Annotated in this window: 55 protein-coding genes, 1 tRNA gene and 2 pseudogenes (2 of these 58 running past the window's edge); 32 read left to right on the top strand and 26 right to left on the bottom strand. The window is 62.1% G+C overall.

The window, feature by feature from the left end:
* Positions 1-252: the 5' end (the start) of an aldo/keto reductase gene (locus tag RSO67_RS22710; protein WP_315840678.1), read on the bottom strand. It extends 567 nt beyond the left edge of the window; the window shows 252 of its 819 coding nt (coding positions 1-252); the start codon lies at positions 250-252; its stop codon lies beyond the left edge, outside the window.
* A 125-nt stretch (positions 253-377) separates the two neighbouring features.
* Here RSO67_RS22710 and RSO67_RS22705 point away from each other — a divergent pair, with 125 nt between their 5' ends.
* The 5 genes from RSO67_RS22705 (at position 378) to RSO67_RS22685 (ending at position 5,676) form a co-directional block, all read left to right on the top strand.
* Positions 378-503, top strand: a complete 126-nt coding sequence (locus tag RSO67_RS22705; protein WP_256461202.1) for a hypothetical protein — start codon at positions 378-380, stop codon at positions 501-503.
* Positions 504-612: 109 nt separating this feature from the next.
* The gene (locus RSO67_RS22700) at positions 613-1,863 is read left to right on the top strand and encodes a sarcosine oxidase subunit beta family protein (RefSeq protein ID WP_315840677.1); all 1,251 of its coding nucleotides are present in this window, start codon (positions 613-615) and stop codon (positions 1,861-1,863) included.
* Positions 1,864-1,869: 6 nt separating this feature from the next.
* Entirely contained in the window at positions 1,870-2,130 is a 261-nt protein-coding gene (locus RSO67_RS22695) for a sarcosine oxidase subunit delta (protein WP_315840676.1), read from the top strand.
* Positions 2,127-5,093: a sarcosine oxidase subunit alpha family protein gene (locus RSO67_RS22690; protein WP_315840675.1), complete on the top strand. Its 2,967-nt coding sequence runs from the start codon at positions 2,127-2,129 to the stop codon at positions 5,091-5,093. Before RSO67_RS22695 ends, RSO67_RS22690 begins: the two co-directional genes overlap by 4 nt.
* Positions 5,086-5,676, top strand: a complete 591-nt coding sequence (locus tag RSO67_RS22685; protein ID WP_315840674.1) for a sarcosine oxidase subunit gamma — start codon at positions 5,086-5,088, stop codon at positions 5,674-5,676. The genes RSO67_RS22690 and RSO67_RS22685 overlap by 8 nt, the downstream gene beginning before the upstream one ends.
* On the opposite strand, the gene RSO67_RS22680 is transcribed toward RSO67_RS22685, so the two are convergent.
* The 6 genes and pseudogenes from RSO67_RS22680 to RSO67_RS22655 form a co-directional block, all read right to left on the bottom strand.
* Positions 5,670-6,608: a glyoxylate/hydroxypyruvate reductase A gene (locus RSO67_RS22680; protein WP_315840673.1), complete on the bottom strand. Its 939-nt coding sequence runs from the start codon at positions 6,606-6,608 to the stop codon at positions 5,670-5,672. The genes RSO67_RS22685 and RSO67_RS22680 overlap by 7 nt on opposite strands.
* Before the next feature lie 19 nt (positions 6,609-6,627).
* Entirely contained in the window at positions 6,628-8,247 is a 1,620-nt protein-coding gene (locus RSO67_RS22675; RefSeq protein WP_315840672.1) for an ABC transporter ATP-binding protein, read from the bottom strand.
* Positions 8,247-9,086 (bottom strand): ABC transporter permease, encoded by an 840-nt coding sequence (locus RSO67_RS22670; RefSeq protein ID WP_184513560.1) that lies wholly within the window; start codon positions 9,084-9,086, stop codon positions 8,247-8,249. Before RSO67_RS22670 ends, RSO67_RS22675 begins: the two co-directional genes overlap by 1 nt.
* The gene (locus RSO67_RS22665; RefSeq protein ID WP_315840671.1) at positions 9,083-10,054 is read right to left on the bottom strand and encodes an ABC transporter permease; all 972 of its coding nucleotides are present in this window, start codon (positions 10,052-10,054) and stop codon (positions 9,083-9,085) included. The genes RSO67_RS22670 and RSO67_RS22665 overlap by 4 nt, the downstream gene beginning before the upstream one ends.
* A gap of 84 nt (positions 10,055-10,138) precedes the next feature.
* Positions 10,139-11,704, bottom strand: a complete 1,566-nt coding sequence (locus RSO67_RS22660; RefSeq protein WP_315840670.1) for an ABC transporter substrate-binding protein — start codon at positions 11,702-11,704, stop codon at positions 10,139-10,141.
* 66 nt (positions 11,705-11,770) lie between these two features.
* A pseudogene (locus RSO67_RS22655) lies at positions 11,771-12,543 on the bottom strand (class II aldolase/adducin family protein).
* 138 nt (positions 12,544-12,681) lie between these two features.
* Between RSO67_RS22655 and RSO67_RS22650 the strand changes: the two are divergent.
* The 4 genes from RSO67_RS22650 (at position 12,682) to RSO67_RS22635 (ending at position 17,276) form a co-directional block, all read left to right on the top strand.
* Positions 12,682-13,380 carry a GntR family transcriptional regulator gene (locus RSO67_RS22650; RefSeq protein ID WP_315840669.1) on the top strand — a complete coding sequence of 233 codons (699 nt, stop codon included), beginning with the start codon at positions 12,682-12,684 and terminating at the stop codon, positions 13,378-13,380.
* Entirely contained in the window at positions 13,377-14,402 is a 1,026-nt protein-coding gene (locus tag RSO67_RS22645; RefSeq protein WP_315840668.1) for a histone deacetylase family protein, read from the top strand. The genes RSO67_RS22650 and RSO67_RS22645 overlap by 4 nt, the downstream gene beginning before the upstream one ends.
* A gap of 279 nt (positions 14,403-14,681) precedes the next feature.
* Positions 14,682-15,959: a 4-aminobutyrate--2-oxoglutarate transaminase gene (gabT, locus tag RSO67_RS22640; RefSeq protein ID WP_315840667.1), complete on the top strand. Its 1,278-nt coding sequence runs from the start codon at positions 14,682-14,684 to the stop codon at positions 15,957-15,959.
* Between the two features lie 27 nt (positions 15,960-15,986).
* Positions 15,987-17,276 (top strand): ArgE/DapE family deacylase, encoded by a 1,290-nt coding sequence (locus tag RSO67_RS22635; protein ID WP_315840666.1) that lies wholly within the window; start codon positions 15,987-15,989, stop codon positions 17,274-17,276.
* Positions 17,277-17,506: 230 nt separating this feature from the next.
* Here the strand turns inward: RSO67_RS22635 and RSO67_RS22630 are convergent, their stop codons facing one another.
* Positions 17,507-17,893 carry a hypothetical protein gene (locus tag RSO67_RS22630; RefSeq protein WP_315840665.1) on the bottom strand — a complete coding sequence of 129 codons (387 nt, stop codon included), beginning with the start codon at positions 17,891-17,893 and terminating at the stop codon, positions 17,507-17,509.
* A gap of 227 nt (positions 17,894-18,120) precedes the next feature.
* On the opposite strand from RSO67_RS22630, the gene RSO67_RS22625 reads away from it, so the two are divergent.
* Positions 18,121-18,528: a DUF6455 family protein gene (locus RSO67_RS22625; protein ID WP_315840664.1), complete on the top strand. Its 408-nt coding sequence runs from the start codon at positions 18,121-18,123 to the stop codon at positions 18,526-18,528.
* A gap of 289 nt (positions 18,529-18,817) precedes the next feature.
* Here the strand turns inward: RSO67_RS22625 and RSO67_RS22620 are convergent, their stop codons facing one another.
* A complete protein-coding gene (locus RSO67_RS22620; RefSeq protein WP_315840663.1) occupies positions 18,818-19,255 on the bottom strand; it encodes a VOC family protein in 438 nt (145 codons plus the stop codon).
* 266 nt (positions 19,256-19,521) lie between these two features.
* On the opposite strand from RSO67_RS22620, the gene RSO67_RS22615 reads away from it, so the two are divergent.
* From RSO67_RS22615 to RSO67_RS22595, 5 genes are all read left to right on the top strand, one after another.
* A complete protein-coding gene (locus tag RSO67_RS22615; RefSeq protein WP_315840662.1) occupies positions 19,522-20,745 on the top strand; it encodes an ABC transporter substrate-binding protein in 1,224 nt (407 codons plus the stop codon).
* A gap of 128 nt (positions 20,746-20,873) precedes the next feature.
* Positions 20,874-21,728, top strand: a complete 855-nt coding sequence (locus tag RSO67_RS22610) for a branched-chain amino acid ABC transporter permease (RefSeq protein WP_068733337.1) — start codon at positions 20,874-20,876, stop codon at positions 21,726-21,728.
* A gap of 1 nt (position 21,729) precedes the next feature.
* The gene (locus RSO67_RS22605) at positions 21,730-22,659 is read left to right on the top strand and encodes a branched-chain amino acid ABC transporter permease (protein WP_315840661.1); all 930 of its coding nucleotides are present in this window, start codon (positions 21,730-21,732) and stop codon (positions 22,657-22,659) included.
* Positions 22,656-23,399, top strand: a complete 744-nt coding sequence (locus RSO67_RS22600; RefSeq protein WP_093759498.1) for an ABC transporter ATP-binding protein — start codon at positions 22,656-22,658, stop codon at positions 23,397-23,399. Before RSO67_RS22605 ends, RSO67_RS22600 begins: the two co-directional genes overlap by 4 nt.
* Positions 23,386-24,093 (top strand): ABC transporter ATP-binding protein, encoded by a 708-nt coding sequence (locus RSO67_RS22595; protein WP_089262171.1) that lies wholly within the window; start codon positions 23,386-23,388, stop codon positions 24,091-24,093. The genes RSO67_RS22600 and RSO67_RS22595 overlap by 14 nt, the downstream gene beginning before the upstream one ends.
* A gap of 191 nt (positions 24,094-24,284) precedes the next feature.
* Here RSO67_RS22595 and RSO67_RS22590 read toward each other — a convergent pair whose 3' ends face one another.
* A complete protein-coding gene (locus RSO67_RS22590; protein ID WP_315840660.1) occupies positions 24,285-25,493 on the bottom strand; it encodes a BtaA family protein in 1,209 nt (402 codons plus the stop codon).
* Between the two features lie 169 nt (positions 25,494-25,662).
* Here RSO67_RS22590 and RSO67_RS22585 point away from each other — a divergent pair, with 169 nt between their 5' ends.
* Positions 25,663-26,355, top strand: a complete 693-nt coding sequence (locus RSO67_RS22585) for a class I SAM-dependent methyltransferase (RefSeq protein WP_315840659.1) — start codon at positions 25,663-25,665, stop codon at positions 26,353-26,355.
* Between the two features lies 1 nt (position 26,356).
* Here RSO67_RS22585 and RSO67_RS22580 read toward each other — a convergent pair whose 3' ends face one another.
* Positions 26,357-27,235, bottom strand: coding sequence for a UPF0104 family protein (locus RSO67_RS22580; protein ID WP_315840658.1), 879 nt, complete (start codon positions 27,233-27,235; stop codon positions 26,357-26,359).
* 320 nt (positions 27,236-27,555) lie between these two features.
* Here RSO67_RS22580 and RSO67_RS22575 point away from each other — a divergent pair, with 320 nt between their 5' ends.
* On the top strand, positions 27,556-27,777 hold the full coding sequence (locus RSO67_RS22575) for a hypothetical protein (RefSeq protein WP_315840657.1): 222 nt from the start codon (positions 27,556-27,558) through the stop codon (positions 27,775-27,777).
* A gap of 16 nt (positions 27,778-27,793) precedes the next feature.
* Here the strand turns inward: RSO67_RS22575 and RSO67_RS22570 are convergent, their stop codons facing one another.
* The 6 genes from RSO67_RS22570 to RSO67_RS22545 form a co-directional block, all read right to left on the bottom strand.
* Positions 27,794-28,621, bottom strand: coding sequence for an NAD-dependent protein deacetylase (locus RSO67_RS22570; RefSeq protein ID WP_315840656.1), 828 nt, complete (start codon positions 28,619-28,621; stop codon positions 27,794-27,796).
* Between the two features lie 238 nt (positions 28,622-28,859).
* Positions 28,860-29,126: a hypothetical protein gene (locus RSO67_RS22565; protein ID WP_315840655.1), complete on the bottom strand. Its 267-nt coding sequence runs from the start codon at positions 29,124-29,126 to the stop codon at positions 28,860-28,862.
* A 335-nt stretch (positions 29,127-29,461) separates the two neighbouring features.
* A complete protein-coding gene (locus RSO67_RS22560) occupies positions 29,462-30,262 on the bottom strand; it encodes an ABC transporter permease (RefSeq protein WP_244628390.1) in 801 nt (266 codons plus the stop codon).
* Positions 30,263-30,283: 21 nt separating this feature from the next.
* The gene (locus tag RSO67_RS22555; protein WP_315840654.1) at positions 30,284-31,168 is read right to left on the bottom strand and encodes a sugar ABC transporter permease; all 885 of its coding nucleotides are present in this window, start codon (positions 31,166-31,168) and stop codon (positions 30,284-30,286) included.
* Positions 31,169-31,179: 11 nt separating this feature from the next.
* Entirely contained in the window at positions 31,180-32,235 is a 1,056-nt protein-coding gene (locus RSO67_RS22550) for an ABC transporter ATP-binding protein (protein ID WP_410001768.1), read from the bottom strand.
* Between the two features lie 100 nt (positions 32,236-32,335).
* Positions 32,336-33,499, bottom strand: coding sequence for an ABC transporter substrate-binding protein (locus RSO67_RS22545; protein WP_315840652.1), 1,164 nt, complete (start codon positions 33,497-33,499; stop codon positions 32,336-32,338).
* Between the two features lie 254 nt (positions 33,500-33,753).
* Between RSO67_RS22545 and RSO67_RS22540 the strand changes: the two genes are divergently transcribed.
* The 3 genes and pseudogenes from RSO67_RS22540 to RSO67_RS22530 all read left to right on the top strand — a co-directional run bounded on the left by RSO67_RS22540 (position 33,754) and on the right by RSO67_RS22530 (position 35,635).
* Positions 33,754-34,764 carry a Gfo/Idh/MocA family oxidoreductase gene (locus RSO67_RS22540; protein WP_315840651.1) on the top strand — a complete coding sequence of 337 codons (1,011 nt, stop codon included), beginning with the start codon at positions 33,754-33,756 and terminating at the stop codon, positions 34,762-34,764.
* Between the two features lie 142 nt (positions 34,765-34,906).
* A pseudogene (locus RSO67_RS22535) lies at positions 34,907-35,098 on the top strand (FadR/GntR family transcriptional regulator); the annotation flags it as partial.
* 3 nt (positions 35,099-35,101) lie between these two features.
* Positions 35,102-35,635 (top strand): FadR/GntR family transcriptional regulator, encoded by a 534-nt coding sequence (locus RSO67_RS22530; protein WP_315844335.1) that lies wholly within the window; start codon positions 35,102-35,104, stop codon positions 35,633-35,635.
* 107 nt (positions 35,636-35,742) lie between these two features.
* Here the strand turns inward: RSO67_RS22530 and RSO67_RS22525 are convergent.
* Positions 35,743-35,819: transfer RNA gene (locus RSO67_RS22525), tRNA-Pro, on the bottom strand.
* 93 nt (positions 35,820-35,912) lie between these two features.
* On the opposite strand from RSO67_RS22525, the gene RSO67_RS22520 reads away from it, so the two are divergent.
* From RSO67_RS22520 to RSO67_RS22510, 3 genes are read left to right on the top strand one after another with little or no spacing between them, the layout of a single operon-like run.
* On the top strand, positions 35,913-36,896 hold the full coding sequence (locus tag RSO67_RS22520; RefSeq protein ID WP_315840650.1) for an L-threonylcarbamoyladenylate synthase: 984 nt from the start codon (positions 35,913-35,915) through the stop codon (positions 36,894-36,896).
* 51 nt (positions 36,897-36,947) lie between these two features.
* Positions 36,948-38,405, top strand: a complete 1,458-nt coding sequence (locus RSO67_RS22515) for an FAD-binding oxidoreductase (protein WP_315840649.1) — start codon at positions 36,948-36,950, stop codon at positions 38,403-38,405.
* Positions 38,402-38,830: a GNAT family acetyltransferase gene (locus RSO67_RS22510; protein ID WP_315840648.1), complete on the top strand. Its 429-nt coding sequence runs from the start codon at positions 38,402-38,404 to the stop codon at positions 38,828-38,830. The genes RSO67_RS22515 and RSO67_RS22510 overlap by 4 nt, the downstream gene beginning before the upstream one ends.
* A 1-nt stretch (position 38,831) precedes the next feature.
* On the opposite strand, the gene RSO67_RS22505 is transcribed toward RSO67_RS22510, so the two are convergent.
* Positions 38,832-39,587 (bottom strand): SOS response-associated peptidase, encoded by a 756-nt coding sequence (locus tag RSO67_RS22505; protein ID WP_315840647.1) that lies wholly within the window; start codon positions 39,585-39,587, stop codon positions 38,832-38,834.
* A 61-nt stretch (positions 39,588-39,648) separates the two neighbouring features.
* Here RSO67_RS22505 and RSO67_RS22500 point away from each other — a divergent pair, with 61 nt between their 5' ends.
* From RSO67_RS22500 to RSO67_RS22485, 4 genes are all read left to right on the top strand, one after another.
* On the top strand, positions 39,649-40,164 hold the full coding sequence (locus tag RSO67_RS22500) for a hypothetical protein (protein ID WP_410001767.1): 516 nt from the start codon (positions 39,649-39,651) through the stop codon (positions 40,162-40,164).
* Between the two features lie 4 nt (positions 40,165-40,168).
* On the top strand, positions 40,169-40,591 hold the full coding sequence (locus tag RSO67_RS22495; RefSeq protein ID WP_092139465.1) for an NUDIX hydrolase: 423 nt from the start codon (positions 40,169-40,171) through the stop codon (positions 40,589-40,591).
* Between the two features lie 80 nt (positions 40,592-40,671).
* Entirely contained in the window at positions 40,672-41,046 is a 375-nt protein-coding gene (locus tag RSO67_RS22490) for a TIGR02301 family protein (protein WP_092139467.1), read from the top strand.
* Between the two features lie 15 nt (positions 41,047-41,061).
* Complete coding sequence (locus RSO67_RS22485) at positions 41,062-41,697, top strand: HAD family hydrolase (RefSeq protein ID WP_315844333.1); 636 nt, start codon at positions 41,062-41,064, stop codon at positions 41,695-41,697.
* 9 nt (positions 41,698-41,706) lie between these two features.
* Here RSO67_RS22485 and RSO67_RS22480 read toward each other — a convergent pair whose 3' ends face one another.
* Positions 41,707-42,981, bottom strand: a complete 1,275-nt coding sequence (locus RSO67_RS22480; protein WP_315840646.1) for an acyl-CoA dehydrogenase family protein — start codon at positions 42,979-42,981, stop codon at positions 41,707-41,709.
* A gap of 132 nt (positions 42,982-43,113) precedes the next feature.
* Between RSO67_RS22480 and RSO67_RS22475 the strand changes: the two genes are divergently transcribed.
* Positions 43,114-43,893, top strand: coding sequence for an enoyl-CoA hydratase-related protein (locus RSO67_RS22475; protein ID WP_116661614.1), 780 nt, complete (start codon positions 43,114-43,116; stop codon positions 43,891-43,893).
* An 11-nt stretch (positions 43,894-43,904) separates the two neighbouring features.
* Here the strand turns inward: RSO67_RS22475 and RSO67_RS22470 are convergent, their stop codons facing one another.
* Genes RSO67_RS22470 through RSO67_RS22460 form a run of 3 tightly spaced genes read right to left on the bottom strand, consistent with a single transcriptional unit; the run spans position 43,905 to position 46,134 of the window.
* Positions 43,905-44,279: a DUF6285 domain-containing protein gene (locus RSO67_RS22470; RefSeq protein WP_093759524.1), complete on the bottom strand. Its 375-nt coding sequence runs from the start codon at positions 44,277-44,279 to the stop codon at positions 43,905-43,907.
* 58 nt (positions 44,280-44,337) lie between these two features.
* Positions 44,338-45,336: a phosphotransferase family protein gene (locus RSO67_RS22465; RefSeq protein WP_315840645.1), complete on the bottom strand. Its 999-nt coding sequence runs from the start codon at positions 45,334-45,336 to the stop codon at positions 44,338-44,340.
* Positions 45,337-45,339: 3 nt separating this feature from the next.
* Positions 45,340-46,134 carry an enoyl-CoA hydratase/isomerase gene (locus tag RSO67_RS22460; RefSeq protein WP_315840644.1) on the bottom strand — a complete coding sequence of 265 codons (795 nt, stop codon included), beginning with the start codon at positions 46,132-46,134 and terminating at the stop codon, positions 45,340-45,342.
* Positions 46,135-46,297: 163 nt separating this feature from the next.
* Between RSO67_RS22460 and RSO67_RS22455 the strand changes: the two genes are divergently transcribed.
* Positions 46,298-47,089 (top strand): SDR family oxidoreductase, encoded by a 792-nt coding sequence (locus tag RSO67_RS22455; RefSeq protein WP_315840643.1) that lies wholly within the window; start codon positions 46,298-46,300, stop codon positions 47,087-47,089.
* Positions 47,090-47,285: 196 nt separating this feature from the next.
* Here RSO67_RS22455 and RSO67_RS22450 read toward each other — a convergent pair whose 3' ends face one another.
* Positions 47,286-48,953 carry an NAD(P)/FAD-dependent oxidoreductase gene (locus RSO67_RS22450; protein WP_315840642.1) on the bottom strand — a complete coding sequence of 556 codons (1,668 nt, stop codon included), beginning with the start codon at positions 48,951-48,953 and terminating at the stop codon, positions 47,286-47,288.
* A gap of 210 nt (positions 48,954-49,163) precedes the next feature.
* Here RSO67_RS22450 and RSO67_RS22445 point away from each other — a divergent pair, with 210 nt between their 5' ends.
* From RSO67_RS22445 to RSO67_RS22435, 3 genes are read left to right on the top strand one after another with little or no spacing between them, the layout of a single operon-like run.
* On the top strand, positions 49,164-50,297 hold the full coding sequence (locus RSO67_RS22445) for a nitronate monooxygenase (RefSeq protein WP_315840641.1): 1,134 nt from the start codon (positions 49,164-49,166) through the stop codon (positions 50,295-50,297).
* 17 nt (positions 50,298-50,314) lie between these two features.
* Positions 50,315-51,832 carry an acetyl-CoA acetyltransferase gene (locus tag RSO67_RS22440; protein WP_315840640.1) on the top strand — a complete coding sequence of 506 codons (1,518 nt, stop codon included), beginning with the start codon at positions 50,315-50,317 and terminating at the stop codon, positions 51,830-51,832.
* A 6-nt stretch (positions 51,833-51,838) separates the two neighbouring features.
* Positions 51,839-52,294, top strand: a complete 456-nt coding sequence (locus RSO67_RS22435) for a PaaI family thioesterase (RefSeq protein ID WP_315840639.1) — start codon at positions 51,839-51,841, stop codon at positions 52,292-52,294.
* A 65-nt stretch (positions 52,295-52,359) separates the two neighbouring features.
* Here the strand turns inward: RSO67_RS22435 and RSO67_RS22430 are convergent, their stop codons facing one another.
* Together RSO67_RS22430 and RSO67_RS22425 are read right to left on the bottom strand one after the other, a co-directional pair.
* Positions 52,360-53,568, bottom strand: a complete 1,209-nt coding sequence (locus RSO67_RS22430; protein ID WP_315840638.1) for an efflux RND transporter periplasmic adaptor subunit — start codon at positions 53,566-53,568, stop codon at positions 52,360-52,362.
* Positions 53,558-56,205 carry the 3' portion of an efflux RND transporter permease subunit gene (locus RSO67_RS22425; protein ID WP_315840637.1) on the bottom strand. Its footprint extends 550 nt past the window's final position, so 2,648 of the gene's 3,198 nt are visible here — the last part of the coding sequence; its start codon lies beyond the right edge, outside the window; its stop codon occupies positions 53,558-53,560. Before RSO67_RS22425 ends, RSO67_RS22430 begins: the two co-directional genes overlap by 11 nt.

The following is a 56,205-nucleotide window of genomic DNA, read 5'->3' as shown; positions in this document are numbered from 1 at the left end:
CTTGATGGCATCCGGCGCGAGATTCTCGTGCCAGACCTTGGTGGTGACATGGAGATCCTTGCGGGCGATGCCGGAGGCCTTGATGCCGGCACCGACTTCGGCCTCGTTGCCATACATCTCGGCGGTGTCGATGTGCCGATAACCGAGCCCGATGGCACTTTCCACGCCGGCGACGCAGCCGTCGCCCGTAAGCTTGAATGTGCCGAGGCCGAGCTTCGGCACTGAAATGCCCTGCGTGTTCAGATTGTCCATGTCACTTCCTCAAGCATGTCAATTCTTCAATATGGCGAAACCGTCCGAGACGACGGCGCCTGAAGTGTTTGATACGGTGCCAGCCTGCAACGATAAACTCAAATCACCGGGAGAGTTTCAGCACCATGGAAAAGGCATTACGCGGATGGCTCGACTCCCACGGCCTGCTGGCCATCACTGCAGCCGTGCTCGGGGTCATCAGCCTGCTGGCCATGATCCTGGTGGTGGGCGGCTTCTGGCTGGCGCGCTAAACGGCATCATCTCACGATGTCGCTAATGGGCTTGCGGATGTCGTCCATGGACCGGTACCGATCCCCGAAATGCGCGACACTCCGGGCCTGATCGCCACCCGGATTCTCCATGCGCTATTCGCTGACGTCCCTGCTCAAGCAGACCCTCACCGGCCATAAAGGCTGGACGCCGCAATGGCGCGATGCTGCGCCGAAGGCCGAATATGACATCGTCATCGTCGGCGGCGGCGGCCATGGGCTGGCGACGGCCTATTATCTCGCCAAGGAATACGGCCTCAAGAACATTGCCGTGCTGGAAAAGAGTTGGATCGGGTCAGGCAATATCGGCCGCAACACCACGATCATCCGTTCCAACTATCTGCTGTCGGAAAACATCTCGCTCTATGAGCTATCGCTGAAACTGTGGGAAGGCCTCGAGCAGGACTTCAACTACAATGCCATGGTCAGCCAGCGCGGCGTGCTGAACCTGTATCATTCCGACGGCCAGCGCGACGCCTATGCCCGGCGCGGCAACATGATGCGGCTGAATGGTGCGGACTCCGAATTGCTGGACAAAGAAGGTGTGCGGAAACTCTACCCGTTTCTGAATTTCGACGCCGCGCGGTTTCCGATCCAGGGCGGACTGCTGCAGAAGCGCGGCGGCACCGTGCGCCACGACGCTGTCGCCTGGGGCTACGCTCGCGGCGCCAGCGATCGCGGCGTCGATGTGATCCAGAATTGCGAAGTGACAGGGATCGATATCGTCGATGGCCGCGCGGTGGGCGTGCAAACTTCGCGCGGCGCGATCAGAGCGAAGAAGATCGGCCTTGCCGTCGCCGGCTCGTCGTCGCGCGTCGCGGCACTGGCGGGGATGCGACTGCCGATCGAGAGCCATGTGTTGCAGGCCTTCGTCTCCGAAGGGCTGAAGCCGATCATCCCCGGCGTCATCACCTTCGGCGCCGGGCACTTTTACATCAGCCAGTCCGACAAGGGCGGGCTCGTGTTCGGCGGCGATATCGACGGCTACAACTCCTATGCCCAGCGCGGCAACCTGCCTGTCGTCGAGGATGTCTGCGAAGGCGGCATGGCCTTGATGCCGGCGATCGGCCGTGCGCGGATGCTGCGCAACTGGGGCGGTCTCGTCGACATGTCGATGGACGGCTCGCCGATCATCGACCGCACCCATATCGACGGGCTCTATCTCAATGCCGGCTGGTGCTATGGCGGCTTCAAGGCGACGCCGGGCTCGGGCTTCGTCTTCGCGCATCTGCTGGCGAAGGACGAACCGCATCCTGCCGCCAATCGCCTGCTGCTGGATCGCTTTCGCTCAGGCCATATCGTCGATGAAAAGGGCCAGGGCGCCCAACCGAACCTGCACTGAGGCCCCATGCGCATCCCCTGCCCTTACTGCGGATCCCGCGACGCTTCGGAGTTCAGCTATTCCGGCGATGCCACGCTGACGCGGCCCGCGCCGGAGAATGCCGACGCGATGTTCGACTATGTCTATCTGCGCGACAATCCGGCCGGTGTTCACAGGGAATATTGGTATCACGCCGCCGGCTGCCACGCCTGGCTGAAGGTGACGCGCAACGTCTCGACGCATGAAGTGATCGACGCCATGCTCGCCCATGACGAGGCGACATCATGAGCATCTCGCGTCGTCTCGCATCCGGTGGACTGATCGACCGATCGAAGCCGATCAATTTCACCTTCGACGGCAAGACCTATGGCGGCTATGCCGGCGATACGCTGGCCTCGGCGCTGCTTGCCAATAACACCATGCTGGTCGGCCGCTCATTCAAATATCACCGGCCGCGCGGCATTTTCTCCGCGGGACCAGAAGAGCCGAATGCGCTGGTGACGCTGCGCTCCGGCGCACACGCGGAGCCAAACACCAAGGCCACGACGGTCGAGCTGTTTGATGGCCTCACCGCATCGAGCCAGAACTGCTGGCCGTCGCCGAATTTCGATCTCCGCGCCGTGCATCAGCTCGCCGGCCCGCTGCTCAATGCGGGCTTCTACTATAAGACCTTCATGTGGCCGGCGGCGTTCTGGGAGAAATTCTACGAACCCGCGATCCGCGCCTCGGCGGGATTGGGCGCGCTCAGCGGCCTCGACGATCCCGACACCTATGAGAAGTCACACGCCTTCTGCGATCTGCTGGTGATTGGTGCCGGCCCTGCGGGCCTCGCCGCAGCGCTTGCCGCCGGACGCGCCGGGGCGCGGGTGATCATGGCTGAGGAAGACTTTGTGCTCGGCGGACGACTGCTCAGCGATACCGCGGAAATCGATGGCATCTCGGCGGCCTCATGGGCGGCGCTGGCGGAGGCCGAACTCGGCACGCTGCCAAATGTCCGCATCCTCAAGCGCACCGCCGTGTTCGGCGCCTATGACGGCGAATATGGTGCCATCGAGCGCGTCAGCGATCACTTGCCTGTCCCCTCGCCGTTCATGCCGCGCCAGCGGCTATGGAAGATCGTCGCCAGACAATGCGTGCTAGCGACCGGCGCGTCCGAACGGCCGCTGGTGTTTCCCGGCAATGACCGGCCCGGTATCATGCTGGCCTCGGCTTTGCGCAGCTATGCCAATCGCTTCGGCGTCGTACCGGGTCAGCGTATCGCGATTTTCACCACGTCGGATGACGGCTGGCGCAGCGCGTTCGAACTGCAAAGGGCCGGCGCCGAGATCGCCGTGATGGTCGACGCTCGTGCGGAGGTCTCGCCTGAGGTGCGCGGACTCGCGGGCAACGCTCCGCAATTCCTCGGCGCGCATGTCTCGGACACGTCGGGTTATCGCCGGCTGACGAACATCACGATCACTGACAGTGCTGGCCAGACGCGTTCTGTGGCCGTCGATACGCTCGGCGTTTCCGGCGGCTGGTCGCCGAGCATCGGCATCGCCACGCATCTCGGCGGCAAGGGCAGCTGGGCGGAGGAGCAATCTGCATTTCTCTGCAACGAACTGCCACCAGGCATGCAGATTGCGGGTGCGGCTGCCGCGCAATGGACATTGGCCCAAGCGCTGGAAAACGGCGCCCTAGCCGGCGCGAAGGCCGCCTCGCATATTGGCCTCGGATTGCAAACACAGAAGCCGATCGTCACCAGTGACGAGGCATCGGGTGGACAACCAACCTGGCTGGTCAAGGGATCGCGCCGCAAGGCATTCGTCGATCTGCAGAACGACGTCACGGCGACGGACGTTGCCCTCGCCGCGCAGGAAGGCTTTCGCTCGGTCGAACAGCTCAAGCGCTACACCACGCTGGGCATGGCGACCGATCAAGGCAAGACGTCCAACGTCAACGGCCTTGCCATTCTCGCCGGCGAGATCAGGAAGACCATCGCCGAGACCGGCGCAACGCGCGCGCGCCCTCCACATGTGCCCGTCGCCATCGGCGCTTTTGCGGGCCTGCACAGCGGCAAGCATTTCAAACCGACGTGGCTGACGGCGAGCCACGCCGCCTCCGCCGCGTTGAACGCGACCTTTGTCGAAGCTGGCCAGTGGATGCGCGCGCAGTGGTTCAACGCGCCGGGCGAGACTGACTGGCTGCAAAGCGTCACCCGCGAGGTGAAGGCCGTCCGCTCCGGCGTCGGCATCTGCGATGTCTCGACCCTCGGCAAGATCGCGCTGTGCGGCTCCGACGTCGGCGCATTCCTTGATCGCGTCTATATTAACACCTTCTCGACACTGCCCGTCGGCAAGGTGCGCTACGGCGTGATGCTGCGCGAAGACGGTTTCGTCATGGACGACGGCACGACGGCGCGTCTCTCCGCTGATCACTGGGTGATGACCACCACCACGGTGAATGCCGGCAAGGTGATGCAGCATCTGGAATACTGCCATCAGGTGCTGTGGCCCGAACTCGACGTGCAGATGGTCTCGGTCACCGAGCAATGGGCGCAAGTTGCGGTCGCGGGGCCGAAGTCGCGCGACCTGCTGCGGGCGCTGCTCGGCGGCGCCTTCGATGTGTCGAACGAAGCCTTTCCGTATATGGGCTGCGCCGAATTCCATGTCGGCAACATCCCGCTGCGGCTGTTTCGCGTCTCGTTCTCCGGCGAACTCGCTTATGAGATCGCCGCGCCCGCGGGTTATGGCGAGGCGCTGTTCAATGCATTGATGCAAGCCGGCAAGCCATTCGACGTCATGCCCTATGGCACCGAAGCACTCAGCGTGATGCGGATCGAAAAGGGTCATGTCGCCGGCTCCGAACTCAACGGCCAGACCGTGGCCCGCGATCTCGGACTCGGACGGATGATGTCGGTGAAGAAGGACTATATCGGCCGCACCATGGCGGCGCGTGAAGCGCTGATCGATCCGGATCGGCCGACGCTGGTCGGCCTGCGGCCGGTCGATCGCAGCCAGCGCCTCCGCAACGGGTCACTGCTGTTCGCGCGCGGCGTGACGCTTGCGCCGGACAACAATGCCGGATTCATCACGTCGACGGCTTTCAGCCCGGGCAATAATCACTGGATCGGCCTTGGCCTGCTGGCGCGCGGACCGGAACGGCATGGCGAGATCATCCGCGCCTGGGATCCGGTCCGGTCAGGCGATTATGAGCTCGAAGTCGTCGATCCCGTCTTCGTCGATGCAGAAGGAGCGCGGCTGCGTGCTTGATCTCCCTTACGTCACCGCATTTTCCGGCTTGCGATCCATCGGCGATGGCCGCGGTGTCATCGCCAGGGAACGTCGCGGCATCGCCATCGCCACCGTTATGGCGCGCAAGGGCCAGGGTACCGCGCTCGCGGCTACCGTAAAGGAACAGTTCGATATCAACCTGCCGCTGGGGCCGCACGGCTCCGGTGGCGACGCGACATCGTTTCTCGGCACCGGTCCCGGCCGCTGGCTGGTGACCCACGATGCGGGCACGCCGCGTTTCGTCGATAGCCTTGCGCAGCAGCTCGATGGCCTCGCCTCCGTCGTCGATCAGTCCGACAGCGTTGGCCTGCTACGGCTGTCCGGCCCGGCCCTACTTGAGGTGCTGGCCAAGGGCGTCGGCATCGATCTCAGCGCGACGGCCTTTCCGGCCGGCAGCGTTGCCGTCACGCAGATCGCGCATATGGGCGTGACGCTGTGGAAGGTCGACGAGACGCCGACGATTCACATCGCCGCCGCGCGCAGCATGGCTGGCAGTTTCCTGCACTGGCTGGAAGCATCGGCAGCGATGGTCGGGCTGGCCGTGGACGCTGAGGCTCAATAACCTCGGCTGCGATCCACGGAATCCTTCGGCTGCACGCCAGCCTGCACTGCCTCGGCCGTGGCGAGGATGGTGTCACCGATGGCGGTCATGGTGACCTCGCAAGCGTCGTGCGGCGTCAACACGATCTGCGGATGCGACCAGAATGGATGGTCCTTGGGCAGCGGTTCGGTGTGGAAGACATCGAGTGTCGCGCCGGAGAGCTGCCCGCTGGCGAGCGCATCGAGAATATCCTGCTCGACGGAGTGCTCACCGCGGCCGACCTGGATGAGATAGCTACCGCGCGGCATCCTGGCGAACAGGTTCGCGTTGAGAATGCCGCGGGTTTCCTCGGTCAGCGGCAGCAGGTTCACCAGCACCTCAGAGCCCGCGAGCATCGCGTTGAGCCGGTCGCCGCCGTGAAAGCCCGTCACGCCCGGCGTCGTCGGCTTGGCCGAGCGACTCCACACCCTGACGGGAAAGCCGAGCATCGCCAGATCGGACGCGACGCGCGCGCCGATGGCGCCATAGCCGAGAATGCCGATCGGAACCTCGGACGGACGGCGCCCGCCGCCGACACGCTTCCACACGTGATCGCGCTGGTTCTGCAGATACGTCCCGAACTGGCGCTGGTAATAGATCACGTTCCAGATCACGAAACCGGACATCATCTGCGCCTGTGCCGGCTCGACCACGCGCACCACGTCAATCCCGTCGCGCAGGCTCGGGCAATTCAGGATGCTGTCGGCGCCAGCGCCGATGGAACACGCCGCCTTCAGGTTCGGATAGTGATCGAACCCATCCGCATGCGGATGCCAGCTCACCGCCATGTCGACTTTGGCAGGATCGGTGCCGTCGAGGTGATCGACAAAACTCACCTTGCCGTCGAGCCGGGCGATTTCGTTGGTCAGGTATTTGCGCAGGTTGATGGTCCTGCTCAGGAAAACGCAAGTCACGGGAGACGTCGGCATAAGGTCAGGCGGCCTGGGATGGTGAACTCTGGCCGGGGACGGCACCGAGCAATTCGCGGGTGTAGGGATGTTCCGGCGCCGCGAACAATTGCGCCGTCGGCTTCAGTTCGACGATGACGCCGCGCTGCATCACCGCGATACGATCGCAGATCTGCGCGGCGACGCGAAGGTCGTGCGTAATGAACAGCATCGAGAGACCAAGGCGGGCCTTGAGGTCTTCCAGCAGCTTCAACACCTGCGCCTGCACGGAGACGTCGAGTGCAGAGACGGCTTCGTCGGCGACGATGATCTCCGGATCCATCGCAAGCGCGCGGGCGATACCGAGGCGCTGGCGCTGGCCGCCGGAGAACTCGTGCGGATAACGATCGAGCGAGCCGGCATCGAGGCCGACCATCCCCAGCAGATCACGCGCACGCTGCATCGCGACCTTGGGATCGGTGCCGCGGGCGATCGGGCCATCGGTGATGATCTGGCCGACCCGGCGGCGCGGATTGAGCGAGGCGAACGGGTCCTGGAAGATCATCTGGATGCGGTGGCGCTGCGCGCGCAGCGCCTTGCCTTCGAGAGCTGTAAGATCGACATCGCCGATGCGCACCGTCCCGCGGTCCGCCTCGATCAGCCGCATCACCAGACGCGCGACGGACGACTTGCCCGAACCGGACTCGCCGACCAGACCAACGGTCTCGCCCTTGGAAATCGAGAACGTCACTTCGTTCGCTGCCTGCACGCGGCGATCCGGCTTGAACCAGCCGCCCGAGGTTACATAGGTCTTGTCGAGGCCTATAACTTCGACCGCTTTGGCGTTTTCATCCAGCGGCGCGCGCACCGGCGGGTGCATCGACGGCACGGCAGCCAGCAGCGCCTTGGTGTAGTCGTGCTGTGGATTCCTGAAGACGGCGTCGATCGAGCCTTCCTCGACAATCTTGCCGTGACGCAACACCACGACGCGGTCGGCGATGTCAGCGACAACGCCGAAGTCGTGGGTGATGAACATCACCGCCATGTTGCGGCTGCGCTGCAGGTTGCGGATCAGCTTGAGGATCTGCGCCTGGGTGGTGACGTCGAGCGCCGTGGTCGGCTCGTCGGCGACGAGCACCGATGGTTCGAGCGCAAGCGCCATGGCGATCATCGCGCGCTGGCGCTGGCCGCCGGAAAGCTGGTGCGGATAGGCGCGGATGATGCGCTCGGGATCGGGCAGACCGACTTCCCTGGCGAGGCTGAGGGCCTTGGCGCGGCGCTCCTTCGGCGTCAAAAGATTATGCGCCTCGAACATTTCCATCATCTGCTCGCCAATCCGCATCAGCGGATTGAGCGCGGTCATCGGCTCCTGGAACACCATGGCGATGCCGCGGCCACGCACTTCGCGCCAGCCGCTCTCGTCGAGCTTCAGAAGATTCCGGCCCTCGAACAGAACTTCGCCGGTCTCGGTCTTCACCGTATCCGGCAACAGGCCCATCAGCGCATGCGCGCACATGGATTTGCCGGAACCGGATTCGCCGACGACGCAGACGATCTCGCCGGGAATGAGATCGATGGACACGCCGTCGACCGCATAAGGACGTTCGGCGCTCTTCGGCAGTGCGATCTTGAGGTTCTTGATGGAAACGGCGGGGGTAGCAGTCATCAGCGGCTATCCTTCGCCAGGCGCGGATTGAGCGCGTCGTTGAGGCCTTCGCCGATCAGGTTCATGCCGAGCACCGAGATCAGGATGGCGACGCCGGGGAAGACCGTGATCCACCAGGCCTGACGGATCACCGTCCGGCCCGCGCCGACCATGTAGCCCCAGGACATCAGGTTGGGATCGCCAAGACCGAGGAAGGACAGCGACGACTCCAGCAGGATCGCATTCGCCACCATCAGCGACGCCAGCACGATCACCGGCGACAGCGCGTTCGGCAGGATCTCGCGCGAGATGATCCAGGTATTGCTCTGGCCGGTGACGATCGCGGCCTGAACATATTCGCGCGTACGCAGCGACAGCACCTCGCCGCGCACCAGACGCGCCACCGGCGGCCACGACACGATAGCGATGGAGCCAACGATGGAATAGATCGACGGCTGCAGGATCGCCACCAGCACGATGGCCAGCGGGAAGCTGGGAATGGTCTGGAAAAACTCGGTGAAGCGCATCAGGGCGTCGTCGACCTTGCCGCCGAAATAGCCGGCGATGGCGCCGAGCGGCACGCCGATGGTCAGCGCCACCGTGGTCGAGACGAGACCGACCAGCAGCGATACGCGGGCGCCATAGATCAGCCCGGCAAACACGTCGCGGCCGAGCGCATCGGTGCCGAGGGTCACCATCGGATTGGTGAAGGGCGGCAGGAACGGCCGCTGCACCATCCGCCAGGGCGAGGTCGGGAAGATCATCTGCCCGAACAGCGCGATGAAGATCGCAATCGTGATGATGACCAAACCGATAAGGCCGCCGGGATTGCGCAGCATCAATTTCCAGAACTTCTTCATGATGCAAACTCGATGCGTGGATCGACCAGTCGATAAACGAGGTCGGTGACGAGGTTGAAGATCAGGACCATCGCCGAGCAGACCACGAAGACGCCGAGCAGAAGGTTATAATCGCGTTGCAAGAGTGCCTCATAGAGCAACCGGCCGATGCCGGGCCATGCAAACACCGTCTCGGTGAGCACGGCGCCGCCGACCAGCGTACCGGAGTGGACGCCGGCCAGCGTCACCACCGGCAGCAGCGCGTTGCGCAGCACGTGGCGGCGCTGGATGATATTGTCGCGCAGGCCCTTGGCGCGGGCGGTCTTGACGAAATCCAGCCGCTTGACCTCAAGCATCGAGGCGCGCGTCATGCGCGTATAGGTCGCCATGAAGAACAGGCCGATGGTCATCGCCGGCATCACCAGATGCAGGGCCACGTCCTTGACATGCGCAAGCCCGGTGTAGTTCGCGCCGATAGTCTCGTAGCCGAAGCTCGGCAGCCAGCCGAGATAGACCGAGAACAGCAGGATCGACATCAGCGCGACCCAGAAGATCGGCGTGGCATAGAACAGCAGCGCCGAGACAGTGATGGCGGTGTCCGCCCATGTCCCCGCAAATCTTGCGGCCAGCGTGCCGAATGTGATGCCCAGCAACAGCGATATGCCGAACGCCGTCAGCGTCAGCAGCAGCGTCGCCGGCAACCGCTCGGCGATCAGCTTCGCGACCGGCATCTGCTGGCGGAACGAGAAACCGAGGTCGAGGGTGACGACACCCTTCACGTAAATGAACAGCTGCTCCGGCAGCGGCTTATCCAGTGAGAACTTTTCGCGCAGCTGCTGGACGAATTGCGCATCGCTGGCGCCGGCCTCGCCGGCCATCACCGCTGCGGGATCTCCGGGCGCAAGACGGATCAGGAAGAAGTTCATCACGATGATCGCAATCAGGACGAACACGCCCTTCACGATCCTCTGGGCAACGAATGACAGCATCAGAGGTCCATCGCATTCAGGTCAGAGTACACAAAGAAAACCCGTGACGATCCCAGAGATCGTCACGGGCATCAGGCTGAAAGCTTACTTGTCGATCCAGGCGTCGCGGAAGCCGTCATTGACGCCGATACCGGTCGTGATCAGGTTCTTGATCTTGCAGTTGGTGATGGTCGGGAACTGCAATTCAAGCTGCCATGCCACGGGGACGTCCTCGACGAGGATCTTCTGGACCTTCTCGTAGATTTCCTTGCGCTTCGAATCCGGCGTTGCGACGGCGCCCTCTTCGAACAGCTTGTCGACCTCAGGATTGGAGTATCCCTCGAGGTTGTTGAAGAGCTGGCCCTTGGCGATCGCGCTCGTCACATAGTTGCGGCCGACGCCGAGAGCCGGATCACCATACTGATACAGATAGGTGAACGAGATGTCGTAATCCCATTCACTGTTCTTCTGGTTCGAGCCGGGAACGTCGGTGGCGATGGTCTCAATATTCATGCCGACGTCGACAAGGTTCTGCTTCACAGCCTCACCCCAGCGCGACCAGGTTTCGCCGTAAGGCAGCGGCATCAGGCGGACCTTCTCGCCCTTGTAGCCGGCTTCCTTCAGCAGCGCTTTGGCCTTGGCCGGATCGTACGGGTACTTCTGCACGTTGTCGGTGTAGAACTTGATCGCCGACGAGGACGGGCCGGTAGCGACTTTTCCGAGACCGTTCCAGATCACGTCGCGCGCGAATTCGCGATCCACCGCGTACATGATCGCCTGACGAACCTTCTTGTTGGCGAGCACGGGGGTGCGGTTGTTCAGCCACATCCAGGCCATCGGCGAGAAGAACTCCCAGCCGTCGCCGGTGACGCAGGTGTTCGGCAGCTTGCTAACGCGCGGCACGTCGAAGTTCTCGATCGAACCGCCGGGCAGAACATCGACCTTGCCGGTCTCGTAGGCCACCGAACGCGCGGCGGCGTCAGGAATGATCTGCCAGTAGATGCCGTCGATATAGGGCTTGCCCTGGACGTGGTAGTTCGGGTTCTTCACCAGCTGGATGAACGAGCCCTTCTTCCATTCCTTGAACATGAACGGGCCGGTACCGATCGGCGTGTTGTTCGCCGGATTGGTCTTGACGTCGCTGCCTTCATAGATGTGCTTCGGGATGATCGGCATCGAGCCGACTTCGAAGATGCCGATGAACGGGCCAAAGGGCTGCTTCAGCGTGAAGACGACGGTGTAGTCATCCGGCGCCTCGACCTTGTCGAGCTGCACGAGGTTGTTGCGCGCGCGCGCGTGGGTGACCTTGAGCGTCTCGATGGAGAACAGCACGTCAGCCGCAGTGAACGGCTTGCCGTCGTGCCAGGTCACGCCCTGCTTGAGCTTGAACGTGTAGGTTTTCGCATCCGGGCTGATGGTCCAGCTCTCGGCGAGACCCGGCTGCGGCTCCAGTGTCTTGCTGTAGCGCAGCAGGCCTTCATAGATGTTGCCCGAGACCATCTGGGTCGGGCCATTCTGGACGAGTGCCAGCATCAGGCCCGGCGGCTCTGGCTGGATCACCGCATTGATGGTGCCGCCCATCTTCGGCTCCTGCGCGAGCGCCATCGTGCTCGTGAAGGCGAGCGGGCTCACGCTGGCCAGTGCCAAAGCCAATACAAATTTCTTCAACATATCTTTCCCCTTAGTGCCGGCTGGCACGTAACCCAGATCAGTTGACGATGTGTAGCGGAAGTCGGGTCAATTCTTGTAATCGGCGTCCGTGCGCTCGAGCATGCGCTTGAAGGCCTCCCACTCGCTGTCCGGCTTACCGCCTTCGGTGCCATGCACCTTGTCGTAACCGCGGTCATACTGGCCGGCGGTGTGTGCGGCAATGGCGTGGGACGGGCGAATGACTTCCGCGCCGGTTGAAAGAATCGCGAGCTGCGCGCGGCAGGAACGTTCCATGTTGAACATCAGCTTGAAGGCCTCACCAACCGAGCGGCCGCAAGTAAGCAGGCCGTGATTGCGCAGGATCAACACCATCTTGTCACCGAGATCGGCAACCAGGCGCTCACGCTCGGACAGGTCCAGCGCGATGCCTTCGAAGTCATGATAGGCGATGCGGTCGGTGAACTGCATCGACCACTGGTTCAGCGGCTGCAGACCGTCCTTGAGGCACGACACGGCGACACCGGCAACGGTATGCGTGTGCAGCACGCACTGCGCGTCGTGGCGGGCGGCGTGAACGGCGCTGTGAATGGTGAAGCCGGCCGGATTGATACCGAGGCCGAGCGGATCGTCGACAACTTTACCGTCAACGTCGACGGTGACGAGGTTGCCGGCCGTCACTTCCTCGAAGCGCATGCCATAGGGATTGATCAGGAAGCGGTCCTGGTGCCGGGGACGCGCACCGAGATATGCGTATAAATGCTGTCATCGAGGCCGAGGCGATGGATCAGGCGATAGGCAGCGGCGAGGTCGATACGGACCTGCTTGGCGGCATCGAGGGTCGGCGTAATGTTTGCATGCATATTCACAGGCGCGGTTCCCGGCTTTTTTTAAGGTGCGGGCAGGAAACACAATCGCATGGCAGCTCGCAAGATTAAACTGTCGACAATCGACGATTAATTCTTGTACAGGGGAAGAAACGGGTCCCCCGCATGCGTTTGATGTCTCCTCCAGTTGGTCTGACCGCCCTCGCCGACACCGATCTTGTCGGGCAGGTCGCACGCATCCTGACCCAGGCCATCATCAAGGGGCAGCTGCTGCCTGGCGCCAAAGTCGTCGAAGCCGGCATTGCCCGCGAACTCGGCGTCAGCCGCGCCCCTGTCCGTGAAGCTGCACGGCTGCTCGAGCAGCAAGGCCTGCTGGTCTCGCATCCGCGCCGCGGCTTCTTCGTCCGCAAGCTCGAAGCGACTGACATCGACGAGATCTACGACCTGCGCATCTGCGTCGAATGTCATGCCGGCGTGCTCGCCTCGAAGAACATGACGCCTGCCAATCGCGATATGCTGCGCCGGCAGATCGACGTCATGCACGAGACCGCCGGCATCGATGATCATGCCCGGCAGATCGAGGAAGACTACAAATTTCACCGCATGATCTGCGAGATCGCCGGCAGCAAGCGCCTGTTGCGATTATTCGACGATCTCGCTTCGGAACTCCGCATGACAATCGGCCTGATCGGCCGGCTCTATGACGACCCGCATCGCATTGCGCAGACCCATGAGGCACTGCTCGAAGTGCTCGAACAGGGTCACCCCGACATCATCACCGCGCGGATCGACTATCACATCGGCGCTGCCTGGCGCGAAGTCGGCAAGCTGGTCCGCGAACTTCCCTCCTCAACGAATGGAGCCGCCACGTGAAGGCAGTGTATTCCGACAAGCACAAGAGCCATGATCCGCAGTTCTTCCTGGTGCGCGGTCAGGTCCGTAAAACCACCGAGCAGCCGGAGCGCGCCGAGCGCTTGCTGAAAGGCCTCGCCGACGGCAAGCACACGTTAGTGGCGCCAACCGAATTCGGCCAGGGCCCACGCGCCCGCGTGCACTCGCCGGAATATCTGCGCTTCCTCGAAGGCGCGTGGGAAGAATGGATCAAGCTGCCGGACTACGGCCCGGAAATGATCGCCAATATCCACCCGAACCGCGTGGCGGGCAGCTATCCGACCCACATCACCGGCAAGCTCGGCTGGCACACCGCCGATACCGCAGCGCCAATTGGCCCGGGCACCTGGCTTGGTGCCTGCGCGTCCACCGATGTCGCCGTCACCGCGGCGCAGATGGTGATGGACGGCGAGGACGCCGTCTATGCGCTCTGCCGCCCGCCCGGCCACCACGCCTATCGCGACATGGCCGGCGGCTTCTGCTTCATGAACAATTCGGCGATCGCCGCCGAGCATCTGCGCACCAAGCATGAGCGCGTTGCGATCCTCGATGTCGACGTGCATCACGGCAACGGCACCCAGGGCATTTTCTATGCGCGTCCGGACGTGCTGACCGTGTCGATCCATGCCGATCCCGTCGGCTATTACCCCTTTGTCTGGGGCTATGCCCATGAGAAGGGCGAAGGCAACGGCCTCGGCACCAATCTCAATATTCCGCTCGCGCTCGGCACCGGTGACGATGGCTTCATCGATGCGCTTGCTGTCGCCGAGAAGACCATCAAGGCATTCGCGCCGACGGCTCTGGTTCTCGCTCTCGGCCTCGACGCCTCCGAACACGATCCGCTGGCGGCTCTGAAAGTCACCACCCCGGGCTTCAAGCGCATCGGCGAAGCCGTGGCGCGCATGGGCCTGCCCACGGTGCTCGTTCAGGAAGGCGGATATCTGTCCGACATTCTGGGCGCCAACCTCACCTCCACCCTCGCCGGTTTCGAAGCCGCGCGGTGATGAGCAGCGCGCCGCACTCTCTCCTTAACCTCTCCCCGCTCTTTGCGGGGAGAGGTCGCCGCCTCTTCGCGGCGGGTGAGGGGCATGGCACGCGGCTCGCACCAATCACACAATTTTCGGATCGTACCGACCCGGGAAAGCAACATCGCAGCACCGATCGTGCCTCGCCTCTTACCCCACCCCTCTCCCCGTGCAGAACGGGGAGAGGGAGCCGACAGCGCTCGGCTTAACTTCATCCAGTACCCCAACAACATCCAAAAAACTGAAGGACAAACTCGAATGCCAACCAATGCAGAAATCTTCGCACGCCGCGAGGCCGCTGTTCCCCGCGGCATCGGCCATTCCACTCCGATCTCGGCGCAGCGCGCGCTGAATGCGGAAGTCTGGGACGTCGAAGGCAAGCGCTATGTCGACTTCGCTGGCGGCATCGCCGTGCTCAACACCGGCCACTGCCATCCGACCATCATGGCCGCCGTGCGTGCGCAGATGGAGAACTTCACCCACACCTGCTTCCAGGTGCTGCTGTATGAATCCTACGTGACCCTCGCCGAGCGCCTGAACAAGCTGGCGCCGATCGACGGCGCCACCAAGACCGCATTCTTCACCACCGGCGCCGAAGCGACCGAGAACGCCATCAAGATGGCCCGCGCGGCCACCGGCCGCGCCGGCGTGATCGCCTTCACCGGCGGTTTCCATGGTCGCACCCACATGACCATGACCATGACCGGCAAGGTGTTCCCGTACAAGAAGGGCTTTGGCGGAGCCATGCCGGAAGTCTGGCACGTACCGTTCCCGGCCGCGCCGCTCGATGTCACGGTTGAGGAATCGCTCAAGTATCTCAGCTTCCTGTTCAAGGCCGACATTGATCCGGCCCGTGTCGCTGCCATCATCATCGAGCCGGTGCAGGGCGAAGGCGGCTTCCACCAGGCGCCGCCGGAATTGATGCGCGCGCTGCGCAAGATCTGCGACGAGAATGGAATCGTCTTCATCGCCGACGAAGTGCAGACCGGTTACGGCCGCACCGGCAAGATGTTCGCGATGGAACATTACGACGTGAAGCCCGACCTCATCACCGTGGCGAAGAGCCTCGCCGGCGGCTTCCCGCTGTCGGGCGTGATCGGCAAGGCTAAGATCATGGACGCTGCCGATCCGGGCGGCCTCGGCGGCACCTATGCCGGCAACCCGCTGGCGATTGCCGCAGCGATGGCCGTGCTCGACGTGTTCGAGAAAGAGAAGCTGATCGACCGCGCCAACCATATCGGCGAGCGCATCACCACGCGCCTGAAGAAGATGCAGCAGCGCAACGATCTCGTGCCGATCGCCAGCATCCGCAATGTCGGCGCCATGATCGCCTTCGACATCGTCAAGGAGCGCGGCTCTGACACGCCGGACGCCGAAGTGACCAAGAAGGTGACGCAGAAGGCCACCGAGGAAGGCCTGATCCTGCTGTCCTGCGGCGTCAACTTCAACACCATCCGCGTGCTCGTTCCGCTGACCGCCCAGGACGAAATCCTCGACGAAGGCATGGAAAAGCTCGAGCGCGCGCTGACCGCCTGAGCCCTCTCACAAGAAAAGGAAAAACACATGGCTCTCGATCCCGCACTTCGCGACAAGATCATCGCTGCCGTCGACAAGGGTTTCGATGCCCAGGTCAAGTTCACGCAGGACATGGTGCGCCACGTCTCCACGCGCGGCAACGAACACACGATGCAGGACTTCATGTTCCGCGCCATGAAGGCGCGCGGCTACAAGATGGAGCGCTTCGAGATGGACCGCGCCGCGCTCGGCCATCATCCCGGCGCCGGCGCATGGGACGAACTGCACTCGACCGCGCCGATCGTGGTCGGCACGCATTATCCGCGCGAGGAAAAGGGCCGCTCGCTGATCATGCAGGGCCATGTGGACGTGGTGCCGGAAGGCCCGCTCGACATGTGGGCCACGCCGCCTTACGACCCCGTGATCCAGGGTGACTGGATGCAGGGCCGCGGCGCCGGCGACATGAAGGCCGGCTGCGCCTCCAACATCTTCGCCCTCGATGCCTTGAAGAGCCTCGGCCTGCAGCCGGCGGCAACGGTCTATCTGCAGTCGGTGGTGGAAGAGGAGTCCACCGGCGACGGCGCGCTGATGACGCATCTGCGCGGCTACAAGGCCGACGCCGTGGTGGTGTCGGAGCCATCGCATGAGACGATCACCCGCGCCAATATCGGCGTGGTCTGGTTCCAGGTCGAAGTCCGCGGCGTGCCGGTGCATGTGCAGCGCATGGGCACTGGTGCCAACGCCATCGATGGCGCCTATCGGATCATCGGTGAATTGCGCAAGCTGGAAGCCAAGTGGAATGCGACCAAGGACCAGCATGAGCACTTCAAGAACATCGAGAAACCGGTCAATCTGAACATCGGCAAGATCGCCGGCGGCGACTGGGCGTCGTCAGTCCCGGCCTGGTGCAAGGTGGACTTCCGCATCTCGCTGCTGCCGGGCAAGACCGCCGAAGCGGCGAAGAAGGAGATCGTCGACTGCGTCGCCGCCTTCGCGCATCAGGATCCGTTCCTGTCGAACATTCCGCCGACCGTAACCTTCAACGGCTTCCAGGCCGAGGGCTTCGAGCTCAAGCCGGGCTCGGATGCAGAAGCCACGCTGGCCGCAGCGCATGAAGCGGTGTTCGGCCAGAAGCCGAAGCCGGAAATCTCGCTCGCCTATCTCGATAGCCGCGTCTACGCGTTGTTCGACAATGTGCCGACGTTGAACTACGGCTGCATCTCGCGCGGCGTCCACGGCTTCGACGAAGGCGTCAACCTGCCCTCGCTGAAGAAGACGACGACGGCGCTGGCGCTGTTCATCGCCGAATGGTGCGGCGTGGAAGAGATCAAGGCGTAAAGCCTTACGACGGAACGCCGTAGACTCCCTCTCCCCGCTCTGCGCGGGGAGAGGGTTGGGGTGAGGGGCGAGGCAATGGCCTCTCATCGAACTTGAAGTGAATAGGTCGCGAAGTTTACGACCTGAGAGCTCAAGCGTGACGCTGCCGCCGTTGAAGGCCCCTCACCCGCCGCGAAGACGCGGCGACCTCTCCCCGCAAAGAGCGGGGAGAGGTTAAAAAGCAGCCACTACTATCTCTGCCAGCTGCAGATGCCGCCTGTGCGGCACGGCCAGACCTGCACCCGCGTGTCCGCCGCATTGGAATCCAACGGATTGCCGCGACGAACGACCTTCTTCTGCGCAGCGCGCTGCGCCACCGGCTTCACAGCCTGCGTACGCGCAACGCGCGGTGCTGCCTTCGCCGGGTCGGCTTTCACATTCGCCTTCGCATCGGCCTTGGCCTGGATCTGCACCTGCTCAAATGACGCGGGCGGGCCCAGCAGTTTCGGCGACAGCACAGCCTTCTGCAGGTCGAGCAGCAGGTATTCGCCGGGCTTGTAGGTGTCAGCCTGTGCCGCACCGAAACTCGCCAGCAGAGCAATGCTGGCCGAGGCTGCAATCAGATATCTCAAACGCATTTACGCCTCCTGAGGCCGGTTCCCGGCTTCTGGACTAACAATGTCTCTAAGTTAAGCATGGATAACTTTGAATCCAGCCTCGAGTTTCCCGGAAAGTGCCTGCGGCGCAGGCATTTCTGGCGGTAAGACTAACCGTCCATGGCGCACCCGCCGATTGATCCAGCGCAATGCGACCCCGCGCTGCTGCGCCGACCCTCCGCTCAATCAGTTCAGCAGCGGAGACCGCCATGACATCCGTCCAGCCCTATCCCATCGTCAGTAATCTCATCGAACGCATTGGCGACTGGTTGATCCAGCGCCGCCAGCTCAACGAACTCGGTGCCCTCGACAGCGGCGAGTTCAAACGCATGGCCCACGAGCTTGGCCTCGCGCCAAGCGATCTCGATACGATCGTACGCAGAGGCGTGAACGGTGCGGAGGAATTGCCGCAGATGCTCCGCGCGCTCGGTTTTGACGAGGCCGCCATTGCCAAGATCCGGCCGCCTGACATGATGGAGATGCGCCATGCCTGCGCCAGTTGCGCACACAAGCGGGCCTGCAGCGCCGACCTCGCAGCCAACACGGCGGCGGCGAACTACGAGAACTATTGCGCCAATGCCAACGACATCACGCTGCTGGCCCGGGCTGCGGAGTAAATTATTCTCCACCTTTACTAAAAATGCTCGAAAAGCCGGCCAGGTAAGCCTAATCGGTTAGGTTAAGATTTGGTTTAAGTTGCGACAAAACCCGGCTGGGATAGCGTCGATCACGTCGCGCAGTGGGGCGCGGAAGTCGCTTTCCAGCCCCGAATTTCAATGCACGGCACGGGACCGCCGTTATTACCTGCGTCGGCGGTCCCACCCCTTGGCCGACAATCCTGACCACCAAAGGCGCAGCCGTTACGCATCATGCGACCGGCGTCATGCTGCGACTGCGTGCGTCCGATCACGTGCAGAGCGTCGGTGGCACCTGGATATCAGCGAACACCTCCAGCAAATTCCCGTCGGGATCGCGAAAGAACAGGGTGCGATGTCCAAAGGCCTGATCGGTCGGCGACGACACGAGGCCGATACCTTTCCGCATCAATTCCTCGGCACACGCATCGACCTCCGCCACGGAAACCTTGAAGGCGAGCTGAAGTGCTGCACTGCCAACCGGGACCGGACGATCCGACGCGGTGCGGCTTGGTATGGCCAGGGCTAACGTGTTGCCGCCGATGCTAAATTCTATCCAGTCGGACGACAGTACGCGCTGCAGCGAAAAGCCGAGCACCGTCTCGTAGAAGTGCCGCATCGCGTCCATATCGCGGACGAAGATGACCGTGTAGTCGATGGCGCGAATGGCTTGAAAGGCTGACTTGGTGCCTGCACCCTGTTCATCCATCCCGGCTTCTCCATGTTCATCCCGCGAGATGATCCATCGGCGTCAAGCCTCGCACAGCTAGCTGCGCGTCTACAACTGCAGGGCACATTGCGCCTGCGCGTCATCGCAACGCAACAGAAGTACACGTTGTGAATGCTCGCAATTTAATCCGCGACACAGTGTTGCTGCGCGCAATCTTCCTTGACTTGCTCTCGCGGCACTTGGCAGTCTGACGTCACACAAAAAAGCATCGGGCAACGACCCAGATGCCTCTAGGGAGAGACACCATGGACTCATTTCTGAGGCCGCTTGCGGCTGCGAGTATGATTGTTGCTGGCGCCCTTGCTTCCACTACTCCAGCATCTGCCCAGCAAGCGCCGATCAAGATCGGCATTCCGACGTCGGTCCAGTTGCAGGTCGGCCGCGACACCCAGAACGCCGCTAAGCTGGCCATCGAAGAGATCAATGCCAAGGGCGGGTTGCTCGGCCGCAAGCTCGAAATGGTTGTCGCTGACGAGACTGAGAATCCCGAACAGGGCATCGCTGCAATCAAGAAGCTCACCGCCGACGACAAGGTCAACGTGCTGATCGGTGGCTACACGTCGGGCGTGACGCTGGCCCAGCTGCCGCACATCTCCAGCGCCAAGACGATCTATCTCGGCGTCGGCGCAGCGTCGCCTGCCATCACCGCAAAGGTGAAAACCGACTATGAGAACTACAAATACATCTTCCGCGCCTTCCCCATCAACGCGGCGCATCAGGCGCGCGCGTTGGTCGACTTCATCAACGGCAAGCTGAAAGGCGAAATGGGCCTGAAGAAGATCGCCATCGTCGGGGAGAACGCGAAATGGGTGCAGGATCTCGTGCCGATCCTGAAGAAGGGCGCCACCGACGGCGGCACCGACGTGACGCTGGCCGAGTTCTTCGACACCTCGACCTCGGATTTCTCGCCGCTCTTCGCCAAGGTGAAGAATTCCGGCGCACAGTATCTGATCGTGATCCTGTCGCACGCCTCCTCGGACATCTTCGTCAAGCAGTGGCATGACGCGCAGGTGCCGATTCCGATCGGCGGCATCGACGTGAAGAGCCAGGACGCCGACTTCTTCACCCGCGTCAGCGGCAAGGCCAATGCCGAAACCGTCGGCATGTTCGCCATCCGCGCTCCGCTGACCCCAAAGACCATTCCGTTCTGGGATGAATTCGTGAAGCGCTTCGGCACCGCACCTGTCTATACCGGCATCGGCGCCTATGACGCCGTTTATGTCTATGCCGATGCCGTGAAGCGCGCCAACTCCATCGAGCCCGATGCTGTCATCAAGGAGCTGGAGAAGACCGACCATGTCGGCATCGCCGGCAAGCTGGTGTTCGACGAAGTGCACGACGTGAAGACCGGCCCGGGACTGCAGAACCTGTTGTTCGTGCAGTGGCAGAAGGACGGCGCCCGCGTCGTGGTCTGGCCGAAGGAAGCCGCAACCGGCCCGATGATCGCGCCGCCCTGGATGAGCAACTGATTTGTTGATGGCGGTCATCTGACCGCAGCGTAACCGCGCGGCCGGCGATCCCTCGCCGGCCGGAAAACGGGAGAAGCGAGCCCGAAGAAGTTCGCCCTCCGCCGTCCGGTCTTCAACAGCGGGTTCTCATGCTTCAGATTCTGATCTACGGCGCGGTCTCCAGCGCCATCTATGCGATGCTGGCCGTTGGTTTCACCCTGATCTTCGGCGTCGCCCGCATCCTCAATCTCGCCCATGGCTCGTTCTACGCACTCGGCGCCTATGCGGCCTATGTCCTCACCTCGCTGCTCGGCGTTCCGCTCTTCATCGCAGCGCCGCTGGCGGTATTGATCGTCGCCGGCTTCGGCGTGGTGATGGAGCGTTTTCTGGTCCGTCCGCTGCGCTCGTCGCAGCTTGCAGTACTAATGATTACCCTCGCGGTCTCACTCGCGGTCGAACAGGCGCTGTTCATCACCTTCGGCTCCGAATATCGCAACGTACCTTCCTTCGTGGCTGACAAGCTCTCGATCGGCGGCGTCGATATCTCCGGCCAGCGCCTGCTCGCCCTTGTCGCCGGTGTCCTCGTGCTGCTCGGCCTCTGGCTGTTCATCCAGCGCACGCGCCTCGGCGCGGCCATCCTCGCGGTATCGCAGGATCCGGAAGCCGCGCAATATATGGGCATCCCGACCAACCGCATTTTCTCCATCGTGATGGCGATCTCCGCCGGTACCGCGGCGCTTGCCGGCGTGCTGGTGTCGCCCTTCCTCACGGTGCAGCCCACCATGGGCCTGCTGCCGATGGTGAAGGCCTTTGCCATCGTCATCGTCGGCGGCCTCGGCTCGATCCCCGGCAGCATCATCGCGTCGCTGATCCTCGGCTATTCCGAGACCATCGTCGCCTATCTGATTTCGACATCATGGACGGAGCTGGTGTCGCTGGTCGCGGTCGTCGTCACGCTGATGATACGCCCGTCAGGACTCCTCGGGCGACGGGCGGCATTCTGACATGAAACGCATTGCCCCCATCGACATCGCAGGCGGCATCCTCGTCGTCGCCTTTCTCGCGCTCCTGCCCATGTTCGCCGCCAGCAACTATCTCACCGGCGTGCTCACGGTCTGCGTGATCTACGGCATCTGGGCTTCGAGCTGGGACTTCATGTCCGGCCTCACCGGGCGCGAGAACTTCGGCCACTCGCTGTTCATCGGCGCCGGCGCCTATACCGCCGGCTTCCTGTCCTCGATCTGGTCGACAAACCCGTGGGTCAGCCTGCCGCTCGGCGTGGTGATCGCCATCGCCTTCAGCCTGCTGGTCGGCTTCCCGACATTGCGGTTGCGTGGGCCATATTTCGCGCTGGCGATGCTGTCCGCGTCGGCGATCCTGCAGCGGCTGTGTCTGATCTTCTGGGAATATACCGGCGGCGAGGAAGGCATCTACGGCCTTGATCCCTTGATGAAGAATCCGCTGCATTACTACTGGTTCGTGCTGGCGATTCTCGTAGCCGCAGTGATCACGCTGACGTTGCTGGCGCGGTCGCATTGGGGACTCCTGCTGCGCGCGATTCGCGGCGACGAGGCGACCTGCCAGGCAGCGGGCATCAATGTCACCTTCTACAAGATCGTGTCGCTGATGATCTCGGCCGGTTTCGCCGGTCTGGGCGGCGCGCTCTATGCGCATTACCAGCTGCAGGTGTCGCCCCCACTGTTCTCGGTCGTCGTTTCCATCACGGTCATCATCATGGTCTATGTCGGCGGTATCGGCTCGATCTATGGCGCCGCCGTGGCCGCGATCCTGCTGACGCTGCTCACCGAGATGCTGCGCGGCTTCGGCGAATACCGCCTCTGGATCTACACACTGACCCTGATGCTGATCCTGTTCTTCCTGCCCAATGGACTGATCGCGCCGCTCTGGCGCCGGCTGACGGAGCGCCTGCGATGACCGACCTGCTCGAAGTCAACGGCGTGACCAAGCGCTTCGGCGGCCTCACCGCCGTGAAGAATGCGAGTTTTACGCTGAAGAAAGGCGAGTTCACCGGCATCCTCGGCCCCAACGGCGCCGGCAAGACGACATTGTTCAACATCCTCACCGGCTTCATGCAGCCGACATCAGGCACGATCCATTTCAACGGCGATCTCGTCCGAGAACTCGCCCCCTACAAGGTGGTCAATCGCGGCATGGCCCGCACCTTCCAGCTCACCCGGCCATTCGTCGGTATGAACCTGCTGGAGAACGTGCTGGTGGCCTGCATGTCGCCGCGCGCCAGTGAGGACAAGGACAAGGAAGCGCGCGCCAGCTATCTGCTGGGACAGGTCGGCCTCGGCGGCCGTGACAAGGAGCCGGTGGAGACGCTGCCATACGGGGACCTGCGACGGCTCGAGATCGCGCGCGCATTGGCGACGCGGCCGGACCTGCTGCTGCTGGACGAGCCCTTCGCAGGGCTTGGCAGCAGCGAGATCGAGCAACTGGCGCAGCTGATCCGCAGGCTGCATCGCGAGGAGAACCTCACTATTTTGCTGATCGAACACAAGCTGCGCGAGTTCATGGCACTGGTATCGCGCGTCATTGCGATGAATTTCGGCGAGATCATCGCCGTCGGCCCACCGGAAGAAATCGTGAAGAACGAGAAGGTGATCGAAGCCTATATCGGCAAGACGGAGGAAGCCCATGCCTCTGCTTGAAGTCGCCGATCTCAAGGTCAGCTACGGCAAGGCGCTGGCCATCGAGTCCGTCTCGATCAGGGTCGAGAAGGGTGAACTCATTGGCGTGCTCGGCCCCAACGGCGCCGGCAAGACCACGCTGCTGAAGGCCATCTCGCGCAGCATCGCCTCGCAGGGCACGTTGAACTTCAAGGATGCGTCGCTGCATCCGATCGAGCCATATAACGTCGTCGCCAAGGGCATTTGCCACTGTCCCGAGGGGCGAAAACTGTTCTCGGAATTGTCGGTGCTGAAGAACCTGCAGCTCGGGGCTTACCTCCGCAAGAACAATGCCGACGTCGAGAAAGACCTGGAGCGCGTCTTCACGCTGTTCCCGGTGCTGCGCGAGCGGCAATGGCAACAATCGAGCACACTGTCTGGTGGCGAGCAGCAGATGGTCGCCATCGGCCGCGCGCTCATGGGCCGCCCGGAACTGCTGCTGCTGGACGAGCCCTCGGTCGGCATCGCGCCGCGACTGAAGGGGCTAATCTTCGACTCGATCCAGCAGATCAGGAGAGACGGCACCGCGATTTTGATCGTCGAACAGGACGCGACATCGACGTTGCGGATCGCAGATCGGGTCTATGTGCTGGAGCATGGGCGAACGATCCGTGAGGGGACGTCCGCAGAGATTGCCGGAGACAAGTATATCCAGCAGATTTATCTGGGGGTGTGACGTTCACGTGCCCGCGACCTTCTTACCTCGCCCCGCTTGCGGGGAGAGGTCGGAGCCGAGCGCCAGCGAGGCTTCGGGTGAGGGGGAGCCAGCGAGTAAAACACCGGCTCCCCCTCACCCGACTTCCACGCGCTTTGCGCGTTACAGTCGACCTCTCCCGCAATCGGGGAGAGGTTAAGACAGCAACGCGCTTACGCCTTCCGCGTGTACAGATGAAACCCGCCATAGATGCCCGAACGATCCGCAGCCAGACCTTGGGCGCTGCGCGCCTCATCGCGCTGCCACGTCTCGCGCAGCGATGCATGTTCCGGATCGTCCAGCGGCGACTCGGCGCCGGCGGTGCGGAAGATCACCCGGATGCCGTCCTTGCCGGCGCGGTCGATCGCGTCCCACAGCGCACGGATTTCATCCGGCGCCATCCAGTCCTGCGAATCCAAGAGCACAACCGCGTCGATCTGGCGAGCCGGAAGGCTCTCTAGGAACACACGCAGATTGGCATGCACCGGCGTGACCAGAGCGGCGCGGCTGGCGGTGTCCGCGTAACGGCTCTGCTGCAGATACAGCGGCAGGCACTTATCGCCGGGGCCGACATAGCTGCGGCTCAGCGCCTGCCAGGCGAAATAGTTGTTGGCGTTCGGATGCACGTCGACCAGGGCCAGCAAACGTTGGTGCAGCACTTCGTTGAGCGGCTGGTTGCCGCCCAGCAGCGTGCGCTGCTGCGGCGGGATGCCGAGACTGAACAGCAGAGCCGGTGTCTTCGTCATCAGACGGGCCAGCCGCGAATGAAACAGCCAGTGCAGGCGTTCCAGCGCGCGCTTGCGTGCCGGCGACTGCTTGTCGTCATGCAGCAGCGCCTTGAGATCGATCCGGGCAAGTTTCGCCAGGGTATGCGCAAAGCCGATGAAGCGGCCGAGCGCGCCGTGACGGTAGAAGCCGTCGCTGAAGTAACCGTAACGCGGGCGGCCCTGAATATCGCGCTCGTCCCAATAGCCGCGCGCTTCGGCATCGAGCAACGGCCGCAGCCGCTCGCGATAGAGGCCCACATTGCTATCGGATGCGCCTTCGCCGAAGAATTTCCAGAAATCCTGATAGTTCGGCAGTGCGCGCAGGCCTGCGAGCTTCAGCTTCAGCAGCGACAGATGCGCTTCATTCAGATCGACCGCATAGACATGCTCTGGCTTCGCCGAGAGATAGGACAGCGCATTACAGCCGCCGCTGGAGATGGTAACAATCGTCGAACCGGGCGCCAGTTTCAGCGCCGCCATGTCCGCCTCAGGATCTTCCCAGATCTGGGTATAGACCAGCCGACGGAACCAGAAGGCGAACAGCCTGTCCCAAATCGTCGTTTCCTCGCGACCACGGCTATTGCGAACGGCGTCGGCGATCAGATGCGTATTCATCGGCTTCTTGGACCCTTCGAATCGACAATCTGAAATTTTTATCAAGCGCAGACTGCGGTTTTGCGACAGTCATTCTAAATTTCGGCCGCTTCCCGCTACGAAACCACTGTCACACCGCTGTCGTGTTGCGATGAAATGGATCGCTTATCCGGATGCGATGAGGTACGCCATGACGATTGTCTCCGAATACGAAGACGGCGGTCAGCCCGCGTGGTCAAACGAAGCCACCCATCGCATGAACAGGATGTATCGCTGGCAGCGCTTCATCTATGACGCGACGCGCCGGTACTATCTGCTCGGCCGCGATCAGCTCATCGCCGAACTGGCGCCCGCGCCGCGCGCGACGGTGCTGGAGATCGGCTGCGGTACCGGCCGCAATCTCGTTCAGGCTGCCCGCAGATATCCGCAAGCGGTATTCTACGGCATCGATATTTCGACCGAGATGCTGACCACGGCCATCGCGTCCATTGCACGCAACGACCTCACGGATACCGTCCGCGTCGCCCATGGCGATGCGACGAACTTCGATCCGGCACGCATTTTCGCCGTTCCGTCATTCGATCACGTCATGATTTCCTACAGCCTGTCGATGATCCCGAGCTGGCAGGATGTGCTCGATCACGCCGTCTCGCAGCTCAAGCCCGGCGGGCAACTGCATATTGTCGATTTCGGCCATCAGGAGCGGTTGCCAAAGATCGCGAGCAAGCTGCTATTGCGCTGGCTGACGCTGTTCGACGTGACGCCGCGCCGCGAGCTTCTCGACGTGCTGAAGACACTCGCCGAGCGTCACCACGCCAATCTCGATTTCAATCGCCCGTTCCGCGGCTACGCGCAGTCCGCGGTGCTGACGCTGCCGATATAATTCAGGCGAGCTTGCGTCTATTCACATTCCGGTAGGCTTCGACGGCGCCGAACAGCGTCAGCGACAGCACGAATGGGATCAGGTGATAGAACAGCCGGAACAGCAGCAGCACAGCCAGTAGCTGTTCGGTATGTTCGCCGCCGAGCCCGACCAGGATCGTCGCATCGAACACACCGATGCCGGCGGGTGCATGGCTGGCGAATCCCAACAGCGTGGCGGCGATGAAGACGACGATCACCTGCGCGACGCCGACATCCATCGTCTCGGGGATCAGCACATACATCGCCAGAGCTGCCGCGCCGAGATCGACGAGCCCGATGCCGATCTGAAAGAACACGTTGCGCCCGCTCGGCACCGGCACCGACCAGGTGCGACCGCCGAGTGTCCGCATACCGTTCCACGTCCAAGCGACATAAGCGACGATGCCCACCAGAATTGCCACCGCGATGAAGCGGTTGATCTCGGGCGAGAGCTGATCGATTCGGCTGATGGCGCCGGGCTCGTGCAGGGTGCTGAGCGCCAGTGCGGTGAGATTGCCGAGCCAGAAGGTCAGACCTGTCAGAAAGCAGATGCGGGCGACGCCGGCAGGACCGACGCCATGCGGCGCATAGATCCGGTAGCGCACGGCCGATGACACCAGCAGCACGGCGCCGGTTCCGTGCGAGATCGGATAGCTGGTGAAATTGGCCAGCGCTGCAATCCTGAAGGGAATGTCCCCCCGCCCGATCATCTGCAGCGCCAGCCAGTCATACAGCGTCAGGCTGCCATAGGAGATCGCCACCAACACCAGCGAGAGCGCGATGCTGCCTGGCGGTACCATGTGCATGGCAGACAGCACGTGGGCGAAATCCACGCCCTTGAGCGCCTTGGTCAGCGCCATAAACGCAATCGTAGCAATTGCTATGCTAAGGAGCGCGCCAAGCCACCTCCAGCTGAGGCGCGTACGCATCAGCTGCATGATATTTTTCAATGCGGGTGGCACATTGTTCTACTTTTCATTAGGTCTGAGCACGCCGTGATTCGCGCATGTATTCGCGCGTTCTGTTGCACGTCCATGTGACAGCTGCGCAAAAGCAGCGTTTTGGCGCCGCCCAACAATCCGGTGATTTCCAGATTTCGCCCCCGCCATGTCGCATCAAGGTCATGCGGGTTCCGTAAGCCATACGCACTGAATGCACTGATTCATCCAAGCAGGACACCATGTCGACCGAGACCGAATATCAGCTCACCGAAAACCAGTGGGACACATTGCGGATGCTTCGCCCCGCGATCCTGCCACCGGCCAAGCTGAACCGTTACGTTCTCGATCAGCTGGTTGCGATGGGACTAGTCGCGCTATCGGACACCGATCCCGCCCTGACGCCGATGGGCCGCGCCGTGGTTCTGCGCGGCTGTCCGCGACTGTGGGATCTGGCGGCCTGAACCGAGGCTTTCGCCGTTAGGGCGCATCCGCCCGCTGAAGTAGAAATGCGAGCGCGTCCTCGCAGCGGTCTTCAACTTTGAAGCTGAGAAACTCGTCGGCGCGCGTGCGGCCGAGGTTCACCGCGGCAATCGGAATCTCCGCGCGCACCGCCGCTTGCACGAAGCGAAAGCCGGAATAGACCATCAAAGACGAACCGGCGATCAGCATGGCATCGGCCTTCTGCAGGTGGCCGAGCGCAGCATCGACGAATTCGCGCGGCACGTTCTCGCCGAAGAACACGACATCCGGCTTGAGGATGCCGCCGCAGATCTCACAGGCCGGCACGACAAAGGATGCGAAGTTGACGCCCTCCAGATCGGCATCGCCATCGGGCGCAACGGCCGCATCAAGGTCGAGCCATCCTGCGTTCAAGCGCCCCATCTCGTGCTGGAATTCATCGCGCTGGATCCGGCGTTCACATCCCATGCAGCGAACGAGGTCGAGCCGGCCGTGAAGGTCGATGACCTTCTTGCTGCCAGCGGCCTGATGCAACCGATCGACATTCTGCGTGAGCAGAACCTCGCATTTGCCGATCTGCTCGAGACACGCCAATGCGTGATGCGCATCGTTAGGCCGCGCCTGGCCAAATCGCCGCCAGCCAATGAGACTGCGCGCCCAATAACGCTGCCGCGTCAGTTCCTCGCCCATGAAGGCCTGAAAGGTCACACGCTGCGTGCGCTTCCAGTTGCCGTCAGTGTCGCGATAATCGGGAATGCCCGAATTGGTGCTGCAACCGGCGCCGGTCAGGACAAACAGACGTTGATGGCGATCGACGAAGTCGCGGAGAACATTGGGTGGGGTCATAGGGAACGTTTATCTCTCGGCGGCAGATTATGCCAAACCGCCACGGACGCGGCACCTGGCACTGCATATGTGGGGACGGAATTCGGCGAGTCCACCACGCGGGATCACGCCACGGCGTCGAATATCGCTGGCGAGCGGATGAACCAGTTTGTTCATGAGTGGAGACAAGGTGCTTAACCGTCATACTGGCAATATCTATGTCGGCGGCTGACACACGCGGCCCCTTGCCGAAACGAAATCAATGGATGCTCCGCTTGGCCCAACCATAGGCGACCATTGCATCGTGAAGTGCATTCCTAGCGTCAACAGTGCTGACCGGATCTTCGCTCGCAGCAGTTAGCCTGTTGACGACATCAATCCATTGAGGGGACGCGCGGGTTTCAGATCCGACGTAGCGCTGAATCCATCTCAGCGCCGAAACAACCGACAACAGCTTCCGATCACCCGTCGGGGTTTGACCAGGCGCATCAGCTGTCAAAGTGATCGGCGCGAAGATGATCTGCACCGTTACCCCGTCGGTTAGCGGATGAAGTCCAAGCCGATATGGCGCAAAATACAAAGTATCCGCAAGGTCCCGAATTTCAATTTGAAAATAGGCGCCCCTAGGACCGCGCTGATGCCCATGAACCGGTATGCCAACGAGAACCCAACCGGCTGCTCGTCATCGGACTGTTCAACGTTCCATACATCTGCACGCCTCGAACGGCAGGTTCAAGATCGCAACAAAAGTCGATGCCAGTTACTAGGTCCGACGCCACACTTCGGCAGGTGGTCCCTGTCCGCCTTGCTCCATGAGCCAACCCTGGCGATGACCAACCACGCGCAGCCTCAAATATGAATTTACTTGTCGAGCTTGAACACCATCTGCGTCGGGCGTACGAACCGCAATGCGATCAGAAGCAGCGTCATGACCATCACCATGTAGATCACGGCCATAGCATCGATGGAATAGACGGGGCGAACACCACCGGCAAACATGTTGTAGAATAACGCGACGACGAGCGTCTGCGATCCACCGCCGCCAAGGAGAAATGCGAGCTCGAAATTCGATATCGTGTTGACCAGCACAAGGACGCCGGCGGTCAGTATTCCCGGTACCATCAGGGGAAACAGAATCCGCCTGAAAATCTGAGCCCGGCTTGCGCCAAGCATTGACCCGCTCCATTCCAGATTGACGCTGATCTGCTCGAAAAATGGCATCAACACGAAGACGGCCAACGGAACCATCGGCACCAGCACTGCCAGAATCACGCCGACAACGGATCCGCCGACCCCGTATCGGTAGAGAGTGGTTGCCAGCGGGATCCCGTAGGTCATCTGCGGGATCACCAGCGGCAGAAAATACAGCAACAGAATGACCGATTTGAATCGGAAATTTCGTCGCGCAAGAATGTAAGCGGCCGGAAATCCAATGGCCAATGCAAGGAAGACAACGACAACCACGATCAGCAGCGTGACGCCCAACACCTGCCCCAGATCGAAATTCTTCCATGCGTAAGCGAACCAGTCCGTCGTATAGGCCGGCGGCAGCAGGCCGCCGAACCAACGCTTGGCAAACGAGCTCACGACAACATGGGACACGATCCCAAGCATGTTGAGGATGAAACCCACAATGAACAGATAGAGCGAGAGCTTCCACATTCTGCTTCGCATTGTGCAGCCCTATCTCTTTCCGACGCCCATCGTCGCTGCCGGCGATAACCGTCGACGGAACAGGATGATGACCAGCAGCGCTGCCAACTGACACAGGCCCATAACCACTGCAATCGCGGAAGCAGCCGACATGTCATATTGTTCGAAGGCCTTCTGATAGGCCGCAATAGAAATTGTGCGCGTGGTGCCCGCCGGCTGCCCGAGCATGATGGCGGAGGGAAAGACCGCGAAGCTCATCACGAATACCAGCGCGAATGCGATGGCCAGACCGGGCGCAATGAGCGGCAGCATCACGCGCCGGAAGACGATCGAAGGTGTCGCACCAAGCATCCGCGCCGAGCGTTCAAGGCTGGGATCGATTCCGGATATGTATCCCAGCAGCATCAGGAAGCAGAACGGAAACTGCTGCATGAACAACGCCAGCATAACGCCAGCATAGTTATGGGTCAGAATGAACGGCTCTTTGATAAGCCCTAATCCGAGAAGGACCTGATTGAACCAACCCTGCGAACCATAGAAACCCAAGATACCTTCCGACAGCAGGATCACGCCAAGCGAAATAGGCATGATCAGGATCGTGGTCACGGTGCGCTCCATGAAAATGCCGCGACGCATGCCGTAAGCCAGCCAAAGAGCGAGCAGAAGAACAACGATCGTGGTGGGGATCGCCAGACTGAAGGTGATCCAGATCGTACCATACTGATAGGGATCGCTGAAGAAGGTGAGATAGTTCGCGAGGCTGAAGCCGCCAACCTTTTGCGGCTGAAGGCTGAGATAGACACCATACAGAAACGGATAGACGAACATGCAGAGAACGTAGAGCAAGGACGGCAGCAAACAGAGGAATGCCAGCGCGTCGAATTCGCTCTTCTCATCGTTGGCTACGGCGCGCATTATTTTCTCGCCTATTCCGCAGGAAGCAAGACGACCTTGTCGATCGGAAACTGAAGGCCAATCGTGTCGGCGGTTCGTATCGCCTCGGCGGTGCGTAACCAGACCCGCGTGTTGTCATTGATGCGTATGGCGGCTTCCTGTTCCCGACCGAGATACTCGACCACTTCGACACGGCCACTAACATCTTCGGCACCGGAAACCACTTCACCGCCCGCCCGGATATCGTCCGGGCGGATCGCCATGACCATGTCGGTATCCGCTCGCACATCGGCCCCTGCCCGCGCCCGAATCCGGATTCCGTCGCCGACACCTTCGGCGATTCCGTTGGACACTGACGCGATCCTGACCTTGAAGAAATTCCGGAAGCCCATGAAGTCCGCCACGAAGACATTCTTCGGCCGGTCGTGGATTTCCTGTGGCGTGCCCGACTGCATCAGGACGCCATTGCGCAGCACCACGATCCTGTCCGACAGCGACAGCGCTTCGGCCTGGTCGTGAGTCACGTAGATCGACGTCAGTCCCAGCGCGGCGTGGATCTGCTTGATCTCCGCCCGCATCTCGACCCTCAGCTTGGCATCGAGATTTGATAGCGGCTCGTCGAACAGCATCAGGCGCGGATGCAACACGAGGGCCCGCGCAATCGCAACGCGTTGCTGCTGACCGCCGGATAGCTGGCCAGGATAGCGCTCCTCATAGCCGGTCAATTGGACCAGTTTGAGCATCGCATCGGTGCGCTTCTTGATCTCATCCTTGGACAATGGTTTCAAGGTGAGCCCGAACGAAACGTTGTCGAAGACCGTCATGTGTGGAAACAGCGCGTAATTTTGGAACACCATTCCGAACGCGCGCTTCTCGGGCGGCAGATGATCGACCCGCGCTCCATTGAGCCTGATCTCGCCCTCGGTCGCCGCAATCAGGCCAGCGACGATCGACAAGGCCGTCGACTTTCCGCATCCGCTCGGTCCGAGGAAGGTGACGAACTCGCCCTTTCGGATATCGAGCTCGAGGTTGTCCAGCACGGTCTTGTTGCCATAGCGCTTGGTGATTCCAAGCCTCAGCGAGTCCAACCTATCTCCCGGCCCGTTCATGTCGTCCCGTTTCTGAGTAAGAAGCAACAAAGCCACCGGCGGGTCCGTTACATGCGGACCCGCACGCTCATCGAATTGATTACTTCTTGACCTGGTTTGCGCCCACTTCCCGGTCCCAACGATCCATCGCGTAGCTCAATTCCTTCACGCCGAGCGGCGGGGATACTTTCCACTTGGTTCCGACTTCGTCGTATTCGGGCCGCCAGAACTCCTTCACCAGTTCCTGGATCTCCTTGGGCGCCTTTTCCATGGTGGCCGCGGTGATCGTCGGCCCAATGAAGCCCGGCCACGAAAGGACCTGCTGCTCGGGCCGGCGCATGAACTTCATGAGGTCGAGAATGACGTCGACCTGCTCTTTCGGCACGCCTGTGGGGATGCACCAGTAATGCCCGTCGACCACGAAGGTCGTGTTCTGAAGGATGGTGATCTTGGAGTCCGGCGGGATGACGCTTTGGGCACGGGGCTTCATGTCCCATTCCATGATGCCGGCAATCATCCAACGTTGCCCCTGGGCGAATTCCTTCAATGTGATCGCGGTGCCCGTCGGATAGTATTCGACGTACTGCCCAAGCTCCTTCAGATAGGCCCAAGTCTTGTCCCACCCTTTGTCGGGATCAAGTGGCTTTGAGTCATTCAGAATGTGCGCCATACCGAGCACGATCGACCGGCCCGGTCCGCTATTTGCCGGCCGCGCATACATCAGCCGACCCGGATTTGCTTTCGCCCAGGCCAGCAATTCCTCGGCGGTTTTCGGCGGGTTGGGGACCTTGCTTGGATTGTAGACGAACACCGGCCCGCCGGCGTTGCCCACCGACGGCACCATGTAATCGCGGCCTTCGTCGTACAGCGCCTTGCCGGCAGGCGTCATCTCATCGCGCGGAAACTGCTTCTCGAAGTCAGGAATCTTGATCAACTGGTTGTTGGCCGCGAGAAACGCGCCGCCGTCCTGTCCGGTCAGCACAAGGTTGATGTCCAGCCGTCCGGCATCCTGCTGAGCCTTGATCTTGGCCGGCAACTCCGGCGCCGGCGCGCGCTGAATCCTGATCTCCTTGATCTTGTCGGGATTGGCCTTCTTGTAGTTCTCGATGATGACCTGGGTCGATGCGAGATCGCCCCCGGTATCGATGATCGAGAGAACGATGGGCTCGGCGGCCTTCAGAGGTTCACCAGCGAAAGCCGTTACGGCGAGGACAGCCACGGCGCCGGTAAACGGGCGCAATAATGCATTCGGACAGATCCGCATTTCCGATTCCTCCCTGGCATATGCACCCGCGTCGCGCGCGGTTGTCATTTATTTGTAAACACAGCATCGACGAGTTGGACGACATCTGTCAAGCATTGGGAGATCGCAATCGGCCGATCATGAGCAGGACTTGCTGATGTCGCGATGTCGCACCTTGCCCGTCTTGCTCGTTCGCATATCAATCTGTGACGTCATAACCGACCTGAGAGCCGACACGTCGGCGCCTTGAGAAGGTCGGCCATCGGGAGAGACGCATGCCAATTGGAGTCGGCCTGATTGGGCTAGGAATGGCGGTGAAGCCGCATATTCTTTCGTTGCTTGAACTGCAGGCGCAGGGACGGATCACAATCGTCGGCGGATTTGCGCCGTCAGCGGACCGGCGGTCAGCGTTTTCACAGCAGTGGGGCGTTCCGATTTTCGACAGCCAAGAGGATTTGCTGTCGCGCTCCGATCTCGATCTCGTCCTGATACTGACGCCCCCTGGAACGCATCTGGCGACCGTGCAGGCCGTAGCCGCAGCAGGGAAGCACATTCTGGTGGAGAAGCCCGTCGAGATATCGGTTGCCAGGGGTGAGGAGCTCGCGGCCGTCACGGAGGCTGCCGGCGTGCGGTGCGGCGTGTGCCTGCAACATCGCTTTCGTCCCGCAGCACTACGTCTGAAGGCGGTTCTGAATCAGGGAGATCTGGGCGACATCCTGTCAGCGAGTGCATCGATCCGCTGGTGGCGTGATGACGCCTATTTCCGTCAACCAGGCCGCGGCATGAAGGCTCGCGATGGCGGCGGCGTGTTGCTCACGCAAGCCATCCATACGCTCGATCTGCTTCTGCATTTCGTAGGGCCCCACAGGGACGTCGCCGGTTTTGCATCGACCTCGCCGCTCCGAACGATCGATACTGAAGACGTGACCGCGGCGGCCGTGCGTTTCCGGAGCGGTGCCATCGGCGTGCTCGATGCCACCAGCGTTGCGCGGCCCGGCTATCCGGAGCGCATCGAAATCGCCGGCACGCGCGGCTCGGCCTATCTCGAGACGTTCCAGTTGGCCATCCATCGCCACGAAGGCCCGCCAGAGACGGTCGGGACCGCGCAATCGGGCGGCGGAGGCGCCGATCCGATGGCATTCGATCACGGCCCGCATCGGGGCGTGATCACCGAGATGCTGGATGCAATCGAACAACGACGCGAGCCATCCAATAGCGTGCGCTCCGCCCTTCACGTGCAGCGGCTGATCGAAGCCTGGCTGTCAGACGCCGCCGTCCGCGCTTGACCGGACGCCCTCACGGCCGCTCGCGCCTAAGCAGTTTGGCGAGCGCCGCAATCCCGGATTGTCAGCGGCAGTGCACCAACTTGTCAAAAAGATGTAATGTTGCCAAAGACTGGAGCATGTTCGGAGCAAGGACGGGGTGAACATGGGCTCAACGGTCAAACGGGACGACATCATTCCGGAGCGCCCGGCTGTGACGGGAAAGCTCAGCGACCGCGTCTACGATCATGTCCTCAGCCAGATCACGGTCGGAATCTATCCGGTCAATTCGCGGCTTCCTCCCGAGACACGCCTGGCAGATCAGCTTGGCGTTTCGCGCCCGGTCGTCCGTGAAGCGCTGATGCGGCTGCGCGATGACGGCGTCGTCGCATCGCGGCAGGGCGCCGGCTCGTTCGTGATGCGACGTCCCGCGGCAGACGTTTACAACTACGCTCCTGTTGGAAGCATTGCCGACATCCAGCGCTGCTTCGTATTTCGGATCGGCATCGAAGGAGAAGCCGCCGCGCTTGCCGCGCGCGATCACGACCCGGAAGGTCTGCGCCGGATCCGCGACGCAATCGCGGCGCTTGATCAAGTGATCGCAGATGCCGCACTGGGCGTGGAGGAAGACATCGCGTTCCACCGTTCGGTCGCAGAGGCCACCGGCAACCGCTTCTTCGCCGCGACCCTCGCCGCGATCCAGTCTCAGGTGAGCGTGGGTATCACGCTCAATCGAAACCTCTCCCTGATCCAGCCTCGCGACCGACTTCTGCGTGGGCAGGAAGAGCACCGGGCCGTGCTCGATGCGATCGCCTCCAGAGACGAAGCCGGAGCTCGCGAAGCCATGCGGTCGCATATCGAGAATGCCCGCAAGCGCGTTTTTGAAGGCGGATAGCTGCGCACCGCAGCGGCTCGCGCGCCCGGGTGGTTGTTCTCAGATGAAAATCGGGAGATTCTTGCCAGATGGCGGCGCCGTAAAATGACGCTAAGTCGTTGAAATCATGGTCGGAGTGGCAGGATTCGAACCTGCGACCCCTGCGTCCCGAACGCAGTGCTCTACCGGGCTGAGCCACACTCCGACTAAGAGCGCGGCTTATAGCCTTGGGTTTCGCATCCTGCAAGAACCCCGGTAAAGAAGCCTGACCAATTTTGAAGACAAGGATCTGCCCTGCATGGCCTTAGGCCTGACCACCCGGATGAGCCCCGCCGACGCCGCCCATATTGCGGAGGCGGCGGGCTGCCTGCGCGCCGGCGGGCTGCTGGCGTTCCCGACCGAGACGGTCTACGGGCTCGGCGCCGATGCGGCCAATCCGCGGGCTGTGGCGGGGATCTATGAGGCCAAGGGCCGGCCGTCGTTCAATCCGCTGATCGCCCACGTGGCCGATCTCGCCGCTGCCCGGCACATCGCCCGATTCGATGCGCCCGCGCTGGCGCTTGCCGAGGCGTTCTGGCCGGGGCCGCTGACGCTGGTGCTGCCCAAGGCGGCGGACTGCCCGGTGGCCGATCTGGCCACCGCCGGCCTCGACACAATTGCCATTCGTGTGCCGGCCCATCCCGTGGCCAACGCGCTCCTGCAGGCCTTTGGCGGTGCCGTGGTGGCGCCATCGGCCAATATCTCCGGGCATGTCTCGCCGACCACCGCAGCCCATGTGCTGAGCGATCTGGATGGCCGGATCGACATGATTCTCGATGGCGGGCCGGTTGAAGTGGGCATTGAATCCACCATCGTCGGTTGTTTCGACACGCCGATGCTGCTCCGCCCCGGTGGCCTGCCGCGCGAGGCGATCGAACGGGTGCTCGGCCAGCCGCTGGCGAGCCCGCCGGACGACCCCGCAAGCGATACAAACCAGCCGCTGGCGCCAGGCATGCTGGCCTCGCATTATGCGCCACGGACGCGGGTGCGGCTGCTGGCCGAGGCCGTGAATCCCGGCGAGGCGCTACTGGCCTTCGGATCGGTCCCGCTGCCCGGCATCGAGACCGCCGCGGCTGTCCTGAATTTGTCTGAACAGGGTGATCTCGGGGAAGCCGCCACCAATCTTTTCGGCTATCTTCGCGCGCTCGACGCTAAAGGCGCGAGCGGCATCGCGGTAATGCCGGTGCCGAACCACGGGCTCGGCGAAGCCATCAATGACCGGTTGCGCCGCGCGGCCGTGTAACGCGAACGCGAGACCAAGAAACGCGCCAAGAAAATATCCAAGGGAATAGTTATGAATATCGTCCAACCGAAGCCGCCCACGCTCTCCCCCGAAACCATTGCGCGCTTCCGGGCCATCGTCGGCGACAAATACGCCATCACCGATCAGGCCGACGTGCATCAATACGTCACCGAGGATCGCAACCTGTTCTTCGGCACCTCGCCGCTGGTGCTGCGCCCGGGCTCCACCGCCGAAGTCGCCGCGATCTGCAAGCTCGCCACCGAGACGCGCACCGCACTGGTGCCGCAAGGCGGCAATACTGGGCTCGTCGGTGGCCAGACGCCCTATGGCGGTGAAGTCGTGCTGTCGATGCGCCGGATGGACAAGGTGCGCGATCTGGACACTTCGTCCAATACGATGACGGTGGAAGCCGGCCTCGTGCTGCAGGTCGCGCAGCAGCGTGCCGCGGAAGCCGATCGGCTGTTTCCGCTGTCGCTGGGCTCCGAAGGCAGCTGCACCATCGGCGGCAATCTCTCCAGTAATGCCGGCGGCACCACCGCCCTCGCCTATGGCGTCGCGCGCGAAATGGCGCTCGGCCTCGAAGTCGTACTGGCCGATGGCCGCATTCTCAATGGCCTGTCCAAGCTGAAGAAGGACAATACCGGTTACGACCTGCGCAACATCTTCATCGGCGCCGAAGGCTCGCTCGGCATCATCACCGCGGCAACGCTGAAACTGTTTCCGAAGCCGCGCGCGGTCGAGACCGCCTTTGTCGGCCTGAAGTCGCCGGACGATGCGCTGAAGCTGCTCAGCATCTCCCGTTCTGAGGCCGCCGGCAGTCTCACCAGTTTCGAACTGATCGCCGATATCGCTGTGGATTTCAGCGTCCGCCACGGTATCGGCATTCGCGACCCGCTCTCCAGCAAGCACGCCTGGTATGTACTGATGGAATTGTCGTCGGGACGCGACGATGCCCGCGCGACATTGGAGGCGATCCTCGAACGCGGCTTTGAAGACGGCATCGTGGATGACGCCGTGATCGCCGAGAATATCGCCCACCGTCAGGCGTTCTGGAAACTGCGCGAGGAAATCTCGCCGGCGCAGAAACCGGAAGGCGGATCGATCAAGCACGATATCTCGGTGCCGGTCGCTTCCGTGCCCGCCTTCATCGCCGAAGCCAATGCGGCCGTCGTGAAGCTGATGCCCGGTGCACGCCCGGTGCCGTTCGGTCATCTCGGCGACGGCAACATCCACTACAATGTCACGCAGCCCAAGGAAACGCTCGGCGACAGCGACGGCCGCGAGAAATTCCTTGCGCGCTGGCACGACGTCAACGAAGTCGTCTTCGACGTCGTACTGCGCATGGGCGGTTCGATCTCCGCCGAACATGGCATCGGCCAGATGAAGGCGGCTGAGCTGCCCTCGGTGAAGGACCCCGTCGCCATCGAACTGATGCGCAGCCTGAAGGCGATGCTGGATCCGCTGAACATTCTCAATCCGGGCAAAGTGCTGCTGCCGGTGCAACATTGAAAGTTGCCCGGCTCGTCGACACCGACATTCAAGCGGTCGTTCAGCTCTGGCTGCGCTGCGGACTGGTCCGGCCCTGGAACGATCCGGAGGCCGATATCAGGCTGGCGCGCGCAGGCACCAATGCCGATGTCCTGGTCGGTCGCAGGGGAAGGACCATCGTCGCCTCCGTGCTGGTCGGCCATGATGGCCATCGCGGCTGGGTCTATTACGTCTCGGTCGATCCCGACCACCAGCGCCAGGATTTCGGCCGCGGCATCATGAGCGCAGCCGAAGACTGGCTGCGCGAGCGCGGCATCGAGAAGATGCAGCTCATGGTGCGCTCGGATAACACCAAGGTGCAGGCATTCTACGAGTCGCTCGGCTACGGTGAACAGAAGCGCGTGATCTATGCCAAGTGGCTCGATGGGCGGCCACTGACGCCGTGAACTAGAACAACGATCCCTGCCCGTCGTCCTCGGCCACCGCGACCTTGCGCGGCACCCTCGTCGGCTTCACCTGCTCTACAGCGGCCTCTTCCGCCGAGATCGGCAGGATCAGTTGCGCATCGTCATTGGCCACCTTGTTGACGGCCATCGCCACCGGGTGCCAGGCGAAGGTACCGTCCGCGGGCGCAGCGAGCATCGTCATCACGTCGGACGCGCTATCCGAACTGCAATCGAGCCACTGGCCGAAATGATCGGGTGCGATCGTCACGGGTACGCGATGGTGCAGTACGGACATGCCCGTGCTGGCTTCTGCGGTGATGAGCGCAACCGTGTCGACTTCTTCGCCGTTCGGTCCCATCCAGGTTTCGGCCAGGCCCGCAAAGCCCATCGGCCCGCCTGCACCTGGGTGGATAAAATACGGTTGTTTGCGTTCACCACGGTTTTGCCATTCGTAATAGCCATCGGCCGGAATCAGACAGCGGCGGCGGCGAATCGCGTTTTTGAAGGCCGGCTTTTCTTGCACCGTCTCGGCGCGTGCATTAATCAGAAGTGTAAACTTCCGCGGGTCCTTGACCCAGGAGGGCAAAAGGCCCCATCGCATCAGACGGAAATGCCGGGATCCGTTTTCAACGATGACAACAGGAACCGGCTGCGTCGGCGCAATATTGTACCTCGCAGGAAAATTCGGTTGCTCGATATAACTGAATACCTGCCGTAACGCTTCCGGCGCTGATGTAATGACAAACCGCCCGCACATTCTCGATCCGCAATCCTGCCTCTTCAGGCGGTTTTAACCCAAAACCCCAACAGTGCGACATATGACCCTGACGGCCATACAACCGGCGCAGCATGACCATCGCGATCTGGCCAGTGCCGGTGCCGGCCCCGTCGCGTCCGCTGCCGAGCTGATGGCCGCCAATATCAACCCACGCACGGGTCTGGCCACCGACTATCTGAATCACTTCAACGAAGCCATCATGTTGCTCGAGCTGATCCCGGACATGCCGGACTGCTATGAGCTGTTTCTGGAATGGCAGCCGCTCAGCTATGCTGAGCACTTCATCAAATCCAACTTCAAGGCCCGCGATCTCGCCATTGCATCCTATGAGGCTGCACGCCCAACCATCCGTGCAGAATTCGATGCGCTGGTCGCGAACATGACGCAAATCCTGACAACTGTCGGCGAAGCCATGCGCACCGTGCAGCAGGACCGGACCCGTGCCATGCTGGCCGAACAGGCTGCCGGCTGGGTCAAACCGATGGTCGGCACCGCCGGCGGCATCATCAACGGCCGCGATCAGGAATCTGACGTCGACAGCATCATGGCGCAATGACCTCGTGACCGACACGCCTCCCGCTCATCCACAACTCGCCACCAGCGCCGCCATCTTCCGGGATGGCAAAGTGCTGCTGGTCCGCCGTGCCCGCTCGCCCGGCAAGGGCTTCTATTCGCTCCCCGGCGGACGCGTGGAATTTGGCGAATCCCTCGCTGTCGCCCTCGCCCGCGAGGTGATGGAGGAAACCGGGCTGACCATCGACATTGTCGGCCTGTCCGGCTTTCGCGAAGTGCTGCCGAACGACAAGGTCGCCGGGCATTACCTGATCATGTCCTTTGCGGCACGCTGGGTGGCTGGCGAGCCCGAACTGAACGACGAACTCGACGATTTCCAGTGGGTCGCGCCGGACGATCTCGGCGCCTTCAAGACCACCGATGGCCTCGGTCCGATCCTCGCCATGGCGGAAGATCTCGTCGGACCATAGATAACCCCTTGTCGCACCTGCAGCGCTGCCTTGCCTCAGGCGCCTTGAAAAGGCATATCAGCCGGGTTCCGGGACCATTCATGTTGAAGCACCTGCTCATCATTCTGACGGTTGTGACGGTCGGCGCTGGCTCTGCCCGGGCGCAGGACGCGGCTGCGCCATTCGACAATGACTTGCAGCGGATGTCGGAGATTCTCGGTGCGCTGCATTATCTGCGCGGCATCTGCGGCAACAACGAGGGCAACAAGTGGCGCAACGAAATGCAGGCGCTGGTCGATGCCGAAACGCCGTCGGGCGAGCGCCGCGCCCGCATGATCGCCGGCTTCAACCGCGGCTATAACGGCTTCCAGCAGACCTACCGGACCTGCACGCCCGCCGCCAGTATCGCGATCCGTCGTTATATCGACGAAGGCTCGCGGATCTCGCGCGATCTCACCGCAAGGTATGCGAATTAGATGAAGCCACATGCGATCGACACGGTCTTTTTCGATCTCGACGGAACGCTCACCGATCCCAAGATCGGCATCACGGGCTCAATCCAGTATGCGCTCGGCAAGCTCGGGCTTCCCGTCCCGACACAGGACGAACTGACCTGGTGCATCGGCCCACCGTTGCGCGCCAGCTTCGTGGCGCTGCTCGGCGGCGAGAAGGATGCTGACCGCGGCGTCGAACTCTATCGCGAGCGCTTCGGTACCATCGGCCTGTTCGAGAACACGCTCTATCCCGGCATCGCAGACACACTGACGGCGGTGACCGCGCCGGGACGACGGCTGTTCGTTGCAACCAGCAAGCCGCATGTGTTCGCCGATCGCATCATCGACCACTTCGGCCTGCGCAAATACTTCACCCGCGTGTTCGGCTCGGAGCTCGACGGCACCCGCGTCGACAAGAGCGACTTGCTGCGCTACGCGCTTGATGAAGCCTCAGTCGATCCGGCGCGAGCGATCATGATCGGCGACCGCAAGCACGACATCATCGGCGCCGCGAATAACGGCATTGCGGCGATCGGCGTGCTCTATGGCTATGGCGGTCGCGAGGAACTGACGAGCGCCGGGGCGAAGCATCTGGTGGCTTCGCCCGCAGAAATTCCGAGCTACATCGACTGACGCAGCACGTCAGTGCTTATTGACGCCCATATAACCGAACAGGAAGCCCGCGACCTTGCGCTTCTGGATTTCCTCACTGCCTTCAGTGATGCGATAGCGGCGGTGGTGGCGATAGATATGCTCGAATGGCTTGTGCCGTGAATAGCCCATCCCGCCATGCACCTGCATCGCGCGGTCGGCGGATTCACAACACAGCCGGTTGGCCCAGTAATTACACATCGACACCTTGTCGGACAGCGTGTGCTCGACCTGCGCCTGGGTGAGCTGATCCATCTCCCACGCGGTCTTGCGGATCAGAAGCCGCAGCATCTCGGCCTGCGTTGCCAACTCCACCAGCGGAAACTGGATACCCTGGTTGCGCGCCAGCTCCTCTCCGAACGGCTTGCGCTCGCGCGCATATTTGACGCTCTCGTTGATGCAATAGACCGCCGCACCGAGCGAACTCGCCGCCTGCCGGATACGGTTCTCGTGCACGAAACACTGCGCCAGCGACAGGCCGCGGCCGATCTCGCCGAACAGTGCATCATCCGGCACGAACACATCGGTGAACGACACACGCGGATGGTCTGTGGGCATATTGAAGGTCCACATATATTCTTCGATCTTTACGCCTGCGGCCTTGGCCGGCACCAGGAAACAGGTGATGCCGCGCGCATCGCCGTCGTTCCCCGACGTGCGCGCGAACAGCGCGCAATGCGTGGCCACATGCATGCCCGTGGTCCACATCTTCTCGCCGTTGATGACCCAGCCCTTGACGCCATCACGCGTCGCCTCGACGGCCGTCGTCTCCATATGCGTGGCATCGGAGCCGTGTTCGGGTTCGGTGAGACCGAAGGTGATGCGATATTTGCCGGTGATCGAGCCCTCGATCATCTCCTTCTGGTCGTCGCGGCCATAGCGATCCAGCATCGTCACCAACGGCAGATTGCCAACAATGGAGTGTTCGTTCTGCAGATCGTTGTGCAGGCCAAGACCCTTGGCGGCGAAATGCTCGCGGATCACGGCCATCCAGAGATTGCTGCCGTCCTTGCCGCCATAGCGCTTCGGGATCGCAAAGCGCAGATGGCCGGCGCCGTCCGCAAGATTCTTCGCCTGACGCAGCAGCTGCTCCCATTCATGGCGCGGCAGGCCGCCGTTGTCGAAATCCGTGCGGGCCCATTCGCGGCGGTGATCGAAGAAGCGGATATTGTCATCACGCTCTTCGAGCGGCTTGATCTCGCGCAGGATAAATGAATCGAGTTCGGCGAGATAGGCGACCAGATCGGCCGGCAGGGAAAAATCCAAGGCGCTCTCCCGATTGTTTTCCGAGCTTTGTTGCTCTTGTTAATCGAGCGATTAAGATGGCATCGTCCGATCAAGTCAAGCGCGCCCGCGCGGCGTAAATTCTGCCTAACGAAAAACAAAAGGGAGGCCGCGATGGCTCTGCAATTCTCAACCGTGACCCGCAAGGGACCGATCACCATCGTGACGCTGTCGCGTCCGGAAGTTTACAACGCGCTGCACACCGATGCACATAACGAGCTGCACGAGGTGTTCAACGACTTCGCTAGCGATCCCGAACAGTGGGTGGCGATCGTCACCGGCGCCGGCGACAAGGCGTTCTGCGCCGGCAACGATCTGAAGTGGCAGGCCGCCGGCGGCAAACGCGGCTGGAACACGTCGGGCTTCGCCGGCCTCACCGCGCGCTTCGATTGCGACAAACCGATCATTGCTGCGGTGAACGGCGTTGCCATGGGCGGCGGCTTCGAGATTGCACTGGCTTGCGACCTGATCATCGCCGCGGAGAATGCGACCTTTGCCCTGCCCGAGCCGCGCGTCGGCCTCGCTGCTCTTGCCGGCGGCCTGCAGCGCCTGCCGCGCCAGATCGGCATGAAGCGCGCCATGGGTATGATCCTCACTGCACGCCATGTGAAACCGCAGGAAGGCTATGAACTCGGCTTCGTCAACGAGGTGGTGCCGCAGGGCGAGGCCCTGAATGCCGCGCTGCGCTGGGCCGAGACCATCTGCCAGAACTCACCGATGTCGATCCGCGCCTCCAAGCAGGCGATCCAGAAGGGCATGGCGGTGTCGCTGGAGCAGGCGATCACCGAGCAGCGCGAATATCCGGCGGTGAAGGCGATGGCGGCGTCGGAAGACTATATTGAAGGGCCGAAGGCGTTCTCGGAGAAGCGCAAGCCGAACTGGAAGGGGAAGTAGCGCCGCGGCGCTTACTTCGGTTCCAGCTCGCGTTTGTACGCCGCGTAATTCGGCTGATCGACGGCGAGCTTCGCCAGTGTCGTCTGCCACAGATGCTCTTTCACACCGGGCGTCGTGAGATCGATGTCGCCTTGCGCGATGCGGTCAGCAAGATCCTGGTTCAACCCGTCGAGCGTGCCGTGCACGCCGAGCAGCATCGTCAGGCCATGCAGCTCGGCAGCATCGCTGTCGCCAGCCAGTGTCAGTTGCCGCGTCACGAGATCGAGCGCGTTGATCGCGACACGCAGCTTGAAGGCCGCATGACCTGAGATTTGAGGTGCAATGTCGTTGCGGAGAAAATCCGCGACGGCCTTCACCAGTTCGTCGGGCCTCGGTTCGTCCTGCATGTCATCACCTTGTTTTTGCGCATGATCTGATCCGAAAACCGGTCGCCACTTTTCGGGATCATGCGCGCGGCGCCAATAGCCGTAACAGATCGATCTCCGTCTCCGACGATCGCCGCCCGATCATCGCACGCTCCATCGAATGATCCGGGCCGAGACGAAACCGCTGCATCATCCCGACGCACATCACGCCCCAACGTAGCGTGCCCATCACTTCCCAGAATTTCACCCGCTGTGCATCGACAGCGATTCCGCTGGCCGCTTCGTAACCAGCGAACAATTCTTCATAAGTACCAAACCCGCCAACCGGCTTGTCCATGACGCCGAAGCGCCATGAATTGACGCAGATCCAGCCGAGATCCTCTATGGGATCACCGAGATGCGCCAGCTCCCAGTCCAGCACCGCGCGCACGCCATCAGGCCCGATCATCAGATTGCCGTGGCGGAAATCGCCATGCACCAAAGTGACGCGTTCTGACGGGCCGGGATCGTTGTCGCGCAGCCAGCGCAACGCCAGCTGGAACACCGGGCGCGGCCAGCCAAAACCGTCGATCTCGCGCTGTAATTCGGCGATTTCTGCTGCGGCAGTCATGCGGCGAAGCTGCGGCAGGCTCGCAGCAGGCAGTCCGTGGATCTCGGCGAGGATCTGGCCGCATTGCCGGGCAAGTTTGGGCCGCGCGCCCGCGAATTCATCGTCGCGCAAAATCTTGCGCGGGATGGTTTCGCCAGCGACTCGCTGCATGATGAAGCCGGTTCCCAGATCGTCATCGGGTTTGAGCACATGCAACACCTTCGGCGACGGTACACCCGCATCAAAGGCCAGCTGCATCAGCACCGCTTCGGCATCGAGACCCGCAGCACGACCGGGCGCAGCACCATAACCCGACGGCGCGCGGCGCAGGATCGCGCCGATAGTGCCATCGGGATGCGTGATGTCGAACGACCACGTCTCCTGGCTGGCGCCACCGGACAAACGCTTTGCATCCGTCACGCCGGTGGCGCCATTGCACCACGACGTGACGCTGCGTGCGAGCAGCTCCGCGACGGAAGCTGAGCTCAAGGCCTATTTGCCCGTGAACTTGGCCGGGCGCTTCTCGAGGAATGCGGCGACGCCTTCCTTGAAGTCCGGCGACGCACCGGCAATCCGCTGCGACTGCACTTCGAGATTGATCTGGTCCTCGAAGGAATTTTCCGGGCTGTCCCAATAGAGCCTACGGATCAACGACAACGCCACCGTCGGACCGTCGGCAAGGTCATGCGCGAGCTTCATGGCCTCGTCCATCAGCGCGGCGTCGTCATAGACACGGTTGATGAGACCCCATTCCAGCGCCTTCTCAGCCGGCAGCTTTTCGCCGAGCAGCGACAGCTCCACCGAGCGCGCCTTGCCGATCAGGCGGGGCAGAATCCAGGTCGAGCCGCAATCCGGCACCAGGCCGATACGACGGAAAGCCTGCAGAAAATACGACGACTTCGCACAGAGAATGAGATCGCCCATCAGCGCGAAGCTCATGCCCGCACCGGCCGCCGGGCCGTTCACTGCGGTGACGATCGGACAATGCAGGTTCTGCAACCGGCGCAGGAACGGATGGAAAGCGGTCTCCAGCGTCGCGCCCGCGCTGCTGCGCGACTTCGTCACCTGATTGTTGCGACCCTGAAGATTTGCGCCGGTGCAGAAGGCCCGGCCGGCGCCCGTGATCACCAGACAACGCACATTGTCGCGGCGCTCGTCGATTTCTTCCAGCGCCTCGGTGAGGCCGCCAAGCATATCGACCGAGACCGCATTCATCACCTCCTGATGATCGAGCTTCAGAATGGCGACATTACCGTCGAAATCGAGGGTGACGTGTTTGAACTGCATGGTTTCCTCACGGGATAGTCCGCGTGTTTATTCCGCGGTGTGGAAGCTTTGTATGTCAGGCAGCATATTTGATTTTTCGGACGCGCTTGTCCATGCTTCCGGGGGAACACCAGCCCACCAACGGACGCACGGCATAACGCGCGCCAAACATGGAAACGCTGACATGGCAACGCCTACACAGATATTCGACCTCAGCGGCCGCGTGGCCGTCATCACCGGCGGCAATGGCGGTATCGGCCTCGGCATCGCGCAGGCGCTGGCCACCGCTGGTTGCAACGTCTCGATCTGGGGCCGCAACACCGAGAAGAACAAGGCCGCGGCTGCCACCATGGCGGATTGCAGTGGCAAGGTCGAAACGCTGGTCAGCGACGTGACCGACACGGCCTCGGTGAAGGCGGCGATGGATGCCACGCTCAAGACATTCGGCCGTGTCGATGGCTGCTTCGCCAATGCCGGTATCGGCGGCGGCGGACGGCACAATTTCATCGACCGCACCGAAGAACAGTGGCGCACCATGTTCGCCACCAATCTCGATGGTGTCTTCCATGCCTTCCAGGTCGCCGCGCGACATATGACGGAACGCGCCGAGGCCGGCGACAAGTTCGGCCGGCTGGTCGCAACATCGAGCCTCGCCTCGATCTTCGGCACCGCGCGCAACGAGCACTATGCGGCGACCAAGGCCGCGATCAATGCGCTGGTGCGCGCGCTGGCCGTCGAATTGGCCCGTCAGGGCGTGACAGCCAACGCAATCCTGCCGGGCTGGATCAAGAGCGACATGACCGCAGGAATCATGGGCAACGAGAAATTCGTCGCCAATGTCATGCCGCGCATCCCGGTGCGCCGTTTCGGCGAACCGTCGGATTTTGGCGGCATCGCTGTCTATCTGATGAGCAAGGCGTCATCGTATCACACGGCGGATACGTTCGTGATCGATGGCGGGTATACGGCGTTTTAGACGGACAGCCCTTGCTTCCCCTCGCCCCCAGCGGAGCGAAGCTCCGCGCCGTGGAGAGAGTGGATCGACCGCGACAGCGGTCGAGACGGGAGAGGGCAATTCTGCGTATGCGGCAAGACCCTCTCCCGCCTTCGCTTCGCTCAGGCACCCTCTCCCGCAGCGCGCAGCTTCGCTGCGCTGGGGGAGAGGGAAAAAGCTACAATGCCACAGCTTCCTTCGTCTTTGGCCGCACGCCCACCGTCATTGCAAATCCCTCATAGTCCTTCGCCGCCACATCGTTGCAAATCTGCCGGTAGACGCCGACGCCGCCGATATAGGGCATGAATATCTGCGGTTTGCCGGGGATGTTGGCCCCCATGTACCAGGAATTGGCCTGGGGATAGAGCGTGCCGGCCGCGACCTCATTGACATGCGCGACCCACTTGTCCTCCGCGGGATGCGTCGCCTCGATCGCCTCTGCGCCACGGTCACGCATATAGCTAAGGCAGTCGGTGATCCAGTCGACATGCTGCTCAATGGACACGATCATGTTTGACAGCACAGACGGCGAGCCGGGGCCGGTGACGATAAAGAGGTTCGGGAACCCGGCGCTCATCAAGCCGAGATAGGTTCGTGGGCCTTCCGCCCATTTGTCATTCAGCGTCTGGCCGCCGCGGCCGCGAATGTCGATCTTGGCGACCGAACCGGTCATCGCATCGAAGCCGGTGGCGAGCACCAGTGCGTCGACCTCGTAATTCTTGCCGCCGGTGCGCACGGCATGCGGCAGAATCTGTTCGATCAGATGGGCCTTGATATCGACCAGCGTCACATTCGGGCGATTGAAGGTCGCATAGTAATCTGTATCGACGCAGATACGCTTTGAACCAACCGGATGATCGGTCGGCTGCAGCAGCCTTGCCGTTTCGGGATCGCTGACGATCTCTGAGATTCTCTCGCGGATAAAATCGGCGGCGGTATCGTTGGCGCGCTGATCCAGGACCAGGTTATTGTAGACGCCCATGAAGGTAAGTCCGCCCGATGTCCATCGCGCGTGATACTTCTCACGCCTTGCATGCTCCGGATCGTCGAGCGCGCCGCGATCCGGAACCGGCTGCACGATGCCGTTCTTGAACTCCTCACGCGCCTGCCGGCGAATCTCCGGATAGTTGTCGCGAAACGATTTGCGCTCATCATCGGTAAGCGGCGCATTGCGCGCCGGCACGCTAAAATTTGCGGTGCGCTGGAACACAGTGAGCTGGCTCGCCTGTTCGGCGATCAGCGGGATCGACTGGATCGCCGACGATCCGGTGCCGATGACACCGACGCGCAGGCCGGTGAAATCGACCGTCTCATGCGGCCAGTTGCCGGTGTGATAGACCTTGCCCTTGAAATCCTTCATGCCCCTGAAATCGGGCGTGCGGGCATTCGACAGACAACCCGTCGCGAGCACGACATGCTGCGCGATGGTGGCCTGTCCATCGGAAGTCGTTACCGCCCATCGATTAGCGCACTCATCGAAAACTGCGGATTTGACCGTCGTGTTGAACTGGATGTCCCTGCGCAGATCATAGCGATCGGCGACATGGCCGGCATAGCGCAGGATTTCAGGTTGCGGCGCATAGCGCTCGCTCCAGTTCCATTCCTGCTGCAATTTGTCATCGAACGAAAACGAATACTGCATGCTCTCGACGTCGCAACGCGCGCCGGGATAGCGGTTCCAGTACCATGTGCCGCCGACATCGCCGCCCTGTTCGAAGACTTTCACATGGAGACCGAGACCGCGCAGCTTGTGCAGCAGATAAAGCCCCGCGAACCCTGCGCCGACGACCACGACATCGATGCGCGCGTTTTGATGTGAGACAGATTGCGGCTGTGCAGCGGCCATGCGTTCACTCCCGTATTTTTTGCTTTGCTTGTTACACGCAGCATTTCCCGCATGACGCGAAAGCGCAAGCAGGAAATCTGGCGTCGTTGCCCCGGTATTTTGCCAGGCGGAATGCCCTCGTCCGCTTGGCATCGCCCTTCCCCATACGCTAGCGTTCATCACGAACTCGCCACATGAAGCGGGTCACAAGAGATTCAGGGAGACACGCCGATGAAGTCGCCAATCTGCGAGATGCTGGGCATCGCGTTTCCGCTACTCGCCTTCAGCCATTGCCGCGACGTGGTTGCTGCCGTCAGCCGTGCCGGCGGCTTCGGTGTGCTCGGCGCCACCGCGCATTCTCCGGAGACGCTGGAGCAGGAACTGAGGTGGATCGACGATCATGTCGACGGCAAGCCTTACGGCATCGACGTACTGATCCCCGAGAACATCTCCACCGCAGGCGAGAAGGATGTCACCTGGAAGTCGCTGGAGCGCCGCATCACGCCGGAACATCGCGCTTTCACCAGGAGCCTGCTGAAGAAATACGGCGTCGATCTCAAGATCACCGAAGTCTCCTCCGATCAGCCGCAGCCATTCGACGGCGAGACTGCACTGCGGCTGCTCGACGTCTCCTTCAACCATCCGATCCGGCTGATCGCCAATGCACTCGGCGTGCCGCCGAAGGCGATGATCGAGATGGGCAAAGCCCATGGCGTTCCGGTGGCGGCACTCGTCGGTGCCAAGGAACATGCGATCCGGCAGGTTGCGGCCGGCGTCGATATTCTCGTGGCGCAGGGCACCGAGGCCGGCGGCCATTGCGGCGAGGTCTCGACCATGGTGCTGGTGCCAGAGGTGATCAAGGCCATCAAGCCGATGCGCGAAGTGCCGGTGCTCGCCGCCGGCGGCATCATGACCGGGCGGCAGATGGCCGGCTGTATGGCGATGGGCGCGGCAGGCGTCTGGACCGGTTCGGTGTGGCTCGCGACCACGGAATCCGAAACCTCCGAAATCTTTCGCGAGAAGATGATTGCCGCCTCGTCGCGCGATGCGATCCGCTCCAGGGGCCGTACCGGCAAGCCCGCACGGCAATTGCGCTCGGTCTGGACCGATGCCTGGGATCGCGGCGAAGACAGCCCCGGCGCGCTGCCGATGCCACTGCAGAGCCTGATCAGCCGCGACGCCTTCGCCTCGATTGATCGTTCCGCAGCCGCGGGCAATGCGCAGGCACGGGATCTGGTCAGCTATTTCGTCGGGCAAGGCGTCGGCCTGATTGACAGCGTCAAGTCGGCAGGCGCAGTTGTGCAGGAATTCAAGGAGGACTTTGCCGAAGCGGCAGAGCACCTCACCATGCTGGTTTCAGAATAGAGGCAAGAGCAAGAACAATGGCAGTATCGAACCAAGCTGAAGACCGCATCCCCGTCATCGTCGGCGTCGGCGAATTCTCCGATCATCCGGGGGAGCTCACGGAAGGTCTTGAGCCGCTCGCGCTGATGATCGAAGCACTGAAGCGCGCGGAGCAGGACTCTGGCGGGAAACTGCTTGGGGATATCGACTCGCTCGACATCGTGAACTTCCTGAGCTGGCGTTACACCGCGCCGGAGAAGCAGCTCAGCGAGAAGCTCGGCATCGCGCCGAAGCACGCCTATTACGGTCCGGTCGGCGGCGAGAGTCCGATCCGCTATATTCACGAGGCGGCGAAGCGGATCGCGCGCGGCGAATCCCAGGTCGCGGCGATCACCGGCGCGGAATCGCAGGGCACTGCCACCAAGGCCGAACGTGCCAAGGTGGATCTGCCTTGGACTCCATTCGCCAAGGATGCGCCGGAGCCGCTCCGCGGTGCCAACTATCAGAAGCCGATGGCGACCAAGCTCGGCGTGGCCAAACCGGTCACGGTCTACCCGTTCTATGAAGCCGCCTCTGCCGCGCATTGGGGCCAGACGCCGCGGGAGGCGCATCGCGAATCCGGCGAGCTGTGGTCACGCTATGCGGGCGTCGCTGCGACCAATCCCGAGGCGTGGATCAAAAAGGCTTACACACCGGAACAAATCACTACACCGACGCCCGACAACCGGCTGATTGCCTGGCCCTATACCAAGCTAATGGTCGCCAATCCGATGGTGAACCAGTCGGCCGCCATCCTCGTCACCAGCCTTGCGAAAGCGCGCGCCGCTGGCGTGCCCGAGGACCGCATCGTGCATATCTGGGGCGGCGCTTCAGCCGAGGAGCCGCGCGACTATCTCGACCGCGACCAGTATGTGGAGAGCCACGCGCAGAATGCGGTGCTGAAGGTGGCCATGGATCTGGTCGGCGGCTCCGGCAAGAATTTCGGCGCCATCGAGCTCTATAGCTGTTTCCCCTGCGTGCCCAAGATGGCCCGCCGCACCCTCGGCCTTGGCAGCGATGTGCAACCAACCGTGACCGGCGGTCTCACCTTCTTTGGCGCGCCGCTGAACGACTACATGGCGCATGCCGCCTGCGCGATGGTCCGCAAAATCCGCGCGGGAACCAAGACGGGCCTGCTCTACGCGCAGGGCGGCTTCGTCACCAAGCACCACGCATTGGTGGTGTCGAAGGAGGCACCAAAGGAGACGCTCGCGCAGGACACCAATGTGCAGGCGGACGCCGACCGCAACCGCAAGCCGGTCCCGACATATGTCACCGAGGCCTCGGGCAACGGCACTGTCGAAAGCTTCACGGTGATCTACGGCCGCGGTGGCGAGATCGAACACGGCGTGGTGATCCTCCGCACCGCGGCCAATGAACGCGCGCTGGCGCGTGTGCCGGCGCAGGACAATGCGACGCTGGCGTTTCTGATGGATCAGGACAAGACGCCGGTGGGGGCGTCGGGGCCGATCAGCACGGCGGATGATGGCGTGCTGGAGTGGCGAAAGGCGCAGTAAAGCGAGATGACCAAATTCATTCCAAAGGATGCAAACTTCGAGGCCCGTGTGCAGGCGAGCTTCGCGCGCCAAACGGCGATGACAACACTGGGTATCGAAGTCGCTCGCCAGGCCGCCGGCGAAGTCGAACTCAAAATGCCGTACAACACCGCCTTTACGCAGCAGCATGGATTCATTCATGCCGGCATCATCACGACAGCGCTGGATACAGCCTGCGGATATGCCGCCTTCTCGCTGATGCCCGACGATGCCGCGGTTCTGACCGTCGAATTCAAGACCAATTTTCTGGCCCCGGCCCGCGGCGAGCAGTTCCTGTTTCGGGCCCGCGTGCTCAAGCCCGGCCGAACCATAACGGTTTGTGAGGGCCAGGCCTTTGCGGTGGAGAGAGGCGAGGAGAAGCTGATCGCAACAATGAGCTGCACCTTGATGGCGCTATTCGATCGCGAAGGCATCACGCACTAGATAATCGTAAACGGAGGGGGCGCTATGCCGGGCATACGAGCCCGGCATAGCGCGGCGTCAACGCCCTACCCCTTCACTTCCTTCTTGTCCGTCTCGGCCGTCGGCTTGCCGTTTTTCGGAGTACCGCTGCCGCCAGTGATACGGACCTTGTCGCCGTCGTTGAGGCCGTCCGGCGGGGCAATGACGATGCGATCGTCGGCGGCGATGCCGGATGCGAGCTCGATGTCGCGGCCGAGATCCCTGGCGATGGTCACGGTCTTGAACAGGATCTTGTCGTCCGGTCCAACGGTTGCGACGCGCAGGCCGCTCTTGTTGAAGATCAGTGCCGAAGCCGGCACATGCAGCGGCGCGGAATCACGCGCGAGGCTCATCTTCACATTGGCATAACCGCCCGGCAGCAATTCGCCGTTGGGGTTGTCGAGCACAAGCTGCATTCGCGTGGTCCCCGAAGCTACATCGACCGATTGCGACGAAGCTTCCACCGTGGCCGGGAACGTCTTGTTCGGATGATCGGGCACGCTGATGATCGCCTTGGCACCTAACCTGATCGCCGGCACATAGCTCTGCGGCACGTCGACATAAACGCGCAGCTTCTTGATATCAGATACCACGAACATCGCGGCACCGGTGCCGGTGCCGCCCGAGATCAGCGCGCCGACGTCGGTGTTGCGCTGGGTCACAACGCCATCGAACGGCGCGGTGATCTTCTTGTAACCGGCCAGCGCTTCCAGACGCTCGACATTGGCTTGGCCGGAATTCACGGCGGCGCGCTTGTTGTTCAGATCGGCAGTGCGCTCGTCGATTTCCTGCGCCGAGACGAAATTCGACGCCACCAGCGTCTTGCGGCGGTTCAGCGTCGCTTCCGACAGCTTGGCGCTGGACTGCTGACTGACGAGATCGGCGCGGGCCTGCAGCAACTGCTGATCGAGATCCGGGGCTTCGATCTCGGCGATCACCTGGCCGGATCTGACCTGTGCACCGATATCGGCGCTCCAGCTCTTCAGATAGCCCGAGACGCGGGCAAAAATCGGCGCGCGGTAATAGGCTTCGAGCCGGCCGGGCAGATCGAGCGACGCGTTGAGAACGCGGGCATCCGGCGGAGCCACAGCCACCGTCGGGATCGCCTGATCGTCGGTCCAGGTCTTCAAATCGCTCTCGGTCTTGGCGCGGGCCATGATGCCGGTGACGACGATGGCGCCGGCGGCGCACAAGCCAATCACTCCGACCAGGCCGAGCTTGCGGCGTGACACCGGGGGGGTCTGCTCAGTGGGCATGCAAAGTCTCCGAGGTAGCCACGTCAGCCGCAGGCTGATTTTCGGGCTGCTGTTTCTTGTGAACCATGCTGAAAACCACCGGCACGAACATCAACGTGGCGATGGTAGCAAAAATCAGGCCGCCGATGACAGCGCGGCCAAGTGGCGCATTTTGCTCGCCGCCCTCGCCCAGCCCCAGCGCCATCGGCGCCATGCCGATGATCATGGCCAGGGCCGTCATCAGTACCGGGCGGAAGCGGACGAAACCGGCTTCGGACGCGGCCTTGATGGGATCACCGAGGATCGCGTAGCGCTCGCGGGCAAAGGAAATCACCAGCACCGAATTGGCCGTTGCGACACCCATACACATGATGGCGCCGGTCAATGCCGGAACCGACAGCGTGGTCTGCGTCGTGAACAGCATCCAGACGATGCCGGCCAATGCCGCCGGCAGCGCGGTGATGATCACGAACGGATCGGACCAGGACTGGAAGTTCACGACGATCAAGAGATAGATTAGCACGATAGCGCCGAGCAGGCCGAACAACAGGCCGGCAAAGGCGCTGTTCATGGTCTGCACCTGACCGAGCAGCGCCACATTGCTGCCCTTCGGCACATCCGCCTTGGTTTCTTCCAACACCTTGTAGATATCGTTGGACACGGAGCCGAGATCGCGACCCTGCGTGGTGGCATAGATCTGCACCATGGACTGGATGTCATATTGCGACACCACGGCATTCGAGGTCGAGCGATTGATGCTGGCAATGCCGCCGAGCATCGGGGAGTTGTTGCTGGCATTCACGGCCGTGATCGGCAGCGTCTCCAGCGCACCCAGCGAATCCAATTTGTATTGCGGCGTCTGCATCACGATGGAATAGGACACGCCGTTATCGGGACTGAGATAATAGGTCGGCGCGACTTGCGACGAACCTGCGAGGTTGACCACGAGGCTGTTGGTGACATCGCGCTCAGTCAGGCCGACATATTGTGCACGGGTGCGGTCGACATCGATGTTGAAGCCGGGATTGTTCGGCGACTGCTGGAGCCGTGCATCGGCAATGCCGGGAATGCGACGGATCTTGCCGAGCAGCTTGTTGGCATATTCGAAGTTCGCCGCGAGATTCGCACCGCGGATCTGCAGGTCAATCGGGGCCGGGGCGCCGAAGTTCAGGATCTGGCTGACGATGTCGGCAGGCAGGAAGGCGAAGCTGACACCCGGGAACTGCCGCGGCAGTTGTTCGCGCAATTGCCGGACATATTCCTCGGTCGGCCTGTGGCCTTCCTTCAGCTTGATCTGGAAGTCACCATCCTGCGGGCCGATCACGCCGGTGTTGTTATAGGTGAGATTGATGCCGGAGACGGGCATGCCGATATTGTCGGTCATGGTCTCGATCTGATCCGGCGGGATGATCTTGCGCACCGCCTTGGTGATATCAGCGAACTGGTTGGCAGTTTCCTCGATGCGGGTGCCGACCTGGGCGCGGACATGCATCAGGATGGCGCCGCCATCGACCGACGGGAAAAAGTTGCGGCCGAGGAACGGCACCAGCAGGAATGACACGCCGACGACGCCGAGGAAGCCGATCACAAAAACGGGGCGCCGCGCCAGCGCCATATCCAGCAGGCCATGATAGCCGCCGCGAATACGTTCGAAGCCGGCCTCAAAGCCACGCTGGAAGCGCACCAGCGGATTGCGGGTCGGCGGCTTCTCGCCGTCATGATGGACATGCCGCTGCAGCAGATACTTGGCCATGGTCGGCACCAGCGTGCGCGATAACAGGAACGACCAGACCATCGCGAACATCACCGCTTCGGCCATCGGCACGAACAGGAAGCGCGCGATGCCGTTGAGGAAGAACATCGGCACGAAGACGATACAGATACACAGCAGCGACACGAATGCCGGCGTCACGATCTGCGCCGCACCGTCCATGATCGAGCTCTCGACGTCCTTGCCCTGCTCCAGATGGTAATTGATGTTTTCGATGGTCACCGTGGCGTCATCGACGAGGATGCCGACTGCGAGCGCCAGACCGCCCAGCGTCATGATGTTCAGCGTTTCGCCAATCATCGACAGCATGATGATGGCGCCGAGCACCGCTAGCGGGATCGACACCGCGATGATGACGGTGGAACGCCAGCTGCCGAGGAACAGCAGGATCATCACCGACGTCAGCAAGGCCGCGATAACGCCTTCCACGGCCACGCCCTCGATGGCGCCGCGCACGAAGCCGGATTGGTCGCCGATATAGCTGATCTTCAACGCGTCCGGCAGCGCCGCGCGATAGTCGATCACCTTCTGCTTGATGCCGGATATGATATCGAGCGTCGAGACCGAACCGGCCTTTAGCACCTGCATCAGCACCGAGCGATTGCCATCCACATGCACGATATTGGTCTGCGGCGGATTGCCGTCGCGCACGGTGGCGACGTCGTCCACATAGACCATGGCGCCGTTGACGCTCTTGATTGGCAGCCGGCCGAGTTCTTCGATCTTCAGCGGCGAATTGTTGAGGTTGATCGTGTATTCGAACTCGCCGATCTTCTGCGTACCGACCGGCGTGATCAGGTTCTGCGCCGCCAATGCATTGGCGACGTCCTGCCCCGACAGACCGCGCGCCTGTAGCGCGCCGGGATTGAGGTCGATCTGGATCTGGC

The organism is Tardiphaga sp. 709 (assembly GCF_032401055.1).
Classification (GTDB): Bacteria; Pseudomonadota; Alphaproteobacteria; order Rhizobiales; family Xanthobacteraceae; genus Tardiphaga.
Note: the sequence above shows the minus strand (reverse complement) of the source record. Positions and strands in the feature narration are given on the sequence as shown.

Bases quoted from the DNA above. Each gene is read 5' to 3' on its own strand.
- RSO67_RS22530 (WP_315844335.1), top strand. From the start codon at position 35,102: ATGCGGCTGCGCGATGACGGCGTCGTCGCATCGCGGCAGGGCGCCGGC.
- gabT (WP_315840667.1), top strand. From the start codon at position 14,682: ATGCCAACCAATGCAGAAATCTTCGCACGCCGCGAGGCCGCTGTTCCC.
- RSO67_RS22700 (WP_315840677.1), top strand. From the start codon at position 613: ATGCGCTATTCGCTGACGTCCCTGCTCAAGCAGACCCTCACCGGCCAT.
- RSO67_RS22605 (WP_315840661.1), top strand. From the start codon at position 21,730: ATGAAACGCATTGCCCCCATCGACATCGCAGGCGGCATCCTCGTCGTC.
- RSO67_RS22620 (WP_315840663.1), bottom strand. From the start codon at position 19,255: ATGGATGAACAGGGTGCAGGCACCAAGTCAGCCTTTCAAGCCATTCGC.
- RSO67_RS22430 (WP_315840638.1), bottom strand. From the start codon at position 53,568: ATGCCCACTGAGCAGACCCCCCCGGTGTCACGCCGCAAGCTCGGCCTG.
- RSO67_RS22635 (WP_315840666.1), top strand. From the start codon at position 15,987: ATGGCTCTCGATCCCGCACTTCGCGACAAGATCATCGCTGCCGTCGAC.
- RSO67_RS22695 (WP_315840676.1), top strand. From the start codon at position 1,870: ATGCGCATCCCCTGCCCTTACTGCGGATCCCGCGACGCTTCGGAGTTC.
- RSO67_RS22455 (WP_315840643.1), top strand. From the start codon at position 46,298: ATGGCAACGCCTACACAGATATTCGACCTCAGCGGCCGCGTGGCCGTC.
- RSO67_RS22600 (WP_093759498.1), top strand. From the start codon at position 22,656: ATGACCGACCTGCTCGAAGTCAACGGCGTGACCAAGCGCTTCGGCGGC.
- RSO67_RS22470 (WP_093759524.1), bottom strand. From the start codon at position 44,279: ATGCAGGACGAACCGAGGCCCGACGAACTGGTGAAGGCCGTCGCGGAT.
- RSO67_RS22590 (WP_315840660.1), bottom strand. From the start codon at position 25,493: ATGAATACGCATCTGATCGCCGACGCCGTTCGCAATAGCCGTGGTCGC.
- RSO67_RS22440 (WP_315840640.1), top strand. From the start codon at position 50,315: ATGGCAGTATCGAACCAAGCTGAAGACCGCATCCCCGTCATCGTCGGC.
- RSO67_RS22575 (WP_315840657.1), top strand. From the start codon at position 27,556: ATGTCGACCGAGACCGAATATCAGCTCACCGAAAACCAGTGGGACACA.
- RSO67_RS22660 (WP_315840670.1), bottom strand. From the start codon at position 11,704: ATGTTGAAGAAATTTGTATTGGCTTTGGCACTGGCCAGCGTGAGCCCG.
- RSO67_RS22675 (WP_315840672.1), bottom strand. From the start codon at position 8,247: ATGACTGCTACCCCCGCCGTTTCCATCAAGAACCTCAAGATCGCACTG.
- RSO67_RS22540 (WP_315840651.1), top strand. From the start codon at position 33,754: ATGCCAATTGGAGTCGGCCTGATTGGGCTAGGAATGGCGGTGAAGCCG.
- RSO67_RS22610 (WP_068733337.1), top strand. From the start codon at position 20,874: ATGCTTCAGATTCTGATCTACGGCGCGGTCTCCAGCGCCATCTATGCG.
- RSO67_RS22670 (WP_184513560.1), bottom strand. From the start codon at position 9,086: ATGAAGAAGTTCTGGAAATTGATGCTGCGCAATCCCGGCGGCCTTATC.
- RSO67_RS22555 (WP_315840654.1), bottom strand. From the start codon at position 31,168: ATGCGCGCCGTAGCCAACGATGAGAAGAGCGAATTCGACGCGCTGGCA.
- RSO67_RS22585 (WP_315840659.1), top strand. From the start codon at position 25,663: ATGACGATTGTCTCCGAATACGAAGACGGCGGTCAGCCCGCGTGGTCA.
- RSO67_RS22580 (WP_315840658.1), bottom strand. From the start codon at position 27,235: ATGGCGCTGACCAAGGCGCTCAAGGGCGTGGATTTCGCCCACGTGCTG.
- RSO67_RS22490 (WP_092139467.1), top strand. From the start codon at position 40,672: ATGTTGAAGCACCTGCTCATCATTCTGACGGTTGTGACGGTCGGCGCT.
- RSO67_RS22435 (WP_315840639.1), top strand. From the start codon at position 51,839: ATGACCAAATTCATTCCAAAGGATGCAAACTTCGAGGCCCGTGTGCAG.
- RSO67_RS22615 (WP_315840662.1), top strand. From the start codon at position 19,522: ATGGACTCATTTCTGAGGCCGCTTGCGGCTGCGAGTATGATTGTTGCT.
- RSO67_RS22475 (WP_116661614.1), top strand. From the start codon at position 43,114: ATGGCTCTGCAATTCTCAACCGTGACCCGCAAGGGACCGATCACCATC.
- RSO67_RS22570 (WP_315840656.1), bottom strand. From the start codon at position 28,621: ATGACCCCACCCAATGTTCTCCGCGACTTCGTCGATCGCCATCAACGT.
- RSO67_RS22705 (WP_256461202.1), top strand. From the start codon at position 378: ATGGAAAAGGCATTACGCGGATGGCTCGACTCCCACGGCCTGCTGGCC.
- RSO67_RS22520 (WP_315840650.1), top strand. From the start codon at position 35,913: ATGGCCTTAGGCCTGACCACCCGGATGAGCCCCGCCGACGCCGCCCAT.
- RSO67_RS22560 (WP_244628390.1), bottom strand. From the start codon at position 30,262: ATGTGGAAGCTCTCGCTCTATCTGTTCATTGTGGGTTTCATCCTCAAC.
- RSO67_RS22505 (WP_315840647.1), bottom strand. From the start codon at position 39,587: ATGTGCGGGCGGTTTGTCATTACATCAGCGCCGGAAGCGTTACGGCAG.
- RSO67_RS22690 (WP_315840675.1), top strand. From the start codon at position 2,127: ATGAGCATCTCGCGTCGTCTCGCATCCGGTGGACTGATCGACCGATCG.
- RSO67_RS22595 (WP_089262171.1), top strand. From the start codon at position 23,386: ATGCCTCTGCTTGAAGTCGCCGATCTCAAGGTCAGCTACGGCAAGGCG.
- RSO67_RS22665 (WP_315840671.1), bottom strand. From the start codon at position 10,054: ATGCTGTCATTCGTTGCCCAGAGGATCGTGAAGGGCGTGTTCGTCCTG.
- RSO67_RS22445 (WP_315840641.1), top strand. From the start codon at position 49,164: ATGAAGTCGCCAATCTGCGAGATGCTGGGCATCGCGTTTCCGCTACTC.
- RSO67_RS22500 (WP_410001767.1), top strand. From the start codon at position 39,649: ATGACCCTGACGGCCATACAACCGGCGCAGCATGACCATCGCGATCTG.
- RSO67_RS22460 (WP_315840644.1), bottom strand. From the start codon at position 46,134: ATGCAGTTCAAACACGTCACCCTCGATTTCGACGGTAATGTCGCCATT.
- RSO67_RS22630 (WP_315840665.1), bottom strand. From the start codon at position 17,893: ATGCGTTTGAGATATCTGATTGCAGCCTCGGCCAGCATTGCTCTGCTG.
- RSO67_RS22545 (WP_315840652.1), bottom strand. From the start codon at position 33,499: ATGCGGATCTGTCCGAATGCATTATTGCGCCCGTTTACCGGCGCCGTG.
- RSO67_RS22650 (WP_315840669.1), top strand. From the start codon at position 12,682: ATGTCTCCTCCAGTTGGTCTGACCGCCCTCGCCGACACCGATCTTGTC.
- RSO67_RS22450 (WP_315840642.1), bottom strand. From the start codon at position 48,953: ATGGCCGCTGCACAGCCGCAATCTGTCTCACATCAAAACGCGCGCATC.
- RSO67_RS22625 (WP_315840664.1), top strand. From the start codon at position 18,121: ATGACATCCGTCCAGCCCTATCCCATCGTCAGTAATCTCATCGAACGC.
- RSO67_RS22515 (WP_315840649.1), top strand. From the start codon at position 36,948: ATGAATATCGTCCAACCGAAGCCGCCCACGCTCTCCCCCGAAACCATT.